This is a genomic window from Bacillus paramycoides (assembly GCF_001884235.1).
Taxonomy (GTDB): domain Bacteria; phylum Bacillota; class Bacilli; order Bacillales; family Bacillaceae_G; genus Bacillus_A; species Bacillus_A paramycoides.
In genome coordinates this window covers 1-57,671 of record NZ_MAOI01000102.1, presented here as the reverse complement: position 1 = coordinate 57,671, position 57,671 = coordinate 1, and the positions used below count along the sequence as shown (strand labels likewise).

The 57,671-nt window shown below is 34.0% G+C and carries 49 protein-coding genes and 12 pseudogenes (1 of these 61 running past the window's edge); 42 read left to right on the top strand and 19 right to left on the bottom strand.

Features of this window, described 5'->3' with window-relative positions; translation table 11 throughout:
* Nucleotides 1-573: the 5' portion of a VOC family protein gene (locus tag BAU28_RS22435; protein ID WP_071720047.1), read on the bottom strand. 387 nt of this gene lie to the left of the window's left edge; 573 of the gene's 960 nt are visible here — the first part of the coding sequence; the start codon lies at nucleotides 571-573; its stop codon lies beyond the left edge, outside the window.
* A 456-nt stretch (nucleotides 574-1,029) separates the two neighbouring features.
* Between BAU28_RS22435 and BAU28_RS22430 the strand changes: the two genes are divergently transcribed.
* Nucleotides 1,030-1,482 (top strand): SMI1/KNR4 family protein, encoded by a 453-nt coding sequence (locus tag BAU28_RS22430; RefSeq protein ID WP_048376745.1) that lies wholly within the window; start codon nucleotides 1,030-1,032, stop codon nucleotides 1,480-1,482.
* A 469-nt stretch (nucleotides 1,483-1,951) separates the two neighbouring features.
* Nucleotides 1,952-2,797, top strand: coding sequence for an oxidoreductase (locus tag BAU28_RS22425; RefSeq protein ID WP_071720046.1), 846 nt, complete (start codon nucleotides 1,952-1,954; stop codon nucleotides 2,795-2,797).
* A gap of 179 nt (nucleotides 2,798-2,976) precedes the next feature.
* On the opposite strand, the gene BAU28_RS22420 is transcribed toward BAU28_RS22425, so the two are convergent.
* Nucleotides 2,977-4,335 (bottom strand): APC family permease, encoded by a 1,359-nt coding sequence (locus BAU28_RS22420; protein WP_048371961.1) that lies wholly within the window; start codon nucleotides 4,333-4,335, stop codon nucleotides 2,977-2,979.
* Between the two features lie 335 nt (nucleotides 4,336-4,670).
* Between BAU28_RS22420 and ald the strand changes: the two genes are divergently transcribed.
* Both ald and tdcB read left to right on the top strand, forming a co-directional pair.
* Complete coding sequence (gene ald / locus BAU28_RS22415) at nucleotides 4,671-5,783, top strand: alanine dehydrogenase (RefSeq protein WP_071720045.1); 1,113 nt, start codon at nucleotides 4,671-4,673, stop codon at nucleotides 5,781-5,783.
* Nucleotides 5,780-6,781, top strand: a complete 1,002-nt coding sequence (gene tdcB / locus BAU28_RS22410) for a bifunctional threonine ammonia-lyase/L-serine ammonia-lyase TdcB (RefSeq protein WP_071720044.1) — start codon at nucleotides 5,780-5,782, stop codon at nucleotides 6,779-6,781. Before ald ends, tdcB begins: the two co-directional genes overlap by 4 nt.
* A gap of 441 nt (nucleotides 6,782-7,222) precedes the next feature.
* Here the strand turns inward: tdcB and BAU28_RS22405 are convergent, their stop codons facing one another.
* Nucleotides 7,223-7,891: a YczE/YyaS/YitT family protein gene (locus BAU28_RS22405; RefSeq protein WP_071720043.1), complete on the bottom strand. Its 669-nt coding sequence runs from the start codon at nucleotides 7,889-7,891 to the stop codon at nucleotides 7,223-7,225.
* Nucleotides 7,892-8,006: 115 nt separating this feature from the next.
* Here BAU28_RS22405 and BAU28_RS22400 point away from each other — a divergent pair, with 115 nt between their 5' ends.
* The 4 genes and pseudogenes from BAU28_RS22400 to BAU28_RS22385 all read left to right on the top strand — a co-directional run.
* Complete coding sequence (locus tag BAU28_RS22400; protein ID WP_071720042.1) at nucleotides 8,007-8,882, top strand: LysR family transcriptional regulator; 876 nt, start codon at nucleotides 8,007-8,009, stop codon at nucleotides 8,880-8,882.
* 462 nt (nucleotides 8,883-9,344) lie between these two features.
* Nucleotides 9,345-9,506 (top strand): aspartyl-phosphate phosphatase Spo0E family protein, encoded by a 162-nt coding sequence (locus BAU28_RS22395; RefSeq protein ID WP_071720041.1) that lies wholly within the window; start codon nucleotides 9,345-9,347, stop codon nucleotides 9,504-9,506.
* A 97-nt stretch (nucleotides 9,507-9,603) separates the two neighbouring features.
* Nucleotides 9,604-9,801: a helix-turn-helix transcriptional regulator gene (locus BAU28_RS22390; protein ID WP_071720040.1), complete on the top strand. Its 198-nt coding sequence runs from the start codon at nucleotides 9,604-9,606 to the stop codon at nucleotides 9,799-9,801.
* Nucleotide 9,802: 1 nt separating this feature from the next.
* Nucleotides 9,803-10,074, top strand: a pseudogene (locus BAU28_RS22385) (hypothetical protein); the annotation flags it as partial.
* Between the two features lie 195 nt (nucleotides 10,075-10,269).
* Here the strand turns inward: BAU28_RS22385 and BAU28_RS22380 are convergent.
* Nucleotides 10,270-10,371 (bottom strand): YjcZ family sporulation protein, encoded by a 102-nt coding sequence (locus tag BAU28_RS22380; protein WP_071720039.1) that lies wholly within the window; start codon nucleotides 10,369-10,371, stop codon nucleotides 10,270-10,272.
* Between the two features lie 647 nt (nucleotides 10,372-11,018).
* On the opposite strand from BAU28_RS22380, the gene BAU28_RS22375 reads away from it, so the two are divergent.
* The 3 genes and pseudogenes from BAU28_RS22375 to BAU28_RS31115 form a co-directional block, all read left to right on the top strand.
* Nucleotides 11,019-12,002 (top strand): DUF4003 domain-containing protein, encoded by a 984-nt coding sequence (locus BAU28_RS22375; protein WP_071720038.1) that lies wholly within the window; start codon nucleotides 11,019-11,021, stop codon nucleotides 12,000-12,002.
* A gap of 87 nt (nucleotides 12,003-12,089) precedes the next feature.
* Nucleotides 12,090-12,746: pseudogene (locus tag BAU28_RS22370) on the top strand (IS6 family transposase); the annotation flags it as partial.
* A 319-nt stretch (nucleotides 12,747-13,065) separates the two neighbouring features.
* Nucleotides 13,066-13,350, top strand: a pseudogene (locus BAU28_RS31115) (hypothetical protein); the annotation flags it as partial.
* 132 nt (nucleotides 13,351-13,482) lie between these two features.
* Here the strand turns inward: BAU28_RS31115 and BAU28_RS22365 are convergent.
* A complete protein-coding gene (locus BAU28_RS22365) occupies nucleotides 13,483-14,484 on the bottom strand; it encodes a helix-turn-helix domain-containing protein (RefSeq protein WP_071720037.1) in 1,002 nt (333 codons plus the stop codon).
* Nucleotides 14,485-14,885: 401 nt separating this feature from the next.
* On the opposite strand from BAU28_RS22365, the gene BAU28_RS22360 reads away from it, so the two are divergent.
* The 3 genes from BAU28_RS22360 to pagR all read left to right on the top strand — a co-directional run bounded on the left by BAU28_RS22360 (nucleotide 14,886) and on the right by pagR (nucleotide 18,612).
* Complete coding sequence (locus BAU28_RS22360; RefSeq protein WP_071720036.1) at nucleotides 14,886-16,058, top strand: tyrosine-type recombinase/integrase; 1,173 nt, start codon at nucleotides 14,886-14,888, stop codon at nucleotides 16,056-16,058.
* Between the two features lie 442 nt (nucleotides 16,059-16,500).
* Nucleotides 16,501-18,048: an alpha-amylase gene (gene amyS, locus BAU28_RS22355; protein ID WP_083594879.1), complete on the top strand. Its 1,548-nt coding sequence runs from the start codon at nucleotides 16,501-16,503 to the stop codon at nucleotides 18,046-18,048.
* Between the two features lie 264 nt (nucleotides 18,049-18,312).
* Nucleotides 18,313-18,612, top strand: coding sequence for a transcriptional repressor PagR (gene pagR / locus BAU28_RS22350; protein ID WP_071720034.1), 300 nt, complete (start codon nucleotides 18,313-18,315; stop codon nucleotides 18,610-18,612).
* 285 nt (nucleotides 18,613-18,897) lie between these two features.
* On the opposite strand, the pseudogene BAU28_RS22345 reads toward pagR, so the two are convergent.
* Nucleotides 18,898-19,529: pseudogene (locus BAU28_RS22345) on the bottom strand (IS6 family transposase).
* A 177-nt stretch (nucleotides 19,530-19,706) separates the two neighbouring features.
* On the opposite strand from BAU28_RS22345, the gene desA reads away from it, so the two are divergent.
* Nucleotides 19,707-20,738, top strand: a complete 1,032-nt coding sequence (gene desA, locus BAU28_RS22340; RefSeq protein ID WP_071720033.1) for a Delta(5) desaturase DesA — start codon at nucleotides 19,707-19,709, stop codon at nucleotides 20,736-20,738.
* 982 nt (nucleotides 20,739-21,720) lie between these two features.
* Here the strand turns inward: desA and BAU28_RS22330 are convergent.
* Complete coding sequence (locus BAU28_RS22330; protein ID WP_071720031.1) at nucleotides 21,721-22,209, bottom strand: hypothetical protein; 489 nt, start codon at nucleotides 22,207-22,209, stop codon at nucleotides 21,721-21,723.
* Between the two features lie 53 nt (nucleotides 22,210-22,262).
* Nucleotides 22,263-22,637 carry a transporter gene (locus BAU28_RS22325; RefSeq protein WP_071720030.1) on the bottom strand — a complete coding sequence of 125 codons (375 nt, stop codon included), beginning with the start codon at nucleotides 22,635-22,637 and terminating at the stop codon, nucleotides 22,263-22,265.
* A gap of 1,273 nt (nucleotides 22,638-23,910) precedes the next feature.
* On the opposite strand from BAU28_RS22325, the gene hblC reads away from it, so the two are divergent.
* The 8 genes and pseudogenes from hblC (at nucleotide 23,911) to BAU28_RS29420 (ending at nucleotide 32,149) form a co-directional block, all read left to right on the top strand.
* Nucleotides 23,911-25,230 carry a hemolysin BL lytic component L2 gene (hblC, locus tag BAU28_RS22315; protein WP_071720028.1) on the top strand — a complete coding sequence of 440 codons (1,320 nt, stop codon included), beginning with the start codon at nucleotides 23,911-23,913 and terminating at the stop codon, nucleotides 25,228-25,230.
* 66 nt (nucleotides 25,231-25,296) lie between these two features.
* Nucleotides 25,297-26,517 carry a hemolysin BL lytic component L1 gene (gene hblD / locus BAU28_RS22310; protein ID WP_071720027.1) on the top strand — a complete coding sequence of 407 codons (1,221 nt, stop codon included), beginning with the start codon at nucleotides 25,297-25,299 and terminating at the stop codon, nucleotides 26,515-26,517.
* A 37-nt stretch (nucleotides 26,518-26,554) separates the two neighbouring features.
* Nucleotides 26,555-27,682: a hemolysin BL binding component B gene (gene hblA, locus BAU28_RS22305; RefSeq protein ID WP_071720026.1), complete on the top strand. Its 1,128-nt coding sequence runs from the start codon at nucleotides 26,555-26,557 to the stop codon at nucleotides 27,680-27,682.
* 412 nt (nucleotides 27,683-28,094) lie between these two features.
* A complete protein-coding gene (gene hblB, locus BAU28_RS22300) occupies nucleotides 28,095-29,495 on the top strand; it encodes a hemolysin BL regulatory component HblB (protein ID WP_071720025.1) in 1,401 nt (466 codons plus the stop codon).
* A gap of 260 nt (nucleotides 29,496-29,755) precedes the next feature.
* Nucleotides 29,756-30,052, top strand: coding sequence for a gamma-type small acid-soluble spore protein (locus BAU28_RS22295; RefSeq protein WP_071720052.1), 297 nt, complete (start codon nucleotides 29,756-29,758; stop codon nucleotides 30,050-30,052).
* A 98-nt stretch (nucleotides 30,053-30,150) separates the two neighbouring features.
* Nucleotides 30,151-30,892: pseudogene (locus BAU28_RS22290) on the top strand (cation diffusion facilitator family transporter).
* A 142-nt stretch (nucleotides 30,893-31,034) separates the two neighbouring features.
* Nucleotides 31,035-31,373 carry a YmaF family protein gene (locus tag BAU28_RS22285; protein WP_002175234.1) on the top strand — a complete coding sequence of 113 codons (339 nt, stop codon included), beginning with the start codon at nucleotides 31,035-31,037 and terminating at the stop codon, nucleotides 31,371-31,373.
* A gap of 151 nt (nucleotides 31,374-31,524) precedes the next feature.
* Nucleotides 31,525-32,149 (top strand): annotated as a pseudogene (locus BAU28_RS29420) (IS6 family transposase).
* Here the strand turns inward: BAU28_RS29420 and BAU28_RS31110 are convergent.
* Nucleotides 32,115-32,288 (bottom strand): efflux RND transporter permease subunit, encoded by a 174-nt coding sequence (locus BAU28_RS31110; protein WP_244158175.1) that lies wholly within the window; start codon nucleotides 32,286-32,288, stop codon nucleotides 32,115-32,117. The pseudogene BAU28_RS29420 and the gene BAU28_RS31110 overlap by 35 nt on opposite strands.
* 180 nt (nucleotides 32,289-32,468) lie before the next feature.
* A complete protein-coding gene (locus BAU28_RS22265) occupies nucleotides 32,469-32,573 on the bottom strand; it encodes a YjcZ family sporulation protein (protein ID WP_000505684.1) in 105 nt (34 codons plus the stop codon).
* Between the two features lie 576 nt (nucleotides 32,574-33,149).
* On the opposite strand from BAU28_RS22265, the gene BAU28_RS22255 reads away from it, so the two are divergent.
* Nucleotides 33,150-34,688 (top strand): thiol-activated cytolysin family protein, encoded by a 1,539-nt coding sequence (locus tag BAU28_RS22255; protein ID WP_071720022.1) that lies wholly within the window; start codon nucleotides 33,150-33,152, stop codon nucleotides 34,686-34,688.
* Nucleotides 34,689-34,875: 187 nt separating this feature from the next.
* Here the strand turns inward: BAU28_RS22255 and BAU28_RS22250 are convergent, their stop codons facing one another.
* The 4 genes from BAU28_RS22250 to BAU28_RS22235 form a co-directional block, all read right to left on the bottom strand.
* The gene (locus tag BAU28_RS22250; protein ID WP_071720021.1) at nucleotides 34,876-35,985 is read right to left on the bottom strand and encodes a Ger(x)C family spore germination protein; all 1,110 of its coding nucleotides are present in this window, start codon (nucleotides 35,983-35,985) and stop codon (nucleotides 34,876-34,878) included.
* The gene (locus tag BAU28_RS22245) at nucleotides 35,982-37,082 is read right to left on the bottom strand and encodes a GerAB/ArcD/ProY family transporter (protein WP_071720020.1); all 1,101 of its coding nucleotides are present in this window, start codon (nucleotides 37,080-37,082) and stop codon (nucleotides 35,982-35,984) included. Before BAU28_RS22245 ends, BAU28_RS22250 begins: the two co-directional genes overlap by 4 nt.
* 4 nt (nucleotides 37,083-37,086) lie before the next feature.
* Nucleotides 37,087-38,622 (bottom strand): spore germination protein, encoded by a 1,536-nt coding sequence (locus BAU28_RS22240; protein WP_083594876.1) that lies wholly within the window; start codon nucleotides 38,620-38,622, stop codon nucleotides 37,087-37,089.
* Nucleotides 38,623-38,875: 253 nt separating this feature from the next.
* Nucleotides 38,876-40,069, bottom strand: coding sequence for a NupC/NupG family nucleoside CNT transporter (locus BAU28_RS22235; protein WP_071720019.1), 1,194 nt, complete (start codon nucleotides 40,067-40,069; stop codon nucleotides 38,876-38,878).
* Nucleotides 40,070-40,221: 152 nt separating this feature from the next.
* On the opposite strand from BAU28_RS22235, the pseudogene BAU28_RS31105 reads away from it, so the two are divergent.
* Nucleotides 40,222-40,362 (top strand): annotated as a pseudogene (locus tag BAU28_RS31105) (site-specific integrase); the annotation flags it as partial.
* A 92-nt stretch (nucleotides 40,363-40,454) separates the two neighbouring features.
* A pseudogene (locus BAU28_RS22230) lies at nucleotides 40,455-40,677 on the top strand (histidine kinase dimerization/phospho-acceptor domain-containing protein); the annotation flags it as partial.
* On the opposite strand, the gene BAU28_RS30545 reads toward BAU28_RS22230, so the two are convergent.
* Nucleotides 40,616-40,816 carry a hypothetical protein gene (locus BAU28_RS30545; RefSeq protein ID WP_165615187.1) on the bottom strand — a complete coding sequence of 67 codons (201 nt, stop codon included), beginning with the start codon at nucleotides 40,814-40,816 and terminating at the stop codon, nucleotides 40,616-40,618. The pseudogene BAU28_RS22230 and the gene BAU28_RS30545 overlap by 62 nt on opposite strands.
* Before the next feature lie 166 nt (nucleotides 40,817-40,982).
* Between BAU28_RS30545 and BAU28_RS22225 the strand changes: the two genes are divergently transcribed.
* A complete protein-coding gene (locus BAU28_RS22225) occupies nucleotides 40,983-42,428 on the top strand; it encodes a L,D-transpeptidase family protein (protein WP_071720018.1) in 1,446 nt (481 codons plus the stop codon).
* A gap of 386 nt (nucleotides 42,429-42,814) precedes the next feature.
* Here BAU28_RS22225 and BAU28_RS22220 read toward each other — a convergent pair whose 3' ends face one another.
* Entirely contained in the window at nucleotides 42,815-43,108 is a 294-nt protein-coding gene (locus tag BAU28_RS22220; protein WP_083594881.1) for a hypothetical protein, read from the bottom strand.
* A 286-nt stretch (nucleotides 43,109-43,394) separates the two neighbouring features.
* Here BAU28_RS22220 and BAU28_RS22215 point away from each other — a divergent pair, with 286 nt between their 5' ends.
* On the top strand, nucleotides 43,395-44,030 hold the full coding sequence (locus BAU28_RS22215; protein ID WP_071720016.1) for a CPBP family intramembrane glutamic endopeptidase: 636 nt from the start codon (nucleotides 43,395-43,397) through the stop codon (nucleotides 44,028-44,030).
* 419 nt (nucleotides 44,031-44,449) lie between these two features.
* Here the strand turns inward: BAU28_RS22215 and BAU28_RS30050 are convergent.
* A pseudogene (locus BAU28_RS30050) lies at nucleotides 44,450-44,782 on the bottom strand (TetR-like C-terminal domain-containing protein); the annotation flags it as partial.
* On the opposite strand from BAU28_RS30050, the pseudogene BAU28_RS31470 reads away from it, so the two are divergent.
* From BAU28_RS31470 to BAU28_RS22190, 4 genes and pseudogenes are all read left to right on the top strand, one after another.
* Nucleotides 44,712-44,933 (top strand): annotated as a pseudogene (locus BAU28_RS31470) (WXG100 family type VII secretion target); the annotation flags it as partial. The pseudogenes BAU28_RS30050 and BAU28_RS31470 sit on opposite strands and share 71 nt — an antisense overlap.
* A gap of 14 nt (nucleotides 44,934-44,947) precedes the next feature.
* Nucleotides 44,948-45,175: a hypothetical protein gene (locus tag BAU28_RS22200; RefSeq protein ID WP_071720015.1), complete on the top strand. Its 228-nt coding sequence runs from the start codon at nucleotides 44,948-44,950 to the stop codon at nucleotides 45,173-45,175.
* Nucleotides 45,160-45,444, top strand: a complete 285-nt coding sequence (locus BAU28_RS22195; RefSeq protein WP_071720014.1) for a DUF4176 domain-containing protein — start codon at nucleotides 45,160-45,162, stop codon at nucleotides 45,442-45,444. The genes BAU28_RS22200 and BAU28_RS22195 overlap by 16 nt, the downstream gene beginning before the upstream one ends.
* 82 nt (nucleotides 45,445-45,526) lie before the next feature.
* Entirely contained in the window at nucleotides 45,527-45,907 is a 381-nt protein-coding gene (locus tag BAU28_RS22190) for a BA_1872 family lipoprotein (protein WP_071720013.1), read from the top strand.
* 339 nt (nucleotides 45,908-46,246) lie between these two features.
* Here BAU28_RS22190 and BAU28_RS22185 read toward each other — a convergent pair.
* Nucleotides 46,247-46,807, bottom strand: a pseudogene (locus BAU28_RS22185) (tyrosine-type recombinase/integrase).
* Nucleotides 46,808-47,067: 260 nt separating this feature from the next.
* Here BAU28_RS22185 and BAU28_RS22180 point away from each other — a divergent pair.
* From BAU28_RS22180 to BAU28_RS22165, 5 genes are all read left to right on the top strand, one after another.
* On the top strand, nucleotides 47,068-47,538 hold the full coding sequence (locus BAU28_RS22180) for a hypothetical protein (protein WP_071720012.1): 471 nt from the start codon (nucleotides 47,068-47,070) through the stop codon (nucleotides 47,536-47,538).
* A 495-nt stretch (nucleotides 47,539-48,033) separates the two neighbouring features.
* Nucleotides 48,034-48,435 (top strand): hypothetical protein, encoded by a 402-nt coding sequence (locus tag BAU28_RS31100; RefSeq protein WP_244158174.1) that lies wholly within the window; start codon nucleotides 48,034-48,036, stop codon nucleotides 48,433-48,435.
* Entirely contained in the window at nucleotides 48,392-48,622 is a 231-nt protein-coding gene (locus BAU28_RS31095; protein ID WP_244158172.1) for a hypothetical protein, read from the top strand. Before BAU28_RS31100 ends, BAU28_RS31095 begins: the two co-directional genes overlap by 44 nt.
* Nucleotides 48,623-48,637: 15 nt before the next feature.
* On the top strand, nucleotides 48,638-49,039 hold the full coding sequence (locus BAU28_RS22170) for a (deoxy)nucleoside triphosphate pyrophosphohydrolase (RefSeq protein ID WP_071720011.1): 402 nt from the start codon (nucleotides 48,638-48,640) through the stop codon (nucleotides 49,037-49,039).
* A 285-nt stretch (nucleotides 49,040-49,324) separates the two neighbouring features.
* Entirely contained in the window at nucleotides 49,325-51,373 is a 2,049-nt protein-coding gene (locus BAU28_RS22165; protein WP_071720010.1) for a class I SAM-dependent methyltransferase, read from the top strand.
* Nucleotides 51,374-51,518: 145 nt separating this feature from the next.
* On the opposite strand, the gene BAU28_RS30235 is transcribed toward BAU28_RS22165, so the two are convergent.
* Nucleotides 51,519-51,782, bottom strand: a complete 264-nt coding sequence (locus tag BAU28_RS30235; RefSeq protein ID WP_131801216.1) for a hypothetical protein — start codon at nucleotides 51,780-51,782, stop codon at nucleotides 51,519-51,521.
* 370 nt (nucleotides 51,783-52,152) lie between these two features.
* On the opposite strand from BAU28_RS30235, the gene gntR reads away from it, so the two are divergent.
* From gntR to gndA, 5 genes and pseudogenes are all read left to right on the top strand, one after another.
* Nucleotides 52,153-52,884: a gluconate operon transcriptional repressor GntR gene (gene gntR / locus BAU28_RS22160; RefSeq protein ID WP_002175221.1), complete on the top strand. Its 732-nt coding sequence runs from the start codon at nucleotides 52,153-52,155 to the stop codon at nucleotides 52,882-52,884.
* A complete protein-coding gene (gntK, locus tag BAU28_RS22155; RefSeq protein WP_071720009.1) occupies nucleotides 52,877-54,412 on the top strand; it encodes a gluconokinase in 1,536 nt (511 codons plus the stop codon). Before gntR ends, gntK begins: the two co-directional genes overlap by 8 nt.
* Nucleotides 54,413-54,529: 117 nt before the next feature.
* Nucleotides 54,530-55,876, top strand: a complete 1,347-nt coding sequence (gntP, locus tag BAU28_RS22150; RefSeq protein ID WP_071720008.1) for a gluconate permease GntP — start codon at nucleotides 54,530-54,532, stop codon at nucleotides 55,874-55,876.
* A 289-nt stretch (nucleotides 55,877-56,165) separates the two neighbouring features.
* Nucleotides 56,166-56,517 (top strand): annotated as a pseudogene (locus tag BAU28_RS22145) (PDZ domain-containing protein); the annotation flags it as partial.
* A gap of 133 nt (nucleotides 56,518-56,650) precedes the next feature.
* Nucleotides 56,651-57,671, top strand: a 1,021-nt coding sequence (gene gndA, locus BAU28_RS22140) for an NADP-dependent phosphogluconate dehydrogenase (protein WP_071720007.1), incomplete at its 3' end; no start/stop codon positions are given.

The following is a 57,671-nucleotide window of genomic DNA, read 5'->3' as shown; positions in this document are numbered from 1 at the left end:
AGATTGTGCCTTCAAAACCTCCAACGGCGGATTTTCAGCGATGGCTAGTCGACCTTCCGGCACATCTTCTCCATCAATTTCTATATAGTTAAAAGAGACCACTTGCATTCCAGTTACGGTCTCTATAGGACGTTGAACGCTATTAACACCGCTATGAACACTATCCTGATCGAATTGAGCTGCATATGCCTTTGCATCAGGTGTACAAAAGCATAAGATATGTGTTCCTTCGAAACGTGATAGAGACCTAGAAATGGTAGCAACAGTGCGTTTGATATTTTCAAGAATTCGAGGAAGTAAAGTCGGGGGAGCCTGAATGGGCACAAGGATGGCATCGTGAGGAATTCGTTCTTCGTCTTCCACTACAGTAACGATTTCGATAAAATTATGGAGAAATGTGGCATGTGTATTTGCTGCACCAAATGGCTTAGGTACCTCGCCTTCTTTTTCGGCCATCATCGGATAGGCTGGAGGAGGACATACGAAGCCTATCTTTCGGTATAGCTTTAGTGCAATCTCTATATTTGTTACGACATGGCCTACATGATGAATATGCTTAATCTTATCGTTCACAGTACTCACTCCTTATTCTTACGTTTAGAATTTATTTTTTCGTTGATATTCACAGAAGATTAAAAGCGCTAGTTCTTGCAAATTAAGGTTCTTGGAGAGTGTACGATCCAAGAACTCATCAATACCAGCACGTGTCGTACTTATTGTTCGATTCGATTGCGATTTAATGTACGGTTTGGTTTAATACTATGTTTCATGTCTTCTAAAAGATTTGGCAGTTATAAATACTACAGCCTATTTAAGATAATAAGATACGATGCATTGTTTTTTAGAGTATTATCGTTGCTATTTTAAATCACAGAAATACTCTTTATAATCTTTTGTAGTAATAAAGCTCATTTTTATCGATTTGGGGACAACCCGTTTTGTTGGTTCTATCTCTATAAAAAAGATAATGTTATTGGTTATAAAAAGGGGAGACTAAAAGCTATGTTTGGTTGGAAGGAAGATAAAAAAATGAATGAAAAGATTATTTCAATCATTACCACATATCAAAAACTTGGCGACTTTATGGGTAGTGCAAATGAAGATACGATTCAACAAGCAGCACAGATTCTAAATATTTCATTCCCAAGTAGTTATCATTGGTTTTTAAAACAGTATGGAAGTGGCGGTCTTGACGGGATCGAGATACACGGATGTGAAAGTACGGCAGTAGATTCATCCGTAGTCTATCATACAAAATTGTACAGAGAAACGTATGACTTACCATTACATTATATTGTTTTAAATGATATTGATGGCACCGTAACATGCCTAGATATAAGTCAAATGAAGAATGGTGAGTGCCCTGTTATTTTTTGGAGCCGTTTTTCAAAGGAACTGTATGCAGTTACTTACGGTAATTTCAGAGATTATCTTTTAGATTCTTTGCAAGAAACTGTAGATAATCTCTATAATGAGGATTAATTGTTATAGCATACTGTTCCATTAAAAAAATGTATTAGACTGAACTTTATTGATACCATCATATTCTTTTTCCTTTCTTCATCTTAACTCATAAAAGAAAGATTTAGATTCACCCTTATATGTCATGAATGGTGATGAGCTGCATTAAAATATTGCATTAGACAAAATAGAGGATATATGATTTTTATACAGAAAATATAGACAATCCAGAGAAATCATTCTTAATAAAAAAGGCATGTATACATTTTTGTATAAAGCTTTCAAAAGAGAAAAGGCTTAATCCATGTAAAAAATGGTGATAGCCCCTTTGTTTACTACGTATAATAGAACGTTATGCTAACTTGAAATGAATATGATATACAAAAAGAAAACTCATCATTACTCTTATCTTCATAACGCTATAATTATCCAAAAATAGTTTTTTGTTGGTAAAAATATAGGTTTGACAAGAAAGGAATGAATATTCGCTATGAGTAAAAATAGAGTATGGTTTGTAACTGGAGCCTCAAAAGGTTTGGGACTTGAATTAGTAAAACAATTATTAAAGAATGGCAACCAGGTTGCTGCAACTTCAAGAACATTAAATGATTTAATAAAGGTAGTTAATGATGATACAAAACGATTTCTACCATTGTCGGTTGACCTGACTAATGAGGCCAGCGTACAACAAGCAATTGAGAAAACCATTGAAACTTTTGGTAAGATTGATGTCGTTGTAAATAATGCTGGTTACGGTTTAGGTGGGAGTCTCGAGGAACTAACAGACGAAGAAATCCGTCAAAACTTTGATGTGAATGTATTTGGTACATTGAATGTAATTAGGAAAACAATGCCTTATTTAAGGAAACAAAAATCAGGGCATATTTTTAATATAGCTTCACTTGCAGGATACGTGGGCAGTATGGGTTTTGGTAGCTACAGTGCTACAAAGTTTGCAGTGGTTGGTTTATCTGAGTCTCTGGCAGAGGAAGCAAAGCTATTTGGCATTAAAGTTACAATGGTAGCACCTGGCTATTTTAGAACCAATTTCTTAAGTAGTGGTTCCGTTATGTATAGTAAAGAACAAATTGAGGATTATAAAGCAGTCCATGAGATAAAGGATTTTCTTGATAATGTTATGGATGGGAAACAAGAAGGTAATCCCGAAAAAGCTGCTTTAGCTATGATACGCACAGCGGCAGAAACAGATCCTCCCGTTCATTTATTGCTAGGTTCGGATGCTTATCATGTGGCTTCGGAAAAAGTAGTTACCTTACAAAAAGAGTTTGATAAATGGAAGGACATAACCTGTTCAACAGACTTTGATAAATCATGATAAAAATATTATTAAACTAATAAAAATCGTATGTTCAGTAAACATTTCTGTTTATTTACTTGATATAGGTACATTAAAGTAAAAGAACCTATTTTGTTGGTTAAAATAGGCTCTTTCCTTTTAAATTTTTATTAAGGCTACTTATATGACATTGGTAAAATTTAAATCTTTTTATAGGATTACTTTTTACTGTTATTATCTATGATTAAAGGTCCCTTCTTCCGCATTGTAAAATAAATAGGGAGACCAATTAAGGTTAAACCTATTCCTGACAGTGCTAGAAGTGTTTGAGTAAATAATGTATTAATAACGATGAATAGCCCACCGATAATGGCGATTATTGGTATTATCGGATATAGTGGAACTTTATAAGGTCGTACAAGTTCTGGCTCTCTTTTTCGTAAAATAAAGACAGCAAGGAATGTCATTGTGTAGAATATCCATATTACAAAGACTAGCATATCTGTTAAAGTATTAAATCCACCAATGACCATCATGATAATAGATACAAATAACATAAATAAACCGGAGTTATAAGGGACTTTGCTATGTTTAGTTAATGTAGCAAACCATTTGCTAAATGGTAATTTATTTTCAACTGCCATAGCGTATGGAATTCTCATTCCAGTCATAATGTAACCATTGATTGTTCCAAATACGGAAATTAAAATACCGATTGTAACTAATTTACCACCCATTGCGCCAAAAATAATTGTTGCTACCTCAGAAGCAGGAGTATCAGTCGCTGCAAGTGATGTTGCGGACATGACCATAAGAAACGCAATGTTTATAAGTAAGTATATAACCATAACAGCTGATAACCCTAATACAATTGCTTTTGGTAAGTCCGTTTTAGGGTTTTTCATTTCTCCAGCGATATTTCCTACATGAATCCAGCCATCATATGCAAACATTGTTGCAAGTAAACCAGATCCAAGTGCAGATATAAACGATTTGTCTGGTCCAGCTTCAATTGGTAAGAGTTGAAAAGTAACATCGCCTTTGTGTAGTAATCCAAAAATGATAATAAGGGCTAGTGGAAGTAACTTACATATAGTAGATGCCATTTGGATTCCACCGGCGGCTTTTGCTCCTAAGAAATTCATAAGAGTTACAAATGTTGCAGTCGCTACAGAAATTCCGATAATCAACATTTTGTGTTCACTAATGTCTAAACCAAATAAACTAACTGTTTGTGTTCCGAAGATGATCGCAAGTGCTGCGATATTAGCAGGAAAGTAGATTACAGTTTGTGCCCATCCAAGTAGGAAAGCTGTTAAGTTTCCATAAGTGCGCTTTAAATATGCCATCATTCCACCTGTTTCAGGGATGGCTGCAGATAGTTCGGCAGCGGTCAGACCCGCACATACTGTTAATACCCCACCAATGATCCAGGCAAGTAAGCCTAAACTGGCTGTACCAGTTACCCCATAAAGTGCTGTAGGTTTAAAAAATACCCCGGCTCCAATAACAGTACCAATAACAGTGGTTAATGCTGCAAAGAAACCAATATCCTTTTTTAATTGTTGCTGTGACATTATAATCACTCCTAGTTGAAAGAATGCATACTTATTTACAAATTTAACATTGTGGTATGTGAAATGTTTCACAAATGAAGAGTATCATAAGGGGACCCTAGATTCAATTTTATTTGTTAGATAAAAATAGAATTTTGAATAAAAAAGTCTACTTTGTGAACTTTTTCACAAATTGATTGACTCATAATTTTGAGTGGTGTTATCTTGTAGGTGCAACAGCAAGACGCAAAATGAATTATATTGCCATAACATTTTTATTGGTTTTTGCTACTTTAATGTTTATCAAATCATAGACAATATAATTTATATCTGAATCTAATAAAGGATGTGTTGTTATGAAAATTGGTGTAGTGAAAGAGATAAAAAAAGGAGAAGCTCGTGTAGGGATGACTCCAGAAAATGTTCAAAGATTAGTTGCAGATGGAAATGAAGTTTTAGTACAAAAAGATGCCGGATCAGGATCTGGTTATACAAATGATGAATATAAAAACGCTGGTGCAAGTATCGTGACGCAAGGAGAAGCATGGGATGTTGATATGGTAGTCAAGGTGAAAGAACCACTACCTGCAGAATATCATTACTTTAAAAAGGATCTTATTGTATGGGGATTCTTACATCTGGCCGCTTCTAAAGAGTGTGTAGAGGCAATGAGAAATGCTGGCACAACTGCAATTGCAGGGGAGACGATTAGTGAAAATGGAAATCTAGCATTATTAAAACCTATGAGCGCAATTGCTGGTAGACGAGCAGTATTTATGGGTGCTTATTACTTAGAAAAGCAACATCAAGGAGAAGGCATTTTATTATCTGGAATTGAGGGAATCCCTGCCGGAAATGTTGTGATTCTGGGTGGAGGAAATGCTGCAATTAACGCTTGTGATATGGCAATTGGAATTGGTTGTAAAGTTACAATATTAGAAATAAATCAAGAAAGAATTTCTCATTTAAGAGAGAAATATGCGAAAGAAAATGTTGAAATCATTGAATCAAACACTGAAAACTTGGAGCGAATGATTCAGGAAGCCGATTTATTTATTTCAACAATTTTAATTCCAGGGTCTAGACCTCCAAAAATCGTAAAAGAGTACATGGTTCAATCTATGAAACCTGGAAGTGTTATTGTAGATATCGCAATAGATCAAGGTGGAACAGTTGAAACAATTGATAAGTATACAACACATGATGATCCGGTATTCATTAAACATGACGTAATACACTATGCAGTGCCAAATATGCCTGGTGCCACCCCACGTACCGCTACAATCGCGTTAGCGAATGGAAATATTGAATATTTACTAGCAATTGCTAAAGAAGGATTAGAATCCGCTATGCAGCATAAAGTATCATTAGCATCCGGGGTAAATATCTATAAAGGGGTCATTACTTACGCAAATTTAGGAATGACGCTAGGGTTAGATTATAAACAATTGAAAGAAGTGTTAGTATGATAACCAAAAAAATGCCATTAGATATTGTTGACATCAAAAAAGCCCAAAAGGTTCTTGATAAAAATGCTAGAAAAACACCATTAGTTAAATCTTTCTATTTGACTAGTAAAACAGGTGGAGAAATTTATTTGAAATTAGAAAATATGCAATTAACGGGTTCTTTTAAATTCCGTGGTGCCTTTAATAAAATGTCACATTTGACAGAACAAGAAAAAGAACGAGGTGTTATTGCTTGTTCGGCAGGAAACCATGCACAAGGTGTTGCTTTATCCGCTCATTTACTTGGAATTAAGAGTAAAATTGTTATGCCAGTTTCTGCACCTCAAGCGAAAGTAGAGGCAACTAGAGGGTATGGATCAGAAGTTATTTTATATGGTGAAACTTTTGATGACGCCAAAGCGAAGTGTGAGGAAATTATACAAGAAACAGGAGAGACATACTTACATCCATATGATGATGTAGAAGTAATGGCTGGACAAGGAACAATTGGTTTAGATATTCTTGATGATTTGTGGGATGTTGATACTATAATTGTACCTATTGGTGGAGGAGGAATTATTTCTGGAATTGCTGTTGCATTAAAATCTTTTAATCCATCAATTAATGTGATAGGTGTTCAAGCGGATAATGTTCATGGAATGAAAGCATCTTATGATAATGGAGGAATCGTGGAGCATTATCATGCACCGACTATAGCGGATGGTTGTGCAGTTAAAATACCAGGCAGCTTAACTTTCGAAGTTGTAAAGGAACTAGTAGATGATATTGTAACAGTATCGGAAGAAGAGCTAGAAGTGGCGATGAAAGATTTATTACAACGTGGGAAAGCTGTTGTAGAAGGGGCTGGAGCATTAGCTACCGCTGCGCTTCTTTCAGGAAAAGTTGATAAATATACAAAAGGAAAAAAAGTAGTTGCAGTTATATCCGGTGGAAATGTGGACTTGCAACGTATATCAAATGTATGTGAACACTTTTTTGTGGCTAATGAAGTGAAATAATGATTGAAGAATTATAAAAATAAATCGATTTTACCAAGAAGGAGCTAAGAGCAAACATCTTAGCTCTTTTTTGGTAAAGGGGGATGGAATCTATGGGCAATCTGTTAAACAGGAATTGGTAACGCGGTTATTAAGAGAAAGTGAAGAGAGAAATTAGTATTAAAGAATTTAACCGCACTTCCCGAAAGAATTCTCCTTCTTCATACGAAATTGTATCTATAAAACGAAAAAACGTTATTCTTTTTGTAGAAATATACAGGAAGAATAGCGTTTTTTCGTTTTTGGGGTGACTTGTTTTCTTAAGTTGATGGCAATGTGTGGTAGCACCCCATACCCAAAATCGTTTCCGTACCCCATATAGGATGTTGAACACAATGGGCTAATTCATTAAGATGAGCGAATTTCTTGTTCCTGACATTCACTAGTTTCTTATACGCTTTTTCAGGCAGCGCGTTCAGTTTTAGATGTCCATTGTAGAAGAGGTTGTTGGTAATGTGATAGCAGCCAGCCTAAAATTTTTCCGACGAAATAGGCAGCGGCTAGTGTACCAATTCCGATTGAGCCTAATGATTGAATGAAAATTATACATATTCCGCCGGCAATACAAACATTAATTACATCACTTGATATTTTCGCTTTACTAAATTTTAAATTGAATTTTTCATGAATTGCATACGTTAATGCATCGTATGGCATTAATGGAAGTTTCGCTGTGAAATACCCCATTAAACCAGCAGATATAACGAAAAAACTAACAATTAAAAATATAGTTCGAGAAAAAATTGTTTCAGGAGTAGGAAACATTTGAACTATGAAAAGCGTTATATTCATGAAGCCCCCGAATAAAAACGAAATAGTTAATTGAACTACAAATTCATTTAACTCAATTCGTTTATTTAATATTACTTGGATAACAATAAATAACAGATTGGCAAGCACTGTTGTGAAACCAAGTGATAAGCTAGTCGTTAGCTTCATTGCGTATGCTAGTGATGACACAGGCGATACACCAAATCCTGCTCGAATCGAGAGACTAACGCCAAACGACAAAAGAAATAAGCCAAGCACGTATAAGATGATTCGCCTCATTGTTTTACTCATATGATTCATAATATCCTTCGCTTTCTATAAATAGTATACGAGTAAGTATAGCAGTGAATTTAAGATATTAATAATATATATATGATAAACTAATCATATCAAAAAACATATAATGGGGTGCGAAATGGATATTCGACAATTACATTACTTCAGAGAAATTGTAAGACAGGGAAGTATTTCTAAAGCAGCAGAAGTTCTCCATATAGCGCAGCCGCCGCTTAGCCAAATGTTAATAAAGCTTGAAAATGATCTTGGTACAACTTTGATTCATCGATACCGAAAAAAATGGGAACTAACGGAAACTGGTGAACTATTGTATCAATATGCAGAGAAAATGTTGATACAAATGCAAGAGGTAAAACAGCGAATTCAAGAGATTGAACAAGGGATAGCAGGAATAATAAGCATTGGTGTATCATCTGCATGTTCGAATATACTCCTTGACTATGTCAGTATGTTTAGAACACAATATCCCAAAATTAAAATCAATATAATAACAGGAAACTCAGAAGTACTATTAAAAAAACTGGAACGAAGAGAACTTGATATTGCATTACTCTTACGCCCGGACAATAGTGAACACTATCAAGTTAAAATATTAAATAAACAGCCATTCGTCGTAATTATTCCAACTAGATGGCTATCATTATTTTCATCACAGGATATGACGTTGGAACAAATAGCTTCATTCCCTTTTATTATGTTAGGGGCAATGGAAGGGCATTTTTTATATGAAAGTATATTGGAAACATTTAATGAACGTAATCTGAAGCCGAATATTATTATTGAGTGTAAAGATGTCACAATGGTTGTAGCACTTGTAAGCAGAGGATTAGGTATATCTATCATCCCAAGAATGGATTATACGTCGCATTTTTTGGAAAATACAACGCTTTTTGAACTTAAACAATTTGATTTTAGTGTGGAACCAGTTTTTATAAGGTTAAAAGATAAACCACTCTCAAAGGCGGTCATTCAATTTTGGGAGATTGTTGATTAGATGAAGTGAACATATTATATCAATCAGGAATTTAAAGATTTCTGGTTGTTACCATGTGGATTAGAACCTATTATTAGTGAATTTGTATATGGTGTGAATTCACTGCCAATACTCCAATTATATAGGGAGACAATGAGTCAGCCAACAAAGGAAATTCATTAAAGACCTCAATAGTCAATAAGTAACCACAGTAATCGTCTCAATATGTAAAAAAGACACTATTTAAAGTGTCTTTTTATACGATGACATAAAGAAAATGTAGTGATTAGTCATGATTAATTAGATTCTTCTTGGTTGGTATTAGTATAACATCAAAATAGATTAATTTAAATACAAATATATAAAGATTTTAATATATATTAAAATATATTTTACTTTCTATTACCAAAATTTCCAGTTTCTTTATTTTTATATCTATACTATTATATAAATGCTAAATCGTCAAAAAGGGGCCTTTTAGATATGGAGATGAGAAACTTACAAGATTTAATTGAAGAAAAGAAAGCAAAACTAATTAAACTTGTAGAAAAATATGGATTTAGACATAAGCAGGTGCTAAATTTAAGTCGAGATATAGATATATTAGTGAATAAATTTATTTATAAAAATAATAAGATGATATAAAATTAACTTTACACTTGTGAAGTGACAATAAAGTTATTTAATTTTCAAACCTCAAACATGTATAACCCCGTTCTGATTTTAGAACGAGGTGTATTTAATGTCAGTAAGCAAAATAAAAATTGCAAGAACGGAAAAGGGGTTAACTCAACACGAATTAGCTGTGCTTATAAATGTTACTCGACGAACCATTGATCTTATTGAACTTAATAAATATAATCCATCTTTAAAGCTTTGCATTGATATAGCTAAATCACTTGATAAAACTTTAGATGAATTATTTTGGGAGGGAAAATAGAATGGAAAAACTTAAAAATTGGTTTTCACTCAGTACACATTCAGATGAAAGAATTCAACAAATTGAAATGAAATTTGGGCTCAATCTGGAGTTGGGGTTTTATTGCTAGCCTTCATAGATTTAATACTAAGGGGCGTATACTTACAAAGACCGTTTCTAGAATGGGCTACTGCTCTTGGTATCATTATCTGTTATATGGTATTCTTCTTTAGATCCATTTTAGCTGGTGTTTTTGAGCCAGAAATCGATAACAAGGAAAAATTAAGACAAAAAGGCTTATCTTTTAGCACTTAATGATAAGCTTTTTTATTATTTTCTTCATCTCTTTTTCGTTTTTGGGGGTATTTTGTTTTGTTAGCTTAATAACGATGGGGTACTGACGGCAAAACTCGGATATTATATGTTAGGACATTTTTAGAAAGTATAAAGAAAAGACACCCATATAAGAGTGTCTTTTCCAATAGTTTTTTAGCAGAAGCAAGCAGCTCCAACGATGATTAATAAAATAAACAATACAACTAATAAAGCAAAGCCGCCAGCAAAACCGCCACAACTACCACCAAAGCCCATAATAGTTCCTCCTTTAATGAGAGGGGAAAACTAGGGTTCACTCATGTATTTTAACGGATTCAATTTACTTTATGTTTTTATGCATGAATTGAGCAGGTCCTTTTGAAAATAAAGAAAAGACACCCTAAGGTGCCTTCCTCCGACTTGAACCATCTTAATTTTAATAATATGTATTGGATTCCCATCCGAATATTATTTTACCATGTTAAGTAATATTAGTCATTGAGAAATATGAATCAAATCTATATTTTATTCCAAAAATAGGAGTTATTAATTGAAATATATTATTTTTATAGGGGTACCGCTACATCGCTATCAAGCTAAGATAAATTTGTATCCATATAATCAAAAAAACACCATCCTTTCTGTATATTTCTACAAAAAAAATAGCACTTTCTATGAATTATAGGTGTAAATTCATCTTAGGATGATAGTAATGGATTTGTCCCCCTTTTATTACAAAAAGAAAATATTTGAAATTTATCACCTCAAACATGGAAATGGGATTTTACTTATAGCTAATGGGGGTATTATGGAAAAAATACCAAGAGAAGTATAAGATTGAAAATTATGTATCAAAAATATTGTTCCTAAATATGGAATAATAGTATGATAGAAGAGAAGCACAAGAAAAATGGGGGGCCACTATGATTACATTGCAGCAGAAGTTGGAGCAATATACACACATATATACACAGTTGAAGGGAGAACTAAGGTGGAAAACTAGTGATTCTCGGACTGGGATGATGATTGCCGCTATGTATGCAGGCAGCGATAAGCCATTTGATCTTAGGCGGTTTTTAGAAATTAGTAATTATATTAAAGATCAGGTAGGGATGTTTTCCTATTTAAAGTCCTATCACCGCTTTGTGGTTGCAGCAACATTAGATATTCACTTTACATATTACAAAGAAGCGTTTCAACAGTTTCTAGACTTATATGAACGATTGGTCGCTGGTGGCTTTAGCCGGAGTATATTCACTTATTTGGCAGCAGCAGCGCTTTTACCAGAAGACAATGAACAGCATGATACACGTATTCAGCGGTCGCTGCAAGTATATAAACGCATGAAAGAGGATCACTTCTTTCTTACAAGTACAGATGATTACCCGCTCGCTGTTTTACTAGCAGGACAATCAGAGAAAGTAGAGATGCTTATGGATCGAGTGGAACGTCTCTACCAGAAGCTGGCGGCAGCTGGTATGTACAAAGGGAATAATCTTCAATTTTTAAGTCATATTCTTTCTCTAAAGAAGGATGTCAGTGAAGATATTTTAGTAGCACGATACACAAACATATGGAATCTGCTAAAGCAAGAAAAGGTAAAAGTGAAACAGATGCATTATCCGGCTATCGGACTACTAGCGTTGCTTGAGGATGGAGAGAAAGAAGTTCATTCTATTCGAGCATTCATTGAAAAATTGCAGGGGGACAAATTATTCCGCTGGCATACGGATGCAAATATTCTTATTGCTATCCAACTGTTCGTAAGTCAGAAAGGTGCGGAAAGTCACGCTGCCAGCACAGGTTTACAAGCAATGATAGAGGTTCTCATACAGGCACAGCAGGCAGCTATGCTAGCAGCAATTACCGCTTCCTCTGCAGCAACTTCTGCTAGCAGTAGTTCATAACGTGCAATGTGCTACATGAACGCTATATGTAGGATTTCTCAAAAAGGGTTACATACATCATGATTAACTGGATTATAGTCTACTCGTTTTCGTGATTTAGTCGAAATGATGGAAGAACGTGGGCTATTCCTTGCTCATACAACTATCATACGATGGGTTCATTAATATGGTCCCGAATTAGATAAGCGCGTACGATGTCATCCTAAATCAACCAATGATTCTTGGCGAGTCGATGAGATGTATTTGAAAGTCAAAGATCGATGGATGTACCTATATCGTACTATTGATTCAAAAGGAAATACAATTGATTTTCATTTAAGCAAAACAAGAGATCATAGGGCTGCAAAGCGTTTTTTCAAGAAAGCTTTGCAGTCTTTTCACGTTTCAAAGCCCCGTGTGATTACAGTAGACAAAAATCCGGCCTATCCTATAGCGATTGAAGAGTTGAAGAAAGAGAAGAGGATGCCTGTAGGCATCCAAATACGGCAGATAAAATACCTTAATAACATTGTAGAGCAAGATCATCGTTTTATTAAAAAGAGAGTTCGTTCAATGTTGGGATTGAAATCTTTTCGTACAGCTAAATCTATTGAAGCGATGCATATCATTAAAAAAGGCCAACTTATTTTACGGGACAAGTCTGTCCAAAATGAAATGAAGTTTATTCATCAACTATTCGGAATGGCTGCATATAGATGCAATCTTTGCACCAGAATCCTAAAAATAGTGCACAAGATATTTTAATGAGATTTTGAATTAATGGAAGTAAATATAAAACGATAGAAGGGTTTACTATAAAAAAATTATGGTAAACCATTTGTTTTATATAGTCTATTATAGACAGTTTAATCTTATTCACCTTTCATTTTAATATATAGTAAGAGAATGAAAGGTGTACCGTTTCAACCCAATGGATATTTTTAACTAATGGGGTGTTTTTTCATATCTATAAACAGCCTGACTAGAAAACCAACAATAAAAACTTAGCGGGAACCCAACAGACATTATATCTGGGTAATATTTCAAACAAAGATTATTTGCAGTTTGAGCTAAAGCATTCTTGTATTTAACCAAAATGTTGGAGGATATTACTATGAGCCAAAATTCTATTTTACAAAAAGCAATGGATTAGTGGAAACGGATGAGTCAAGATTTTTCTTTTCGACAAACCTATGAACTGAGAAAAAAAGCATTAATGGATGACGCAGATAGGTTTGCTCATGCTCGAAATAAAGTGGGATAACAAGGGAAGATTCAAATGATTAAAGAAATACCTATCGAAACAATTGTAAAAGCCAGTAAAATATTTTTAAATGGATTCGGACCGTCAGCTCTACCCAAACTGTAATGTTTTTAGGGTGAAGTGTTGAAAATTATTTATGTAATAATGAATTTATAAAGGAGAATCAAGACTAAATTAAGTAATTTAAAAAAGCGTAGAAAGGTTTAATTTCTACACTTTTTCTAATTGATAACATATTTATTGCTGTTCTAAATTTGTTATATAAGATTTTACAGCTTGCAACAAAAAGTCTTCCTGCCCCATACCAGCATCATTAGCCATTTTAACTACTTTTTGTTTAAATTCATGATCTGCATGAAAAGTTAATGGCTCTACATTACTTTTAAAGTAAATCCCTTCTACATGTGGAAGTATCGAACCGGATTTCATATGAGAATGTAAGTATTTAATCTCTTCTTGAAATTGCAACGGATCCACCTGTAAAACGAATGGTTTAATTTCTAGTTTGATGGTATCAGGCATAGTAGTTAATCGCATATTTGTAACACCGAGTTCTTTATAAAATAAGTTTATTAAATTGTAAGAGATGGAATGAAATAATTGAGGCTTTTTAAATGTAAAAGATAAATAACCTCGTTTCGTTATGACTGCTTGCTTTTTAAAAGGTTTAAATGAATAGCCAAGTTCTTTATATTTTGATAAAGGAAAGATTTCTTCATCCTCTGTAATAATCTTTCCATCAGTACCATTTATCTCTATTATACGAGCTGATTTTTCAGTGTGTTGGTGTGTTATTAATTGATATAGATAAATATTGGTGTCATGAATCTTCGTAATAAACATCTTTCGTTCTTTTGTTGTTGTTTTTTTATAATTAAGCTGAAAAATTTCTAGCTCTTCTTCATTAATGACATATACTTGTTTACCACGCTTTTCTACCATTGTGGCTGGTAACTTTCCAGACTTAATGTATGTAAAGATAGTGGAAGGTGCTACGTTTAGAATTTCTGCTGCTTCTTTTGTACTTAATCCTTTTACTTCCTCTTTATTCATTAACCGTTCAATATCTTCTAAATAGAATATTTTGCTCCCGAATTGCTTCCAATTATCTTTATATACACATTCTATTAATCCTTCTTTTTCTTTCTTTAAAATGGTTTGAACGGTAACTCCCATTAAATCCGCTGCTTCTTTTGTTGTTACTGTAGGTTTTGTAATAAACAGTAAATCTTGTGTCATGAAAGTATACCTCCTTATTTATTTTCCGTAATTTATAAACTATGTATATATCATATCAGATTCCTAATTATATATAAAATAAGATTTCTATTTTTAAAAATAGAAAATTATTATTGTATATTAAAGTCATTCTATAAGTTATTTATATGTGAAACAAATTTTATCTTTGTTTAATACTTAAATGTTTTATAATATTTAATGAAAATATAATATGTGTACATCTATTTTATAAAAAATTATTAAAAATTATAAGTATAAATAAATAGAGAAGAATGGTACCTTATTACAGAAAGAATATGATTTTTAATTTGTATAATTGATGTAAGTGCTATGTAAATCATAGTATACTTAATAAATATATTAAGATTAAAAATCTATACAAGAAGAGGTGTAGTAGAAGTATGGATGATAAAAATCAAAAAGAATTATTACCTATTACAAACAATCAACAGGAATTTATAGATGTGTATTTAGAAGATATAAGAGGTATAGGTTCATTTCTGCATAATAATCGTTATATGAATGATGTGGAACAAAAGATGGAGGCAGCAGAAAAAGAAGGTAAGGGGAAATATGATTTTTTAAACGATCTTGAAGTGATCTATCATTTTGTGCATTTGCAAAAAGATATGGATGAGAAAAAAAATAGAAAGGAGGATACAAAAAAGGGTTATGTGTCTGAAATCTTATCATTTTGCCAATGTATGGTGCAGCATGCAGAAGAGTTTGAAGTGAATGTGGAAGAGGTACAGCAAAATGCTTCCTTATTAAAAACATTGCGGCCTTGGCACATTCGTAAATTTAATTTCTGGTTGAAAAATGTACAAAATGGTCGGAATGGTAATACCTATGCAGTCGCAACACTCGCGAAGAAAACAGTATTAATTCGTTCTTTTTTTAAACACCTTCATGCATTTGGCTATATCGAAAAGCCGCTTTATAAAGAACTGCAGCGAGCAAATGTAAATGACCAAGATTGGCCAAATCGTGATTTATCCTATGAGGAAGTCATGAAAATATTAGGTTTTTATAAAGAGAGAGGACATTTAGTAAACTATACAATAATACTTGCATTGGCTAGTACTGGTGCACGTATTCAGGAGTTGTGTACTGCAAGCGTAAAAGATTTACACTATGACGGGAAGTATTGGTTAAAAGTTAGAGGAAAAGGGGACAAGGTACGTGAACTTTTCGTTTCAGAACATTTATATCAATGTATTTGTGAAATGAGGAGAAGAAGAGGTTTCCAAACGGTATTGGAAAAAGGGGATGAGAGTCCGTTATTTATAAATCAAAGAGGAAATGCTTATAACTCTAAAACACTATCTAATCAGGTAACGGATATGATAAAAAAGACAAACTTAGAGTTCTTACAATACCGTGAAAATCCAGTAACCGCACATACATTTCGACATGCTTTTGCAATTATGGCAGTAGAGAAAGGAAATGCAGATTTATATCATTTAATGCAAACACTTGGCCATGAAAATATTCAAACAACAAAGATCTATTTAGAGAAGCATATGAAACGTAAAAATAACGTAGGATCCACTTTCGCTGATATGTTGATATAGAATTCATGGCGTTAATACCAACAAATAATTATGTATTTTTTACATAATTATTTGTTGGTATTTTTGTTGTATCATACGTGTATCCTCAGGATGATGTGAAAGTTGTGTGAGCAGAAACTGAGTGGAAAAATTTACAAAGACAATGGGGAGTCAAGTAGACGTGTTAGATCTGATCTCTATTAATTAAAAATAATGAAGACATGTTTAACAAAGAAAAATCAATATGATTTTAGGAAGTTATCTTGGTTTTTTATTTTAGGTATTAATTTTCGAAAATATTTTTAGGTAATTTAGATAAATATAATTTCTTTAAGGAAAGTGGACTGAATCAATTCAAAAAGCATAGTGCAAAAAATTAAAAGTATGCTAGATTACTAAAATTAGAACGGGTATAATAATTTTAAAGAGTGATGAAAGCGTTTGCGTAAATTTATTGAAGGGTGTGAACTTATTGAAAAGAGTAATAGCAGTATGTTTGTTATTTACTTTATTTTCCCCTAATATATATGGAGAAAATAAAGTAAATGCAGCTACAGTGAACAATGGAACTTTAATGCAGTATTTCGAGTGGTACGTGCCAAATGATGGGGAACATTGGAATCGTTTGCGTACTGATGCTGAAAATTTAGCTCATAAAGGAATTACATCTGTATGGATGCCACCTGCATATAAAGGAACTTCACAAAATGATGTAGGGTATGGAGTGTATGATGTATATGATTTGGGAGAATTCAATCAAAAAGGAACGATACGGACAAAATATGGGACAAAAGTACAATTAAAATCTGCAATTGAGGCTTTACATAATCAAAATATCGATGTATACGGTGATGTTGTTATGAACCATAAAGGTGGGGCAGACTATACTGAGATTGTAACAGCTGTTGAGGTAGACCGTAATAATCGAAATATTGAAACATCGAGTGATTATCAAATAAATGCGTGGACGGGATTTGATTTTCCAGGACGCGGGGATTTCTATTCTAATTTTAAATGGAGATGGTATCATTTTGATGGAACAGATTGGGATGAGGGAAGGAAATTAAATAGAATTTATAAATTTAGAGGCGTAGGTAAAGCTTGGGACTGGGAAGTGTCTAGTGAGAATGGTAACTATGATTATTTAATGTATGCAGATCTTGATTTCGATCATCCTGATGTTGCAAATGAAATGAAAAATTGGGGAACCTGGTATGCGAACGAATTAAATTTAGATGGCTTTCGGTTAGACGCAGTTAAACATATTGATCATGAATATCTCCGCGATTGGGTAAATCATGTTAGAAAGCAAACGGGGAAAGAAATGTTTACAGTGGCTGAATATTGGCAAAATGATATTCGTGCTTTAAATAATTATTTAGGGAAAGTAAATTATAATCAATCTGTGTTCGATGCGCCCCTTCATTATAATTTTCATTATGCTTCAACAGGAAATGGAAATTATGATATGAGGAATATTTTAAAGGGTACGGTAGTAGAAAGTCATCCTACACTAGCTGTTACTCTCGTTGAGAATCATGATTCTCAGCCTGGCCAGTCATTGGAATCTGTTGTGAGTCCTTGGTTTAAGCCGTTGGCCTATGCATTTATTTTAACACGTGCAGAGGGATATCCTTCTGTTTTTTATGGAGATTACTATGGCACAAATGGAAATAGTAGTTATGAAATTCCAACGTTAAAGGATAAAATTGATCCAATTCTGATGGCACGAAAAAACTTTGCATATGGTACGCAACATGATTATTTAGACCATCCAGATGTGATTGGCTGGACAAGAGAAGGGGATAGTATACATGCTAATTCTGGTTTAGCAACATTAATCTCTGATGGACCAGGAGGATCAAAATGGATGAATGTTGGAAAGAACAATGCAGAGGAAATATGGTATGATATTATGGGCAATCAAACAAATACTGTAACGATTAATAAAGATGGATGGGGGCAGTTCCATGTAAATGGAGGCTCTGTTTCAATATATGTTCAGAAGTAAATTAGATATGGAGACGAAGAAGCAAACTTGAAAATAAGTCAGCTTCTTTGTTTTATTCTGTTCATTTAGAGGTGTATTTTATCATATATAGTTCAAAAATATATTACACTCAGGTAAGCGCTTCTGAAAACTTCATGTTAAACACATATCAATTCCATAAATAGTACATATTCAAATTATATAATTAATATCTAAACATAAGAATATTATGTAATTTAAAGATTGAACTATATTAAAACAAATAGTAAAAGGAGAGGAATTACTATGACGATATTTGTAGATCATGAAATTGAGTACATGAATTTAGAAGAAGATGCTGAACTTTTAAAATTAATGGCACATCCTATGCGTTTAAAACTAATTAGTGAACTTTATAAACATAAAACATTAAATGTAACACAAATAACCCAAATCTTAAAACTCCCACAATCAACTGTATCCCAGCACTTATCTAAAATGAGAGGGAAAGTTTTAAAAGGAGATCGACAAGGTCTAGAAATTTACTACAGCATTAAAAATCCAAAAGCTGAAGAAATTATTGAGTTATTAGGCCCTTTCCAATAGACTCTATATAACTGCATCCTATTTTCTAAAGTAAAATAAAAATTATATATTCAATACGATACAAGGACTTATGTTTTCATTTAATGTACGGAAGTGAAAAATTAGTAAAAGTCCTTATAAAAAAGACGCTTTTTTAGCGTCTTTTTTATCTTTTAAGATACTTTACTTGAGTTCATTAGGTAGTTAGAGATTGAAAATCTGACTTTAAAGAAAAATGTTGAGCAGTTCTCTATTATTATACATAAATATTAAAGTAATAATTATGTAATTTTGCATAGGTATATCTTAATCCTCTAATGAAATTTTGGGTTCTGTTGCAAAGTTTCTCAAGAGATAAACAGAGGCATGAACGGTTTCGATTCCTGAAGCATAACGAATACTTTGAAATCCTGCGGATTTGGTAAAACAACGCTTCACCTGTCGATGATCTTGTTCTATAAGATTGTTCAGGTATTTAATTGTACAATGAGTAGTGTGATTACAGAAGCCTTTTTCCCGTAATTTCTTAAACGTACAAAGTAATGCGGGCGCCTTATCTGTAGTGAGAACCGTTGGTTCTCCAAACATTTTTACTAGTCTTTTCATAAAAGCATAAGCGGCCTGATGATCGCGCTTTTTACGAAGTTGAATATCGAATGCGTGCCCTTCTATATCAATCGCACGATATAAATAACACCATTTCCCTTTGACTTTTATATAGGTTTCATCTAGTCTCCAAGACAAGTGGGTGTTTTTCGTTTTCTTCTTCCAAATTTGATAAATCAAGCTCCTATATTCATGAACCCAACACATAATGGTTGTGGGATGAACCAAAACACCACGTTCTTTCAGAATTTCAGAGACATCACGATAGCTTAAAGCAAAATGGCTACCAAAATAATATCTCGTTTGAACTGTTTCCCTTTAAAATATCGTATTTGTGTTTCTCCTTACTCTTTTTTCTAGAGTGTAGTCTCATTTAGAAAACTTTGCAACATAACCTTTTGATTGTATATGACATTTTTATATCCTACGCATAATACCTACTACTAACAATATCGATTCTATTCTGTTATAATATGAATTAGCAACATAAAGGAAAGGAATTAGAAAAAATGACCTTACAAAATACTAAAAACCTGAAAAAACAAGTTGCTCCTTTTGAAAAATCAACGACGAAAAAAAGTATTTGGCAAATCATCAACACAATAGTGCCATTTATTATATTATGGTACCTTGCTTATAAAAGCCTGTCCGTTTCTTATTGGTTAACATTAGTTCCATCTGTGATAGCCGCTGGGTTTTTGACACGGATTTTCATTATTTTTCATGATTGTACCCATCATTCTTTTTTTAAAAGTCGCCGTGCAAATAGAATAGTTGGGACATTTATGGGTGTTTTAACTTTATTCCCGTTTGATCAATGGGGGCATGAGCATTCCATTCATCACGCTACAAGTGGTAATTTGGATAAGCGAGGTACAGGAGATATTTGGACCCTTACAGTGAATGAATATTTGGCAGCGCCACTTAGACACCGTTTAGCATATCGTTTTTATCGTAACCCATTGGTTATGTTTGGATTAGGTCCGATTTATGTTTTCCTGCTTAAAAATAGATTTAACCGAAAAGGTGCCAGAAAGAAGGAACGCATGAACACCTATTTGACGAATGTTTTAATCGTTGCTTTAGTAGGGTTACTCTGCTGGGCACTCGGATGGCAATCGTTTCTTTTAGTGCAAGGTTCTATATTCTTAATATCAGGTTCAGTAGGTATTTGGCTGTTTTACGTACAGCACACATTTGAGGATTCTTATTTTGAAGAAGATAAAGAGTGGGAATATGTGAAAGCAGCAGTGGAAGGAAGTTCTTTTTATAAACTTCCAAAACTCCTGCAATTTCTTACTGGCAATATTGGATTTCATCATGTTCACCATTTAAGTCCAAGAGTACCTAACTATAAACTAGAAGAGGCACACAATAATACGCTTCCTTTAAAAAATGTACCAACGATTACTCTTGCTACAAGCCTGCGGTCAATCCGTTTCCGTCTATGGGATGAGCAAAACAACAATTTTGTTAGCTTTAAAGACGTCAAATATTTAGCGAAAAACAATGTTTCTATTCAAGTGAAATCCGAACTATAATTTCATCATTTATGGCTGACTCCCCTTAATAATCCTTGATTTAAGGGGAGTCTTTGTTTAAGTAGTAGATGCTCGATAAGGAGAAAACTTAAATGATTCAAATTGTAATTGCGGAGGATTAGGAAATGCTGTTAGGGATAATTGGTTCCCTACTGAATTCAAATGAAAATGATGAAGAAAAAATAATAGAATCTGCTGTCAATGTACTGTCTAAATGTTTATCTCTTGAGAAACTTCGCAACAAAAACCTTTTTTATTTATCACCTTTTTGCACCAGAACCGTATACATCGGAACACCTTATGAATTATATTGAACCGAAGGGGCTTACGTTGATAATCGACTTTTTAATAGATAAAAGCATGTTTATACGCTTGAGTCTGAAGAAGAAACCAAACTTTCGTTGAATACATGTAAACAATGTGAGAACCATTGATAATCCAATAGTTCTCACATTGAGATTAAGATAAGTCCGAATTTTATACGCTAAGACAATTTCTAAAGTGAAATCTCATCTTTACAGAATTTACGATGCACGAAAGCCCACGCAGGACTTTAGTCCGTCTTTAGACGTGGGATGAAAGCAGCGTTTTTGCATAGCAAAACATGGTATACTTTATTTATAGTCATGCAAAAGACTCTAAAACGACTGTTCTCTGAAAACAGAATACATATGAGGTTGGGGTAGCAAATTCTTCTACTCCGTAAAATGTATTAAGTCGTCATGCAAAAGACGTAAAAACATTTGAGAACCAACAATCTGTACGGTATGGTCACAGTACCGTAGCCCACGAACCTATATGGTCTGTTGTGGGAGTGGTGATGGCACACCGCAATCTTGCACGTCAGCGATACCAGAAATGGACTTCGCCTTTGGTAGCAAGAATCCCACTGGCGTTAGTCAGCTGGCCCCTTTAGGGGTGGGAGTGTCAATACTGGGGTGTTTCTTTTGGTTAGCTTGATGTGCATCGGTCTGTATCCCTTTTAACACAAAACAATGATTTTATATGGTGTAGTTTGAGCTGGTATACTCATTGTTGTAAGACCGTAAATAGCTATTAAATTTCGATTCACAAGATTCCCTGTAAAAAATTGACCGTTTGTTAATAAAATTTGAGTAGAAGGAGAAATATTTAATTTTAATTTTCCATCACCACTCTCCAACTGTTCATTAAAATAGTCTACTTTTACATTTTGATGCGGTGTATACTTAGCCATAACAATTGCTTGAAATTGTGGTGGGAAAATGAGAGGAACAGGAGCGTTAGCATCGTAAAATCCACTTATTTTATCTCCTATTACTACTGTTGCGTAGTCAATAAAATAAGTATTTGGTTTCACTACAAAATTTATTAGAGTTCCATAACCATTATTTACGGATATTAACTTATTACATCCTATTTCTTCATTTGATCCTGTTACAAAATCGTTAATCATAGTTATTGTACCCTCAAATGATTGAAAGTTTGTCATTCAAATACCTCTTTTGTTTATATAATTAAACCTTTATGGCTACTCTATAATTTTTAAAAACATGTAAATGAACTAATCCTTCTTGTATCAATTCCAAAAATCATCCAAAACCTACCGTTCCATCTAAAACCAGTAACAGATCTTGGTCCTACAAAAATCGGATAATACCAAAACTGTTCACCATTTGTAAGCCATATATAGGTGTTTCGAAATAAACAGAATGAAATTGCTCCTGGATCAACAGCAAATGGTGAAGCTGTTGATTGTTGAGGAATAAATGATGGGGGAGGAGATGTTGGGGCTTGTGAACTTTGTTCTCCTGGAAACCCTGATGTTCCTGGTAAACCAGGAATTTGAAGACCAGGGAATTGACGATCGAAGTATTGATCATAATTTATATAAGGATAATATATTGACTCATGATACATTTAAAAGTCACCTCTTTATTTTATAATTTCCTAAAGTATTAATATGTAATATTGCCTATACATGAAGCTTATCCGCTTTGTATAGGCAATATTTTTATAAGGCAGATATGTTTGTTTTTGGATGTGAGCGTAGTGGCTGGGGTGAAGCGAAGCTAGGGGTAAGAGGAAGGAGAATTCTTTCGGATAATTCATTTCTCCATATTACGTTATACATCTTATAACGAAAAATAACAAATAACGACATGTTTTTTAGGAATATTGTTATTTATTGCTTATTTGTCTTTTATTTGTTGTTTATTTATCTTTAGTTTGTTGTTTATTTGTTGTTTATTTGTTGTTTTTTGTTATGGAGAAGTATGTAATTATGCATATCTAAATAAAGGAGATCGATATGCAGAGTGTGATTAAATTATATTAAACAAAACTCAAATTATATTAGCTATTTTATATATATTTAAAATAACCGCTTTTTAACTAAGTATATCAAGTTGTAACTGCTATAATTACTTGAATTATATTAAAAAATCATTTTACAAATATAACATTATCGGTCGTATTAATACTTAATAGTTAAATTATTGAATATAATCGACAAAATTCTACTATTTACGTATTAAAAATTTAATGTTTTAATAAAGGTGCAATTGGTATGACCACTCAAGGGGGGAGAAGATTGCACTAATAAATGTGCAAAGTTGCAAGTAACATTATGTCGGAGTTATTTATCTTAATATTCAGTTATTTTTAAATGGGTCTAAAATCTCAAAAGTATCACATTTGTAAAAAAAGTGTTTTAAGTTACTACATAGCAAAAGTGATTTTATTCCGCAATAAAAGTATAAGCAATGTACAGTATAATTTCATCTTTTGTAATCTTGTAGGACCTTGTCGACAAAACTAGGCGAGATATTATGAAATTATTATATTATTAAAAAACTCATGACAGGGATAGCTGTAGGAGCAATGGGTTTATCTATCTGGGCTCTTGTAAGTCAAACAGCAACTCAAGAGAAAAATAAATATTATACTATTCATTGGGCAGTTAATTCAAATATAGGTGATGAAATTCTATTGTTTACTTTTATAAAACCTGATATTCAAATTAATAGTAAACAATATCCTTACATTCTATGAGAAGTAAATAATAACGAGGTTTAACACTCTATCTGAAAGATTTCTCCTTCCTCGAGCATGTGAAAAAAGAGCCTAGCGTTAGGTCGTTCAAGATGTATGTATAAGATTGTAAATAGACAATAGTAAAGGGGTGTACGGAATGAAAAATAAAATAATAACAGGACTTTTTATAACATCAATTGTAACTGGGGCGACTATTCCTATCAATACTCTTGCAACACCAATCGTTCATGCAGAAACTCAACAGGAAAGCATGGATATATCCTCATCATTACGAAAATTAGGTGCACAATCTAAATTAATCCAAACATATATTGATCAAGGTTTAATGAGCCCTAATGTACAGCTAGCAGAAGTCCCAGCTTTAAATACAAATCAATCCCTAATCAAGCAAGATATGAAGGAATGGTCATCAGAACTTTATCCAAATTTAATTCTAGTAAATTCAAAAAGTAAAGGGTTTGTAACTAAATTTAATAGCTATTATCCAACATTAAAAGCGTTTGTAGACAATAAAGAAGATAAAGAAGGCTTTGTGGATAGACTTGAAGTTCTTCAAGATATGACTATGACGAACCAAGAAAACGTACAAAGACAGATTAATGAATTAACAGATCTTAAATTACAGCTGGATAAAAAACTTCAAGATCTCGATATGGATGTAACAAAAGCACAGGGTGTACTAAGTTCAGATGGAACAGGGAAAATAGATCAGCTAAAAAATGAATTACAAAATACCCAAAAATCAATTCAAAATGATTTACAACAAATAGCATTATTACCAGGAGCTTTAAATGAACAAGGGTTTGTTATTTTCAAAGAAGTCTATAACCTTTCAAAAGATATCATTGAACCTGCTGCTCAAACAGCGGTAGCAGCGTATAACAAAGGAAAAGAAATTAACAACTCTATTTTAGAAGCAGAGAAAAAAGCAGAGCAAGAAGCGAAAGAAAAGGGTAAATCTGCTCTAGAGATTGAAGCGGCCAAAAAAGAAGCCCGTGAAGCAATTGAGAAAAGCAAACAAGCTGAAATAGCTGCAGCTGCAGTTGCAAAAACAAAAGAGTATGACCTTACGAAAGTAATTGATCCTGAAAAAATTAAAAAAACATATAGTGCTTTCGCTGAAGTAAATAAACTAACAGCAGAACAGCGAACACATTTAGCAGATTTAGAGACACAAAACCAAAAATTTTATGATTTAACTAAGAACCTAAAAATAGCAGATTTACAAAAATCAATGCTTCTTATTATGCAAAATGATTTACATACATTTGCAAATCAAGTAGATGTAGAACTTGACCTACTAAAGCACTATAAGGAAGATTTGGGTGTAATAAAAAATAGCCTTACAAAATTATCTACTAATGTTGATACAACTAACCAACAGTCTCAAAAAGATACATTAAGACAATTAAAAAATGTAATAAGTTACCTTGAAGAACAGGTCTATAAATTTTAATATTATGTTTTTGAAAATCTAAAAAGATTATAAGAATCTAGCGAAAGAATGAGAAGGAGAATAGTTATGAAAAAATTTCCATTTAAAGTGTTGACTTTAGCTACTCTGGCAACGGTTATAACTGCTACTACCGGTAACACTATTCATGCATTTGCACAAGAAACGACTGGTCAAGAACAAAAAGTAGGGAATTATGCATTAGGGCCTGAAGGACTGAAGAAAGCATTGGCTGAAACAGGGTCTCATATTCTTGTAATGGATTTATACGCAAAAACAATGATTAAACAACCAAATGTAAATCTGTCCAATATTGATTTAGGTTCAGAAGGAGGAGAATTAATCAAAAACATTCACCTTAATCAGGAACTGTCGCGAATCAATGCGAATTATTGGCTAGATACAGCGAAACCAAAGATTCAAAAAACAGCACGTAATATTGTAAATTACGATGAACAATTTCAAAATTATTACGACACATTAGTAGATACTGCACAAAAGAAAGATAAGGCAGGCTTAAAAGAGGGTATAAATGATTTAATCACTACAATTAATACAAATTCAAAAGAGGTTACAGAAGTAATTAAGATGTTACAGGACTTCAAAACAAAACTATATACAAATTCTACAGATTTTAAAAATAATGTAGGCGGCCCAGATGGAAAAGGTGGATTAACGGCACTATTAGCGGGGCAACAAGCGCTAATTCCGCAACTTCAAGCTGAAATTGAGAAGCTGCATTCTACTCAGAAAGAACATTTTGACAATGTATTAGCATGGTCAATTGGCGGTGGATTAGGAGCAGCCATTTTAGTTATTGGAGCTATTGCAGGAGCTGTAGTAATTGTTGTGACTGGCGGTACAGCAACACCTGCTGTTGTTGGTGGCCTTACAGCTCTTGGTGCAGCTGGAATTGGTTTAGGAACAGCAGCTGGTGTCACGGCATCTAAGCATATGGACTCCTATAACGAAATTTCTAACAAAATTGGACAATTAAGTACAAAAGCTGATCTTGCTAGCCAAGCTGTTATTTCGCTTACTAACGCGAAAGACACTTTAGCATATCTGTATCAGACAGTGGATCAAGCGATACTATCTCTAACGAATATTCAACAACAATGGAATAAAATGGGGGGTAATTATACAGATTTGTATGATAATATCGACCAAATGCAAGAGCATAAACTCTCGTTGATACCTGATGATTTAAAGGCTGCTAAACAAAGTTGGAATGATATTCATAAAGATGCAGAATTCATTTCGAAAGATATTGCTTTTAAACAAGAATAGAAATTAAAAATCATAACCTATATTGGAGGAATATAAAATGATAAAAACAATCCCGTACAAACTAATCGTTGCATCGGCTCTTTTAACTATGACAACAACTTCTGTAGTCTCACCAGTAGCAGTTTTTGCAAGTGAAATGGAACAAACTAACAATGAAGATATGTCTTTTTCAGCAAATGAAGCGAAGATGAAAGAAGCCTTGCAAAAGGCTGGATTATTTGCAAAATCTATGAATGAATATTCTTATTTACTAATTAATAATCCGGATGTGAATTTTGAAGGAATTACTATTAATGGGTACGAAGATTTACCTGGTAAAATTGTACAAGATCAAAGAAATGCAAGAGCACATGCAGTTACATGGGATACGCAAGTAAAAAGACAACTTTTAGATACATTGACGGGTATTATTGAATACGATACAACATTTGACAATTATTATGACACATTAGTACAGGCTATGAATGATGGGGATGGAGACACTTTAAAAGAAGGGATTACAGATTTCCGAGCTGAAATTCAACAAAACCAAGCGCATACACAAAAATTAATACAAGAATTAACTAAGTTAAGAGACAATATTGGACAAGATGTTAGAGCGTTTGGAAGCAATAAAGATCAATTGTATTCAATTTTAAAAAATCAAACAGCTGGACTGGAAGATGATCAAAAGCGTCTAGATGACCTTTTAGGGCAAGTAAACTATTATAAAAAATTAGAATCTGATGGATTTACAACAATGAAGGTTGGTATTTTTGGCCTATGGTGGATTGGCGGTATAATAGTAGGTACAGCGAGAGATAATTTAGGAAAGATAGAGCCTTATTTAGCAGAAGTACGTAAGACTGTAGATTCTAAAACAACTTTAAATCGTGTAGTTAGAGTTGCGTATAATAATATCGATCAGATGCATAAGGCGATTGATAATGCTATTAACGCCCTTACTTATATGTCCACACAATGGCATGATTTAGATTCTCAATATTCAGGAGTACTGGGACATATTGAGACTGCATCACAAAAAGCAGATCAAAATAAATATAAATTCTTAAAACCTAACTTGAATGCAGCTAAAGACAGTTGGAAAACATTACGAACAGATGCGGTCACATTAAAAGAAGGGATAAAAGAATTAAAAGTGGAACCTGTTGCGCCACAAAAATAGGGAAATATTAATTCTGTTGCATAGTGGCCCAAAACATAGAGAGTCTATGATTACACTATTAAACAGTAAGGCGACAATTAATAAATCCTTATATACCAGAAAGGCGGAGTCTCATTAAAGACTTCGCCTTTCACTTATATAATTTTCATTCAAATAAAAAGATAACCGTGCAGTTTTAATTGTTTTTTAAAACTTTGCAACAGAACCGATTAATATGGGACAGATTATAAAGAGTTGCTTGATAATATCGAATCTATGCAACAACATAGCTTCCCTTTAATACTTGATGATTTAAAGGCTGCTAAAGAAAGTAAGGATGATACTTATAAAAGATGTATAACCCATTTAGAAAGACATCGTTTTTAAAGAAGAATAGAACTTGAAATCAAATTCTATATTGGAGGAATATGAAATGATGAAAAAAATTCCGTATAAAATACTCGCTGTATCAGCGTTTTTAACTATGACAACTACTTATGCAGTCACACCAGTAGCAGCCTTTGCAAGTGAAATTGAACAAACTAACAATGGAGATATGTCTCTTTCAGCAAATGAAGAACAGATGAAAAAAACTGTGCAAGATGCTGGATTATTTGTAAAATCTATGAATGAATATTCTTATTTGCTAATTAATAATCCAGATGTGAGTTTTGAAGGAATTACTATTAATGGGTATGCAGATTTACCTAGTAAAATTGTACAAGATCAAAAGAATGCAAGAGAACATGCAGTTTCATGGAATACGAAAGTAAAAAAACAGCTTTTAGATACATTGACAGGTATTATTGAATACGATACAAAATTTGAAAATCATTATGAAACATTAGTAGAGGCAATCAATACTGGGAATGGAGATACTTTAAAAAAAGGGATTACAGATTTACGGGGGGAAATTCAACAAAATCAAAATTCTGCAAAAGTATTAATAGAAGAATTAACTAAATTTAAAAATGATATTGGAGAAGATGTTAGAGTATTTGGAAGCCATAAAGAGACCTTGCAGTCTATTTTAAAAAGCCAAGGGGCTGCGGTTGAGGATGATCAAAAGCGTCTAGAGGACCTTTTAGGGCAAGTAAACTATCAGAAAGATATAGAATCTAAGGGATTGGACATGGTGAAAATCCCCTTTATTCCCACATTGATTGCTGGTGGGATAATGATAGGTGATGCAAGAGGTAAGTTAGGCTGGTTAGAGCCGGAATTAGCAAAATTACGTCAGAATGTAGATTATAAAATAACATTAAATCGTGTAGTAGGAGTTGCGTTTCATAATATTAGTGATATGCATAGTGCGATTGATAATGCTATTACTGCTCTTACTTATATGTCCACGCAATGGGATGATTTAGACTCTCGATATGCGGGCGTACTGGGACATGTTGATAAAGCGGATCAAAAAGTTGATCAAAATAGATATAAATTCTTAATCCCTAACTTGAATGCAGCGAAAGACAGTTGGAAAACATTACGAACAGATGTTGTCACATTACAAGAAGGGATAAAAATTGCAGAGAAAAAAGAACAGGATTTTATGAATCAGCTTCGTCCATCAAGCGTTTTCTACTTTTATAAAAAAATTCATAACGCATATACATTTGAAATAAAGACTGGATCAAATGCACCAAATGCGTCTTATAAAGTTATGAATTTAACTAAAAACACTGTTCATAATATGTGGGGCGGAGGACCAAATACAAACATGTGGGCTGACTGGCTTTCATTCAATCCAAAAGATGAATTTGCGGTGGTAGCAGTAGTGGATGGGAAAGAATATGTTGTATATAAAGACAAAGTAGAAAATATAATGAACTGAACCCGAAAAGTTAGACAGAAAAATTACGCAGCAATTGGAGATGGTACGCTAAACTGGGCACTAAGTTAAGTGAAAAAGATGATTCAGAGAGTTCTCTTTCCATTCACTTCTTAAAAGCATGGTTAGTTCAGTCATATCTCGTCCTATGTACATACTTTCATCTCCATAATATGTAGTTTGAATGAATGTTGAAATAATATGCGGAAGTTTAAAAATAAAATTAAGGATAGCTTTTAAATGGATTGGTTACATTATTGATTGTGGAGGTGAGAAAGATGAACAAAAAACAACAAGGTTACAATAAGGCCACTTCTGGCGCTAACATCCAAAGTACAAATGCTAGCTATGGTACAGAATTCGCAACTGAAACAAATGTACAAGCAGTAAAACAAGCAAATGCACAAGCAGAGGCAAAGAAAGCACAAGCTTCAAGTGCACAAAGTGCAAATGCTAGTTATGGTACAGAATTTGCAACTGAAACAAATGTACAAGCAGTAAAACAAGCGAATGCACAATCAGCTGCAAAAAAATCACAATCTTCTAGCTCTAATCAATAATGAAGGAAAAACACTTCTCTATCTTAAGAGAAGTGTTTTCTCAGGCTGTGGAGAAAGTCTTCTCCGCAGCCTATTTTTGTGTTTGGACCTCTTTTTATGTGTCAATCCAAATAAAAAAGAGGAAAAGGAAAGATTTTTTATTTGGGTATGATGAGGACCATCCGTATGGTCACGAAAAGGCCGAAGTCATTTCTTCAGGAATTGTAGCTATTATTTTAATTCTAGCATCTTTATTTATTGCTTATGAATCAATAAAAGCATTATTTCCCCCAGTGACTGAGCCTCATATGATTGCTTTTATAGCGGCTGTTGTTTCTTTAGTTTGGAAACAAATCTTATATGTATATACAATACGGATTGGCCGAAAAGCAAATAGTAAAAGGTCTTATCGCAACTGCTTATGACCATCTTGCTGACGTTTATGCTTCTATTGCCGCTGGAATTGGAATTGCTTTGCTAAACGATAGATATCCATTTCCATATGCAGCTTATGAAGATCCATTAGCCGGAATCTTTGTTTCCTTCTTTGTTTTAAAACTTGCAATTAGTATGGGGAAAGAAGCTGTATATATATTAATGGAAGGTGGTCTACCTACTGAAAAATGTAGTGAATATAAGAAGATAATTCAGGCACATCCATTGGTGAAAAGGATTGATATAATGTGTGCTCGTGAACATAGCCGCTATATTTTGATTGATGTTAGGGTTAGTGTCCTAGCTTATTGAAGTATCCAACAAGGACATGATATTTGTAGAGAGATAAAAACGACGATTATGGAGCATGATCCAGATGTAGATGAAGTGCTCATTCACTTAAATCCGTGGTATCAAGAAAAATAAGCATGTTAAAGTTTAGAGTTATAAAAGTAGGTAATTAGAAATTACTTTTGTTAGTTTAGATAAATATATAGTAGTAATTATTTTGAAATTGAAAACATATTAGTTATAGAACTTATTTTTGTGTATAAGGAGCATGAGTAGAATGAACAGAGTAGGAAAAGATGATTTTGTTTCTGGATTTGTACCGAAGCATAACCATGGATCAGTGGATTATACATCTGTTGTAGGTGGGCATGTGCATCAATGTTTAGACGTTACATCTCCACCAATACAAGCACCAAATGGGGAACATATACATTATACAGAAGGGTATGTTCTTTTTGAGGATGGGCATACGCACCATTACAAGGCATATTCTGGACCAGCAATTCCAGTTGGAAATGGGATGCATGTTCATTATTATGATTTTTATACGACAGAAGATAATGGACATAAACATCGCGTTAAGGGAGTAGATCAACCTGCACCAGGTGACAAATAAGGCTGATAAAAAAATCCTCTGTTGAAAACAGAGAGCTTTTGTTTCAATTCATTTAAAAACCTTGAATAAAAGAATATAAGGTTCTGATGCAAAAAATCTCTTAAACCTGGACATACTGATAGTACTACTCTAGAAAAGATGCGTCACCAGTATGGAAAGGGAGCATTTGTTCAAATGGGAGCATTATCAGCATGAACTCATTTTATTAACAGTAAGGTGGTACCTACGGTACAATTTGAGCTTCCGTAACCTGGTGGAAATGATGGAGGAAAGAGTATTATCAATGGCTCACACAACCATTATGCGCTGGGTTCATCAATATGGTCCTCAATTAGCAGAGAAAGTACGACATCATCTTAAATTAACAAATGATTCGTGGAGAGTCGATGAAACCTATATATTAAAGTAAAAGGTCAATGAAAGTACGTATTTCGTGCAGTTGATTCAGAGAGTAATATAATTGATTTTTATCTAAGTAAATCAAGAGATAAATAAAAGCCAAGCGCTTTTTCAAGAAGGCCTTGGCTTTTTCGTATGTTTCTAAACCTCGTGTGATAACAGTAGATAAGAACTCTGCCTATCCTGTAGCGATTCAAGAATTGAAAGAAGAGAAACATATGCCTGAAGGCATACAACTAAGGCAAGTTAAATATCTCAATAATATAGTGGAACAAGATCACCGGTTTATTAAAAGACGAGTTTGTTATATGTTAAGATTAAAGTCATATAAAACAGCAATCTCTATATTGAGTGGTGTTGAAGCCACTCATAAATAATTGGAATGATAATAAAACTGTTAATTGTTGATGTAACCATTCCTCCTATAACCACGATACCTAATGTTTGAGAAATAACCGTATCTGTACTATGAGAAAATGCAAGTGGTAATAAAGTAAGGATTGTTGCTGCTGTCATAAAGATTGGTCTAATCCTTTAAAGACTACCCTTCAATACAGCCTCTTTAATAGGCATTCCTTCTTTTCAATTTCGTTCGATTTTGTCGATTAATACAATTCCGTTCGTTACTCTCTTCCAAACTTATAATTTTCATAAAGAAAAGACACTCATATATGAGTGTCTTTTCCGATAGTTTTTTTAGCAGAAGCAAGCAGCTCCAACGATGATTAATAAAATAAACAATACAACTAATAAAGCAAATCCACCAGCAAAGCCGCCGCCACAACTACCACCAAAGCCCATAATAGTTCCTCCTTTAGATAAGAGGACAAAACACATGGTCACTCTTGTATTTTAACGGATTCAATTTACTTTATGTTTTTACGCATGAATTGAGCAGGTCCTTTTGAAAATAAAGAAAAGACACTCTCCTTTGAGTGTCTTCTCTCCATTTGAACCATCTTGCTTTTGGTCGCGTCCATATATCTTTTTACTTGCAATTATCTTGAAGTTTTCGCACTAGAACCCAAAATACTTACTTATGTTTTCCTGGAAGACCAATATCGGCGAATGAAAAATATGCTTAATGCTACTCTTATTAACAAAGCAAAGGGAACTTGTTACATTCTTATATGTAATATTGCATATAAAAATGTGTTGATAATAATGTAAGCGCTTACTATAATGAAGGCATAAAGATAAATCATATCTTAACAGCAACAAAAAGGAGGAAATAATATGGAAATCGCAATGGCAGTTTTGAAATTTTTAGGTGGGGTAATTCCATTAGTTCAAGAACTTTTAAAAGCATTTATGTAAGTTTATTATTTAGCAATCATTTATAAATCATTATCATATCTTAAGATAAAAAAGAACGGGGTGTTTTTTCTGAAAATTAAGAAAAATAACAAAAGAATAAAATTCCTAGCATGTTTATTAGTTAGTTTATGCACTATTAATTATTCATCTATTTCTTTCGCGGAAACACAAACAGGTAATTCAGCTGATGCAACAAAAAATGCTAGTGGCATTAATACTGGTATAGCAAATTTAAAGTATGATAGTAGAGATATTTTAGCAGTAAATGGTGATAAAGTAGAGAGTTTTGTTCCGAAAGAAAGTATCAATTCAAATGGTAAATTTGTAGTAGTTGAGCGTGAGAAAAAATCACTGACAACGTCACCAGTCGATATTTCGATTATTGATTCTGTGGCTAATCGTACTTATCCAGGAGCAGTACAACTTGCAAATAAAGCTTTTGCAGATAATCAACCTAGTTTATTAGTGGCTAAGAGAAATCCTTTGAATATTAGTATAGACTTACCTGGCATGAGAAAAGAAAATACAATAACTGTCCAAAATCCGACATATGGTAATGTGTCTGGAGCAGTAGATGATTTAGTATCTACTTGGAATGAAAAGTATTCAAAAACACATACGCTGCCTGCAAGAATGCAGTATACAGAATCTATGGTTTATAGTAAATCTCAAATAGCAAGTGCTCTTAATGTTAACGCTAAATATCTTGACAATTCACTGAACATTGATTTTAATGCGATTGCAAATGGAGAGAAAAAAGTGATGGTTGCGGCATATAAGCAAATATTTTATACCGTAAGTGCTGAACTACCTAACAATCCATCCGATCTTTTTGATAATAGTGTTACTTTTGGTGAGTTAACTCGTAAAGGGGTAAGTAATGTGGCTCCGCCTGTTATGGTGTCAAATGTAGCTTATGGCAGAACAATTTATGTAAAATTAGAAACAACATCTAAGAGCAAAGATGTACAAGCTGCCTTTAAAGCCTTACTTAAGAATAACAGCGTCGAAACGAGTGGACAGTACAAAGATATTTTTGAAGACAGTACTTTTACCGCTGTAGTATTAGGCGGAGATGCGAAAGAGCATAACAAGGTTGTTACAAAAGATTTTAATGAAATACGAAATATCATTAAAGATAATGCAGAATTAAGTCCTAAAAATCCAGCATACCCAATTTCATATACAAGCACTTTCTTAAAAGATAACTCAACTGCTGCTGTTCATAACAATACAGATTATATTGAGACTACAACTACAGAATATTCAAGTGCTAAAATGACGCTTGATCATTACGGTGCATATGTTGCTCAATTTGATGTATCTTGGGATGAATTCTCATATGATCAAAATGGAAAAGAGGTACTAACGCATAAAACTTGGGAAGAAAGCGGCAGAGACAAAACTGCTCATTTCTCTACAGTCATACCACTTCCACCGAATTCAAAAAATGTAAAAGTCGTAGCGAGAGAATGTACAGGTCTTGCATGGGAATGGTGGAGAACCATTATTAATGAACAAAATGTTCCACTAACAAATGAAATAAAGGTTTCAATTGGAGGAACAACATTATACCCAACTGCTAATATTAGTCATTAGGTAGAAGTGAAGCGCCCTGTAAACAGGGCGCTTTTCAAATATATCATACGCATCTAATTAGGGATTCAATATACTATTTTAACAAAAAAGCTTATTTTTTCGTTTAGGGGCTACTATATAAACTTAGCTTGACAGCGATGTGGTGCTACCCAAGAAGTGCCTAAAAAATTATTATTTTGAGTTCTTGTTACTTGATTGTGCCCATTCCGCCAATTTTAACATGTACATTAACTTTAACATCAGCCTTCGATAATGCTTTTCCCCATTGCTTTTGGACTTTTTTCCAATCCTTATATTTATATGCTCGTGCATACACCCCAAATCCTATAGGGTCAATTTCTGCTTTTTGTATTTTCTTTATGAAACGTTCTAACTCACTTTTTAACTGCTTTTCAATGCTTTTTTCTAATCTCTCCCCATTATTCCTAACATTAAAAGGAAACAGTCGTTCTGAAATTACAATTCTCATATGTATATTCATATTAAACAAAAAATGATTTTTATATTGTACACTTGTTTTTACTTTGGTACCTTGAGCACTAAAACTTAACCAATGTTTTTCTTTGCTTTCAGATTGTAGCGGTACGGCAATAGTAAATGGAAATTCTCCCTTTATGTTATTTTGTAAAGTGCTTAATAATAAATTTTCTTTTGGTGTAATAGTTAGCTTATATCTATTCTGTTCATCAAGTAATGCTGTACCTGTCAACTTTATATTGTTATTCTTTTTAAGTGCACTTATACTCGCTGTCATTCCTTTTTCTCTTGTTTGGTTATGAAAATCTTGAAGAGTCGTTCGTACAGTAATATTTCTTCTATGTCCAGTATCAATTAATTTTGTCAAATATATAGGAAGACGAGGTTTATTTTTGGGAGCAGAATAAATTATGTCTGAAACAGGTCCATCCACAGCAACAATTCTTGTAGTAACCGTGTTTTTGGGATCTCGATAAAAAGGATCTAAATAATCCACCCATTTCTTATGTTTTAAAAGTCGCTTACCAATCAAAATAAGTTGTGTCTTGCTTCCTGATGTCAAAGCCATAACCAGGGTATCAAATTTTTCGCGAGAGTTTCGCACTGTAACAGATTTCACACCATATTGTTCTTCTTTAATCTTAGCTTCTTTATTGAAAACAGGACTGGATAAGTATACTTTCAAGTTATCATTTTCGTCCAAATCTAAACCCAGTATAAGAGTGAGTGTAACATCTTCTACATTCATTTGGTCTAAGTTTAAACACCCTGTGAGCAATAGTAGCGGAATTAAAACACTACATAATATTTTTTGCTTCAATGTGCTTCCCTCCGAAAGAATTTTTTGTGGATTAAGTTATATATCCATAAAAATACAGGGAATAAGAAAGCTAATACAAGTCCAGCTTTCGATGTGAGATTTTGAAATAGTTCAGATTCATTCCATGAGGGATGGATCCAAAACGTTACTATAATTACTGCCAATAATAAAATAGCTACATGAGAAGTATGATCTTGTTTTCCAATTAGTTGACTAGAACAAAATGTAGCACAGTATACACAAGGAATCCATGCAGTAGAGACGACAATTAAGTAAATAGCTAATAAAATCATATCAAACCGTTCTAAAAAACGAAATTCAATAACTTTAAGCAAGTTTAGTACGGGTTGATTAAACTCTAAAATTGCATCTGGACTGAAGTATAAAAAGCAAATAACTATAGTAAATAGATAAAATCCAAATGTTATGGTATTTGCTATAAGAATGCCTTGCGTTGCATATTGCTTTTTTTGCAAAAAAGGATAAAGAAAAAATGCGATTTCAAATCCTATAAAGGAAAAGATAGTAGAAGGAACAGCCGAAAAGATAGGTTTCCAACCCTCCTTTAATAATGGAAGAAAGTGTAACCAATTGCCATCTTCTAATGGTATGAAGAAAAAAAATGGAATCCACATTGTCATATAAAAGCATAATTCACAGTATCGACCTAATATCCGAACACCATTGCGTGCAACCAGAAAGGTTGGAATAGAGAACAAAAACAAAATAATATAGTCAGCTGTTTTTGGAAGAAGCCAGCCCTTAATATAAAGCATGCCATTAATTAGAACTGTCCATGCGTAAAAAGCAAAATATATCATATAAAGAATAATTACCATGGTAGCAATGATTTTTCCAAAAAATCGAATAAGAATTTCATATAAGGTATCATTTGGATAGTGTTTGGCTGTTTGAATTAGCAAAATGCTGGCGGTCATAGCGCAAAACCAGCCAATAAATAGTGCTATCCAGCTATCTGTGCCAGCTTTTTCTGCAAGTACCCTTGGAAGGGATAGGATTCCAGTTCCTACTTGTGAGGCATTAATAATAAAGATATATTGCATGACAGTGATGTCATTATATGCATATTTTTTCATATTTTCACCTTTTATCAGGATTAGTTTCTTTGTGATTCTTTGTAATATTTTTAGATTTTCTCTTCATTGACCACAAAGGAAAGCGAACAAAGGTGTCCTTCATACCTGAAATACGAAAAGGTGACAAAGGACTACCATAAGGAGTACCTAAGGACTCTAAACTTATAAGATGTGCAATTATAGTCATCCAGCCGATAATAATTCCTACAATTCCAAATAAAGCAGCTAATAACATCATAGGAAAACGCAATAATCTTATTGCCAAACCCATTTCATAATTAGGAACAATAGAAGAAGCTATAGTTGTAACAGCAACAATAATAATCATGATATTACTCACAATCCCTGCTTGAACAGCAGCTTGTCCAATCACAATACCTCCAACAATCCCTACGGTCTGGCTAATGGGAGTGGGTAAACGAAGGGCAGCCTCTCTCATCATTTCTAAGGTAATCTCCATAAGTAAAGCTTCCATCACCGGAAGAAACGGAACGCGTTCTCTTGATTCTGCAATTGATAAATAGAGCTGTACAGGAATAACTTCATAATTAAATGAAATAAACGCTACATATGTTGCAGGTAATAATAAGGCTATAAAAAAGCCTATAAAGCGTAGTAATCGAACAGCGGAAGATACTAACCAACGTGTGTCGTAGTCATCTACCCATTGAAAGAAAGAAATGAAATTTACGGGGGCAATCAAAACATTTGGACTTCGATCCACAACAATGCCGAATCTCCCCTGAAGGATGTGAGAAACAGTTGAATCTGGCCTTTCGGTCAAGATGAACTGTGGAAATGGTGAATAAGGATTATCCTCAATAAATTCAATTATTTCACCAGTATTTATAACCGTGTCCACCTCAATATTTTGAATTCTAGTTTCCAATTCCTTAAGTACATCTTTAGAAGCTATATCTCTTAAATATAAAATAGATACTTTGGTCTTTCCTCTACTACCAATTAAAACCTCTTTTAATACTAATTCTCTATTAGGAATATACCTTCGTATTAAAGCTATATTTTGACTAGATGTTTCTACAAATCCTTGATGAGTCCCTTTTAGCGAGATTTCATTTCTAGGTTCTGTTATATCTCTTTGTGGCCACCCTTTTGTATTTAGTTGATATCCTGCGTCTAGACCGTGAACTAATAAAATGCAATCCCCTTGAAAAATAGCATTTTCGACTTGATTCCAAGTATTAATTGTTTGAACTTCTCCTATTGTGACAGGGAGACCATTACTAATATCAAACGGTTTATGCATCAAAGGGGATAGTATATTATTATGAATAGATTGTGTATCTGTTAATCCGGATAAATATATTAGAGCAGCTTCTGATTTATTTACTAGTTGAAATTGACGAATTACCAGATCAGGAGCTTGTTGAAAAAGTATTTGAAGATTATTTATGTTTTGGAATAAGTCACAGTTGATGTTATGATTTTCTACATTTTCTTTCTGTATATTTGAATTTCTATTGCCTTGATCATTTATAGAATAACGTCCTTGTTTTAAAAATTTAAAAATAGGAAACACAACATAGACTCCCCTCGAAAAGACTTTTCAATATGTTTATTGTGTATATTTTATAGGGATTTATTCCACTATTTACTGCAGTAGCAATTTTTGCTACGCAGAAAGCCAAGTCTAATCACGACTACTCATTGGGATATACTCTTCACTTAGGGAGTCTTCTTGGCTAGAATGATAAAGGGGACATATTTCCTTATGCCTTGCACTGTTTACACAAATTTTATCTGTAAGGGTGTCAAGTATCTTCGATATTCATTTACCATACAAAAAGCCCCACAAGCATAGCACTTAATAAAGAAACAGCTATTCCACTAACAAGGAGCTTCCAAACATTCTTACCGATAATTGATGATTTTTCTTCGCCAAATAATGAATTATAAGTTCCATAAATCATACCCACTGTACTAAAGTTAGCAAAAGAGGCTAGAAATGTTGTTGCAACTGCAATAGTATGCGGATGTAAAGTGTTTAGGTGTGATTTTAAATCCATCATTGCTACAAATTCATTAGTTGTTATTTTGATTCCCATTAATTCAGCTACATACATAGCATCAGTTCCTGATAAACCGAGTAAAAAAGCAAAGGGACTAAAGATAATAGAGAAGATTTTTTGAATTGTTAAACCAGCTACAAAAAAACTTAAAATACCATTTAAACATGCTGTTAATGCTACATATCCAATTACCATTGCTAAAATAACAATAACCATATTCATCCCAACTAACATACTGTTTGAAATGGTAGAAAAAAAATCTTTCTTTTCTTTTTTTGAAGGTGAATAAACAATATCTTCTTCTTTAGTGATTTCTATAGGATTTAAAACATTGGCTAAAATTAATGCGTTTATACAGTTTAAAGGAATCGCGCTGAAAATATATGTTGCTGGAACCATTGATAGATAAGCACCAAGAATGGAACCGCTGACGCTACTCATACTCATAATTCCAAAGGTTAATAAACGATTTTCTTTTAAAACAGATAATTGATCACGAACAACAGCAAGTGCTTCTGTGTTTCCTAAAAACATCATTTGAATGGAAAAGAAACTTTCTAATTTTGGTAAACGAGAAATTTTTGAAATGATTGCACCTACTTTATCAATAATCCAAGTTAAGATTCCAAAATAAGAAAGAATATCAAAAAAAGTGATAACAAAAATGATAGGAAGTAATGCGCTAAAGAAGAAGTCAATTGTTTGATTTTCCATAGCTGAAGGAAATGCAAATCGAATACCTTCATTCGCACATGATATTAGCCAAGAGAAAAAAGATGCAATTTTATTAATTATGATACTTCCCAATTTAGTGCCTAACATAAACCATGTAATAAGAAGTTCAAATATTATCAGAACAATGATTGGTTTCCATTTTATTTTTCTTCTATTAGGCGAACATAAGAAAACTAATAATAATACAATGAAAATCCCTATAATATTAAATATCAAATTCATGTCAACAACTCCTTTAGGTCTATTATTTGTATATAAAAAAGCTCTTATTCTTCACACTGTGGCTAATAACCAGAAAGTATGAAAAATAGGCGAGGATTATTTTTCGGGGTATTGTTAATTTACAAAAAAATTATTAAAAATGAGAGAAAAGAAGGCAGAAACGTATTCAATTGACTTCAGCATTAAAAAGAGAACTACGTCGGTAAATTGAAGAAAGAGATGAAAATGAATATTTAATTAAAAGTCGTGAAGAAAAGGATAAGCCGAATGGACGCAGCATGGCATATAAGATGGATTTTGAGAGTTTTATGATCAAAACTTTGAAAAACGATCAGATATAGAAACAAAAGCTATTGTGAAATGGTTTGCTGTGTGTTGGAATCCAGCAGGCGTTTCACATGAATTGAAAACACTACTGAGTGTAATACAAATATCAGCTTCTATTCTGCAAGATGGTATTACGCCTGAAATGAATCAATTTTATTGGGAAACATTAGAGAGAAATAGAGAAAAAGAATGTGCTGATAGATGAAAAGCTCAATATGGCTAAGTATCAATCGGGTACGTATCAAATACAAATGGAACAAGTAAATATAGGTGATTTGATTTAATGTGATTATTTTGTAGTATTTTTTTCGTTTTTAAATCATGAATCAATTTTTCTAAATCATTACTCCATACTTTTTTTGAACCAGAACCATAAAATTGAATATAAACGTTAGTAAGCCTGTGTATGTTTCTTTGCATTTGCCTGCACTTTGGTATTGCAAAAAAAAAGATCGACTCAACTCTGTAAAATCTGGTAAAAAAATAATGAAAATTTAAGAATAATAGGGTAAACTAATCAATGGATTAGTATATAAACACACTAGTATACAGTCGATTGACGTTGATGTATTTGGAGGAATAGTTTATGAACAACAACACAATAAATGAATCAGTTGAAGAAATTGATAAAAAACGGGTGAGATCAAGCAAACGTTTTACAAATTGGAAGCTTATCGCAGCGGGTGGCGGTATAATTGCACTTCTCATTGGGGGAATGAGTTATTATCAGGCAACCCACTTCAATTCAAATGTTACGATTAATGACACAAAAGTCGATGGTCTGACCGCTGATCAGGCAATACAGAAATTAAACACATCTGGACTAGAAAACAAAGTCTATGTCGGTCAACAACAAATTTTAGATGAAAAAGATACGCAAATGGAACTTACGGAAAAAGAGCTGTCTCAAGTTAAGAAACTATTAAAAAGCCAGTGGACATTTTTCCCTTCCTCAAAGGAAACAAATTATTCACTGCTACCGGAAAAGGCGGATCAATATCGTAGCGAAACGATGAAAAAACTTGTAGAAGAAACGCTCGTCTCGATGAATAAAAAATTAAAAGCGCCTCAAGATGCTATGGCGAAGCTCGAACAAGGAAAAATTGTTATCTCGAAAAGCGTTGACGGAAAACAGTATGACGTTACTAGCCTATTGAAAGATTACGACAAGCAGAAGTATAAAAGCGAAATTCATCTGAAGTCTGCATACATACAGCCTATTAAAGAAGACAATCCGATTGTCAAAAAAGAGGAGCAAGCATTACAGGAACTTCTTCAACAGTCCGTTGATTATAAGGTACAGAATGAAGTTTATCCTTTAAAAGCGAAAGATTTAATTCAAAATGCCTCTATATCAAAGGATATGAAAGTTACAATCGATGCGAGGGACATTAAGAATAAGATTGCTGAAATTAATAATGCTAAATCAACATTAAATAAAGACTTCGCATTTAAAACCCATTCTGGTTCGGTCATATCAGTAAAAGGACAAGGCTATGGCTGGGCACTAGATGTTGAAAAAGAAACAAAGCAAGTTCAACAAGCCTTTGAAAAAGGTGAAAAATCGCTTTCTGCTTCTAATATTCATGGAAATGGCTGGGATAAAGAAGGCATCGGTTATGAAACAACATCGAATAATGGCATCGGAGACACGTATGCGGAAGTTTCAATTGCAGAGCAACAAATTTGGATTTACAAAGATGGAAATTTAGCAGTCACAACAAATGTAGTAACTGGTAAACATAGCACGGGTGAAGATACATCACCAGGTGTGTGGTACGTCCTTTATAAACGATCACCGTACACACTCAAAGGCAGTGCAGTAGGTAAACCTGATTATTCCGTTAAAGTAGATTACTGGGCTCCGTTCACAAATAGCGGCCAAGGGTTCCACGATGCCGGCTGGCGAACAAACTGGGCAAATAATGCCTATTTAACGGGGGGATCGGGCGGATGTGTTAACCTTTCTCCTAGTATTGCAAAAACTGTGTATGATAATTTAAGCACTAATGAACCGGTTATCGTGTACTAGTAAATAGCAACCTCGCGTGAAGCGATGTATATATCAAGAACTTAAATTTATAAAAAAAGCAGGAAATCGCGAGTGATTTTCTGCTTTTTTTATTATTTATACTATGCACTTCTCGTGTGCGGGGTGGAAAAACAGTTATATACGTTAACGTAAATACATAAAGGCATATAATCATAATTTCATGACTTGTAAAAAAAGAGCATTACGTGGTGAGTTGTTAAAAAAAAAATATCCTAATAGGGGGACCACCACATCACCATCAAGCTAAGATTTTTAATTACCCCCAGAATGAAAATTTTATGCATCGTTGACTACTGATAATGAGACGTTATGTTAACTTCTATGAATATTTATTCATAGAAGTTTTTTTATAAATTCAATATAGGTTAGCAAACAAGCATACTTCCTATTAAAACATAGAATAATATAACTCTTGTTTGAGAGGAGGTATAAAAATGGGTTTGAATAATAATTGTTGTAAGCATAAACACCATAACAATTGTTGTGAACACAAACATCATAATCGTTGTTGTGAACACAAACATCATAATCGTTGTTGTGAACATAAACATCATAACCGTTGTTGTGAACACAAACATCATAACCGTTGTTGTGAACATAAACACCATAACAATTGTTGTGAACATAAACATCATAACCGTTGTTGTGAACACAAACATCATAACCATTGGTAAAAAAGTTCATAATTTTTAGTTTTTAATAAGGGATTTTATAAAAAACTCATTTTTGTGAAAAAGAATGAGTTTTTTGTTTGTTACCAATAATGTTACGTTATGTTAACCTCACATGAATAGGATATACAACTAATCTTTCTCACTTCAAATTATCATTATATGGTAAAATTTTAAAATAGAGGGAAAATATTTAAAAATCAAGTAGTGCTGGATGTCAATTAAATGCATGAATTGCAAAGGAATTCCTTGTGAGATGGGGTGATAAATCGATATGAGCTACTTTATTGCTTTGGTACTTGCTGTTTTATTAGCTTTTTCATATAAAATTGTTGATATTACAGTTGGCATTATTATTGGAAGAACGTTGTACCGAAAGATAGAAAATGAAATTATTTATACATGGGGAACACTGCTGACAGTAATTGGTTATTTTTATGAAGATAATTATGTATTCCATTTACCAATTCACTACGAACCAATTGTTCTATTAATCTTGATTGCCGCGATAACGAATATTTTCATTTCTCGATACTCAGGATATAATCCAATCGGGAAAAAGAATATCTTAAACTTTGTAATTATGTATCCTATTTTTGAAGAAGTAATTTTCAGAGGGATGATTATACCAATACTTAACAATTCATTCCCAATATACCCTTTTTATGAAATAGCTTACATACCAATTACGGTACCGATCCTAATATCTTCCTTTCTATTCGCTGTAGCTCACTTACAATATTACAGCTTTAATCAGACTAGCATAAAATTTATGCTGTTCGCATTTTTAGGGGGAATCATATATGGTATGATTACGGATTACTCACTATCAATTATTTTTTCAATATTTTTGCATGTGGAGTTTAATTTACTTTCAGTATATTACTCAAAAAAGAGTACAGCAAATTAATAAATAAGTTATTATGCTCATAAATGGATTACTGAAATCTTATTTGAAAAAAGATAAGAATTGAGCTTTTTTTACTACCGTTAACGAATTTTACGTCAACTAGCACCTCTTTCGGGGAGATAGTTGTATTTTTACAGTAGCAAAGATGAGAGTTCACTTTTAAAAACGGTCTTAGCGTATGCTTTCGTTAAAATGTGGGCGGAACCCCATCGCTATCAAGCTAAGATTTTTAATTACCCCCAGAACGAATTTTTTTGTATGTTGATTCTTTTAGGGTAATTCTCAACTCTTAAGCTGATGTATGTGGGGGGCCGCCCCAAATACATCAGCCTAAAAAATTAAATATCTTATTTATTAAGTTAAGAGAAATTCTATCCGTATAGGAGGAGGGAGTATTTAAGTCTTTTTTCGAATGTTATTCATGTTAATCGTATTCCCTCGAATGCGCTTGTTACTAAGTGATGTACATAATAGGAATCATTCAACTTTTCACCGGTTACTAGCAACCGATAGAAAATTGGTCCGTAAATGACATCAATGCTTAATTCAACATCGAGGTTTTCTCTCAATTCTCCTCTTTGGATTTCCTTCTCCAGAAGTTGCTTTGCTTGCAGTCGACGGGGCTAGAAATATCGAGTACGATATTCCTCTGCCAATTTTGAATCAAATTGTCCTTCGCCTACTTTACATATAGGAGCTGAAGCTACTCTAGTAAAATGTGAGAGTGCTATAAAAATTCCTCTTCCATTTTCTGATAAAAAATTACAAATTGGAGGATCGGCGTCACTTGGGACAGTCGGAGGATCTTTAGAAGTTGGAAAAATCGGAATAAAATTCCATGCACCATTTGGTCCTGGTGTAGGTTTATGGGGATTTGGTGGAGAATTTGCTATTAAAGAATAAAGGAGAAAATTAGTATGACTAAGAAAGTGAAAATTTTAAAATATTTTATGGTTATATTAGCTTGCATTGCAATTTTCGGTACAGTTTTACCTAATGCATTAGATCCAAATGAATCATTAGCAGGGAAAATTTCAGTTGCAACCTTCGGTACAATTGGAGCTTGTTTACTATTCTCTATTATTTATTTTATTGTAAAAAAAGCTATTTTAAGAAGGGGGGAAATAAGATGGGACAAAATTTAGAGTTAGAATTACCTCCAATAGGTTCTGTTGTAATGTTTAAAGATTGGGAACATCCATTAATGGTTTATGGAAGAAGACAGATGGATTCTAAAACAAAGAAAACATGGGATTATGTATGTTGTTATTTTCCTCATGGTAATATTTCTTCGGAGTACAATTTCTTTTTGAATCATGAAGATATCTCTAGTGTTTTACATCTTGGTTTTATTAATGAAACAGAATTAGAGTTTCAAAAATTATTTAAAAAAGAAATTGAAGAAAAGCAGTGATTCTTTTAAGTTGTTGGTGTTTTTGAAATAGTTAAATAATGAATTTTAATACATATATATATTTAAAGAAAGGGGAATCTTTATGAAATTACTACGTTTATTTCTGATTCTCACTCTTGTTGTATTGTTAAGCGCATGCAATACAGCAACAAAAGTCACAAAGGTTCAAAAAAATGGCGAAACGACTTTAAAAATTGGTTCCCTGCAAGGGTATTACGATGTGCAAACGCTTAAAGCTGAAAAAGGAAATGTGGAAATCCCTTATGAAGCAGCGGTTGAAGAAGGTACGATTTTATTGCAAGTTACAAAAGATGATAAGGTTATTTATGAAGAAGCAGTCACTTCTCAAAAAGAAGGTTTGCTTTCTTTTGAAGCGCCAAAATCCGGATCATATGATTTAATTGTACGTGTGAAGGGTGAAGAAGAGAAAGCAAAAGAAATTCAAATACATACTAAGCTATGAAAAAACGGCAAGTGGAGTGCACCCGCTTGCCGTTTCCATTTTCAGTTGGTTCTGTCACAACATATGCTCATCAATTTAAGAAGTGATTCGCTGAGTCCTGGCGTTTATTCCGCGAAAGTTCCTTGACGATGAGGGTTCGGAGGCTCGTGGAATAAAAAGCGAGGACGGATTCCCGGACAGGACAAAAACTAATGTCTTCGCCAAGATTCGTGGTTCTACTGTTAGGAAAAGGCGAATAAGAGTGTAGCATACATAGAATAAGGGAATGCAGTATAGATCAGTTTACAAGCATTCCCTAACTATAATTATGTTATTTTTCTTTATACTGATTATATGTGATTAAATATAGAAATTATCTAGTATATTATCTTTTTCTTCTTTATTGATTCCAATATATTTAAGAGTAATTTGTGGAGTGCTATGATTTAGTATTTCTTGTAACATATCAACATCTTTTGTTTGTTTATAGAACCAATATCCGAAGGTTTTGCGCATGATGTGGGTACCAATGGACTCTATGTCGGCAAAATCTGCAGCTTTTTACAATTGTCGATATGCTTGAACCTTACTAATGGATTTGTCTCCTTTTCGAGAAGGGAATAACCAGGTACTTTCTAATGTTTGGGCATACAAAAAAACTTCATCAAAAATAGAAGTTAAGTTAATCATTCGTTCTTTCTTCGTTTTTCCTTCTTTTATTTTGAATTCTTTTCTCTTTTTTTGTTTTAGTTTTACTATGGTTTGTGTCTCTAGTTGGAGTAGATCACTTACACGCAATCCTGTATGAATACCAATCAGAAAGAGGATATAGTCTCGTTCGGAACAATGACGTTTAAGGGCCCATTTCATATCTTTGATACGGATAGGTTGGACATCAATGAGATGTGATTTTTTGTTCATGGATTTCACAACTCTTTATTTACAGTGTTTTGAATGCATACTTTTATTTTGTATTTTGAGGATATCAGGGTAATTGGGATGAAGTCAGTATTTAGTAGGAGATGAATGTAAACTAATTATTAAAAGTTTACTTTCGGATGTTTTTTGATAAATATGGATTTGAAGGTGTTGCATAAGAATTACCTGACCCTATTAGGCGGTGGTTGGTAGAATATGGCCAAAATGCTAAACTTATTAAGTAAGAGAGGAGAACTCATAAAATGATTAAGCCTTTATATGTAGAAAATATTATAGTAGGTGTAAAATATAAAAATAAGTTCAATTGGTATATAACTGAACCGGATTTATGGTATTTAGATTATAATCAAGCTGGGTACTCTCCTAGTGAATATCCAGAAGAAAGAAAAGGCATTAGTATTTTAAATGAGACTACAATAGCTAACTTTTTAGATAGAATAGAAAAATATGAAGTATTTACAGAAGATATTAGGTTAGAATTTTTAAGGGAACTAAGAACTAATAGAGAAGAAGCCTATTATGATTATAATCCATGTTTCTTGATAGATTTTGAACGTTTAATTTTTTATTCTAATTATCCGGAATCAATATCTTTTGAAGAATATATTCCGAATAACTGGAGAGGTTATTTACAGCGATTTGATGAACAAGTACTCTATGAGTATAGATACTGGGAAGATAAGAATAATGGCTATTTAGTTAGAGAGGATTAAGTTATACAAGAAAATAAATTAACTAGGATAAAAGAAACATTTAAAAATGAAGAAACTGATGAACTAACGCCAGGAGTCACTATAATACTTGATGGAAATGTAAGAAAAGTATTGGAAATAATTATGGGAAAACAAGGTTATTCGTATTAATTTGATTAGATTTTATTTGAAAGAAAAAATATGTTTTCGTGATAAAAGGAGTGGGTTGCCCACTCCTTTTTACATTTTTATATTGGTTAAATAACATGTAGACGTTTAAAAAGTTATTTGTTAATCTCTTCCCATATATCCTTTTTTAAATATATCATTATCATACCGCTTAATATTGTTTGTATTGGAATAATCGAATGTATTTTATTGTGTTGGTCATTATAGTTTTTAGGTGGTTATAAGAATATAAAAAATCTTATTTTTTTTCATGATAGGAATTACTTGAAAACGGTTTATATTTAAGATAGGTTAATTATTAATAAATGAAAAAAATGGTAAAGTAGGTTGAGAGTAATTAGAACAGAAAAAATAGTAAACCAAATAGAGTTAATGGACTACTTTAATATAGCAAAAGATTCATTACTTGCTATGGAAAAAGAGGGACTTCCATTTAAGGGAATTGTAAATCTTGAAAAAGAGTATGATATAGAGCGAGTAAAAGAATGGTATCAAAGAATGAGAGAAGAAATTCATTCAATGGTCATTGATAAAGAATATGATAATAAAGAAATCTCTAGAATATTTAAATGTGGGAATATGGGAGGAATGAGACAATCGAAAAAAACAAACACTTTAGTTTTATTCTCTGATCATACAAAAGGTATTTACGATGATCGCTGGGATGAGGATATATTACACAGGGATGGGCCAAGAAGAAGATCAAGTCTTAGAAGGGAATCAAAATAAGACTCTATATGAATCTAGAGGAAATGGAGTAGATGTTTATTTATTTGAAGCATTTGAAACGGGAAAGCACATCTTTATGTGGAGAGTAGGGCTTGTAAAGCAGCCTTTTCAAGAGATCCAAGAGGATACACAAGGAATAGATAGAAATATATGGATTTTTCCAATCCGTTTATTAAATAAGATGTGAAAGAAGTGACGATTCATGAAGAAAAAAGTATCGGTTGTTGGAGCGGTCATTTTTAATGAGAAGAATGAAATACTATGTGCATTACGTTCTCCTGCAATGTCCTTACCGAACTATTGGGAATTTCCAGGTGGAAAAATTAATGAAGGGGAAATGCCGCAAGATGCACTGATACGTGAGATCAAAGAAGAACTAGGATGTTTAATTACTGTTGGAGAAAAAATAGAAGAAGTGGATCATGAGTATGAGAATATTATAGTTCATCTTGTTACTTATAAGGCATACATAGAGTCCGGTATACCTAAAGCGCTTGAGCATGCCGGGTTGATATGGGTTCATGTTAATAATTTATTGGAGTTAAAGTGGGCCCCGGCGGATCTTCCAACCGTAGGAGCTTTATGTTTGAAGTTTAAAAATTAAGGTCTGAAATAAGAAATAATGAGACAGATTTTTATAAGTTATAAACTGTTTTGAAAGTAATTGTATGACTCCGGTGGCTCTGGCTAATGATCTCTACCCTGTTAAGGTGGCGCTCCCCCTGCTGAGCTATGGGGTCCCAACAAACGGACGGTACAATCGCTGCTTAATAAACAGTTAATTGTAGAGTACAGGTTGTGAGGGTTGTCCAAACGGTGCGGTAAAGCTAACAGAGAATGGACTTAATGTGTTACGGGCGTTAGGGTAATGCGAGGATATTGATTATATATGGGGGTAAATAAGTTGAAAAACATTGAAGTTCTAAATAAATACATTGAAGGGTTTTCTGATGCTCTCCCTACGTGGTTAAAGCATCTAATCGAGGCAGAGGAGATACATCAAAACTATGAGAATGTACAGGTACTTGGTGCATTAAAAACGGATGCGGTGTTGTACTATGTACACCGTACGCTGCAAGTGTTAGATGGGTTGTCTTTAGATGAAGAAGCGTATCGCATTATTGAAAAGGTACTAACGTATAGTGAGCTTGCAAAGGTAGGCTCTTTAAAACAGCGGGAGCAATGGAAGAAAAATGGGATAAACCTATTGGTACATAACGAGGGTTCTGCTGATATCTTTAGTGATATTCAGTTTATCGAACGTATAGAGACAAACTTAAATTCTACTGAGTATTTGTTTGTTCGAGATTTAATTAGAACACATGGATTAATCGGGCAGTATATCCGCGGGGAGGCTCGTTTGGACTCACATTTTGATTTGATCAACACGTATAAAGAAGAGTACGGAGACGGTAGGTTAAAGAAGATTCTATACTATCTTAACCAATGTATTATTGAGGGTGTATCAAAATCCTTGTGGAGTGAAGTAAAGGACGATGTGAAGATTACAATTGATGGTCTGTTTGATGGCTATGTGGAGCTATTTACTTCTCGCATACATAGACTCACGCCAAAACATAAGGAGTCAGCATTTGAAAAAGATATAATTATGGGGAGCGAGAAGAATGGCGTTCAAACCTTCTTATCTGATAAGGATTTGTGGTATGTAGAACCGTCTATGCATGCTCTTAGCTTCGAGGATATCTGGACAGTTTTTGTTATGTTAAAGAACGAGATAGGCACTGGAAAGGTTCAGCATATCCATTTCGAGAAATTGATGCAGCAGTTGCACTATGATTTCAAAGGCGAGAAGAAGGACAACGTATATCGTAAGCGGGTTATTGAGAAGTATCTACGGGAGTACCGTGAGAACGAGAAGCTGGATACAACGCATGTTTCCTTTGAGGTTAAAGTCGATGAAGATATGAAGACTGCGTATGTGTCGTTTCAGTTTTCTGCTGTAGGTGAGGCGTTAATTACCTTCTGTGTAGAGGCAGAAAAGGTAGATATGATGCATGCCCGGGCAAACGTGCTGCTATTTGATTTCTTCGGGTTACGTAAGGATGCGTATGATAGATTCCATAACGAAGAAGTGTATCTGGAGCATATGAATAGTTCGGCTGATGATAAACGAATTATTCTTGATTATATAAAGGGAAATACGGTTGTAGATGTCGGAGCCGGTGGTGGTGTCATGCTAGACATGATTGAAGAAGAGACCGAGGATAAACGAATCTATGGTATCGATATTTCCGAAAACGTGATTGATACGTTGAAAAAGAAGAAGCAGAACGAGGGTCGTTCTTGGGACGTCATTAAAGGGGATGCAATCAACTTAAGCAGCTCGTTTGATAAAGAATCGGTTGATACGATTGTATATTCTTCTATCCTTCATGAGCTGTTCTCTTATATTGAGTATGAAGGTAAGAAATTCAATCATGAAGTAATTAAAAGGGGTCTGCAGAGTGCCTACGAGGTGTTAAAGCCGGGAGGTCGTATTATCATTCGTGATGGCATCATGACCGAAGATAAAAGGTTAATGCGTGTGATTCGTTTTAAAGATGCGGGCGGAATGAAGTTCTTAGAGCAGTATGTCCATGAATTTAAGGGTCGTATAATCCAGTATGAGGTACTTGCAGACAATACAGTCAAAATGCCTGTTAACGATGCGATGGAGTTCTTATATACGTATACCTGGGGCGAGGATTCCTTCGCTCATGAGGTGCAGGAGCAGTTTGGAATCTTTACGCCAAACGACTATAAGGATTTCGTAAAGGGTATCTTTGGAGATAAAGTAAACATTGTTCAAGCTATAAACTATTTGCAGGATGGATATACAACCCATCTTAGCGAGAAAATTGAGTTTAAAGATGAGTCTGGGAATGCGGTTGCGCTACCGGATAGTACGTTCTTTATGGTTTTAGAAAAGGTGAAGTAATGGGTTATTGGTACAAATAAAGTATAAAGGGGTAAAGGGCAATGGAAATCTTAGAAATGCAATACACAAAGGAGGATAAAACATCTTTACAATCTAGGGTTGTCGAGTGCTGATGATACGTTTTGTTTATTCATTTTAAAAAGCCCTAATATTTGTTAATTCGATTATATAAGACAGAAAAATCGCTGGGAAGCGGTAAATAAGGATGAATTGTATATTGATAAATCAACAACGAACCCCAAAGGGGAAGCAATACACGAACAAGCGAAGCGCAGTGAAGTGGACGATACAGCTTGTCTGTATCGTCTGGTTTTTCGTAGCAAATGTAACTTATATATTGGTTACTATCATTACTTAAAACCTTGGACGGAACAGGCAAGCTGTTCCGTCGCCTTTCGTACTCAGGCACCGCTGTTCCCCCTTGTGGGGGATTTTTTGGTTTTTCTACATTTTTATATATTTTATTTAAAGCAAATGTGCTTAAACGTTGGTGCTTCAAAGCTTCTTCATTAGTTCTTCTACATCTTTGTGGTACCGCAACATGCCCATCAAGCTAAGATTTTGAAATATCCCCAAAACGAAAATTTCATCTTTTCATAGTTGTCCGTAGGAATTTAGTTCATTTTTTTGTTTTGGATATTTGCTTTTCTTAGCTTGATGGTGATGGGGCTGTCCCCCCCCTAAAAGAATCGAAACAAAAAGTAAAAGCGCTTGCATAATTAAAAATCTGAGTTATAATACTTGTATACAAGTATACTTGATTAACATGAGGTGAAGTTATGACGGAATCAATTGGATTTCTTTATCCTGAAAAATGGCTTTCAAAAGCTTCTGCAGGTGATCGTGTTGCGAGCGAACTGAGAATGCGTATTATTGTAGGTGGAATTGAAAGCGGTACCATCCTATCGGAAAATAAATTAGCTGCCGATTTTTCTGTAAGTCGGTCACCCGTTCGTGAAGCATTAAAAGTACTAGCTTCTGAAAATATTATTCGCTTAGAAAGAATGGGCGCAGTTGTCATTGGTTTAACCGAAAAAGAAATCGAAGAAATATATGATGTTCGTTTACTTATAGAAACGTTTATCTTTGAGCGACTTGTAAAGATGGACACAAATGATTTAGTAAGAGAACTAAATAAAATAATGGAAATGATGAAAATCGCCATTAAATATCATGATGCTGATGAGTTTTCTTATCAAGATCTCTTATTCCATGAAACGATTATTCGCACCATTGAGCATTCCTACATCCTGATGATTTGGAATAATTTAAAGCCTGTTATGGAAAGCTTAATCCTTTTATCAATGCGTACCCGTTTCAAGGAAAAGTACGAAGACTTTGAACGGGTTATTAAAAATCATGAGCTTTATATAAAAGCAATCGAATCAAAAGATCGAGCCCTCATGATCGAGGCCTTACATCAAAACTTTGATGATGTTCAAGGGAAAGTTGAAGACCTCTGGATGTCACAACAAATGTTATCTAAAGGAGTAGAGCAAGGACATGAGTAGCTATATGTTAGGTATAGATATCGGTACAACAAGTACGAAAGCAGTTTTATTCACTGAAAAAGGCGAAGTCATCCAAACCGAGAATATTGGTTACCCACTTCGCACACCGGATATATCCACAGCGGAACAAGATCCAGAAGAGATTTTCCAAGCTGTTTTGCAAGCGATATCAAATATAACGAAACATCATTCAGATAAAAAACCATCGTTTATTTCATTTAGCAGTGCTATGCATAGTGTCATTGCCATGGATGAAAATGATCAGCCGCTGACATCTTGTATCACTTGGGCAGATAATCGCAGTGAGGCATGGGCACATAAAATCAAAGATGAACTGAATGGCCATGAAGTTTATAGACGAACAGGAACGCCTATTCACCCGATGTCGCCATTAAGTAAAATTACATGGATTGTGAATGACCATCCTGAAATCGCTGTTAGAACGAAAAAATATATCGGAATCAAAGAATATATCTTTAAACAATTCTTTGATCAATATGTTGTCGATCATTCCATCGCTTCATGCATGGGTATGATGAATTTAAAAACACTAGATTGGGATGAGGAAGCTTTAAAAATTGCTGGTGTAACACCTGATCAATTATCTGAACTCGTACCAACTACCAAAATATTTAGCAACTGCAATCCAGATTTAGCCCAAAAGATTGGTATCGATCCACAAACACCGTTTGTCATTGGTGCCAGTGATGGAGTGCTTTCTAATCTAGGTGTGAATGCAATTCGAAAAGGCGAGATTGCGGTCACAATTGGGACAAGTGGTGCTATTCGAACCATCATTGACAAGCCGCAAACAGATAAAAAAGGAAGAATATTCTGTTATGCCTTAACGGAAAAGCATTGGGTAATTGGTGGACCGGTAAACAATGGCGGAATGGTCCTTCGCTGGATTCGTGATGAACTTGCTTCATCAGAAGTAGAAACTGCGAAAAGACTAGGAATTGATCCATACGATGTATTAACTAAAATTGCTGAACGCGTGAGACCTGGTGCAGACGGATTATTATTCCATCCATACCTCGCAGGTGAACGTGCACCATTATGGAATCCAGATGTACGTGGCTCCTTCTTCGGTTTAACGATGTCACATAAGAAGGAACATATGATTCGTGCAGCTTTAGAAGGCGTTATATATAATTTATACACTGTATTTTTAGCATTAATCGAATGCATGGATGGTCCTGTAACCCGTATTCAAGCAACAGGCGGATTCGCAAGGTCTGACGTTTGGCGACAAATGATGTCCGATATTTTCGCATCTGAAGTCGTTGTTCCAAAGAGCTACGAAAGCTCCTGTCTAGGTGCATGTATATTAGGTCTCTATGCCACAGGAAAAATTGATTCTTTTGAAATCGTTTCCGAAATGGTTGGCAGCACCTACAAACATACACCGAAAGAAGAAGCAACAAAAGAATACAGACAATTACTGCCGATATTTATTAACCTATCAAGGGCGCTAGAAGCCGATTATACACGAATTGCGAATTATCAAAGAAATTTAATAAAGTAATACGTTCATCAGTAATCCCCCAATCCTCGCTTCTCTCTAAATCTTGAGGTGGAGGGGCTTACTGCCAACGAATAGTGGGATAAACACAAATACAGCTAATATTAGGGGGGAACTACGATGCCATTAGTCATTGTAGCAATTGGGATTTTAGCATTACTTTTACTGATAATGCGCTTTAAATTAAATACTTTTATTTCATTAATCATTGTATCGGTCGGCGTTGCTTTAGCACTTGGAATGCCGCCAGAAAAAATTTTTAAAACCATTGAAGCGGGATTAGGCGGAACACTTGGTCATTTAGCACTCGTTTTTGGACTTGGTGCGATGTTAGGTAAGTTGCTTTCAGATTCTGGGGGCGCACAACGCATTGCCATGACCCTTGTGAAAAAATTCGGTGAAAAGAACATTCAATGGGCTGTTGTGACTGCCTCATTTATTATCGGTATTGCATTATTTTTTGAAGTAGGATTAGTATTATTAATTCCGATTGTATTTGCTATTTCAAGAGAATTAAAAGTTTCTATCTTATATCTCGGTATTCCGATGGCAGCAGCTTTATCTGTAACACACGGATTCTTACCGCCACACCCAGGACCAACCGCTATCGCTGGTGAATTGCATGCAAACATCGGTGAAGTATTACTTTACGGTTTTATGATAGCGGTTCCAACAGTTATTTTAGCTGGACCTGTATTTACTAAAATTGCAAAAAAACTAGTACCTGAAGCATTCACAAAAACTGGTAATATCAAATCTTTAGGCGAGCAGAAAGTATTTAAACTTGAAGAAACTCCTGGCTTTGGAATCAGTGTTTTTACCGCTTTACTGCCTGTTATTTTAATGGCAATCGCTACAATTCTTACTTTGCTGCAAAAAACAATGGGATTTAAAGATAATAGTTTACTAGCAGCGATCCAGTTTATTGGGAATGCGGATACTGCCATGTTGATATCCTTATTAGTTGCGATCTATACAATGGGATTGGCAAGAAATATTCCAATCAAAAACGTGATGGAATCTTGTACAACAGCGATCTCAAATATTGGGATGATGCTCTTAATTATTGGCGGAGGCGGAGCCTTCAAACAAGTATTAATTGATGGCGGCGTTGGTAACTATGTAGCCGAATTATTCAAAGGAACTTCATTATCACCGATCTTGCTCGCATGGATTATCGCTGCCATCTTACGTATTTCATTAGGGTCTGCTACGGTTGCTTCATTAACAACTGTCGGTTTAGTGATCCCGATGTTAGGGCACTCTGATGTTAACCTTGCTTTAGTTGTCCTTGCAACAGGAGCTGGTAGTTTAATTGCTTCACACGTGAACGATGCTGGTTTCTGGATGTTCAAAGAGTACTTTGGTTTAAGCATGAAAGAAACATTTGCAACATGGACCTTACTTGAGACTATCATTTCCGTAGCCGGATTAGGATTTACTTTATTACTAAGCTTATTTGTATAGATCTTTCTAGACAGTAAAAGGGGTACGGAAACGATTCAAAGAATAACCCGCCACATCTGAAATTTTTTCCAATTAAACTTTTGGGATAAGTCATATGGGATACTCTTTCCTTAGGAAAATTGGCAAATAGTCTACCGTCCCAATTAAGTACACTTTACTGGGATGAACTTAAAATGTATATCGTTAAAAAACAATTTAAATTGAGTATTTCTGGTTTGGAAAAGTAAAAAAAGATACAAAAATTCTATTTTTTACAGATGCGGCGGGTCAATGTCCGTACCGTATGCCAATGAGAGAACGAATTGCTGATGAAACGCGTCCAGCGTATTTTGCAGCGCGCGATGATGGATTAGTAGTTAGGCACGATCCCGAATACAGTTGGTGCAGAATTGAATCTGAAGCCCGGAGGGGTTATTACGAAAATAAACGGCGTGATTCCTAAAAGTACAGAGGAGTTTTATGGCGCGCTGCAGTCCAAGATGACAGGGGCATTTTGTAAGTTAGAAGCACTTGATACAAAAGGTGAGCTTCGCCTTGCTCAAACAGCGCTATATGCAGGTGGACATAATGAATTAGGTATTGTGTTTGTAGAGCAAGATCATAAGTGGGATACGGAAGCTTCTCTTTATTTTTTAACTTGATGGTGATGTGCCGTGTCCCTATGACCTTTTGCACGCATCTTGAAATGAATAAGATGGATTATTTGATTAAAGTGTTACTTTAGGTATATATACTATAATATAGAGTAACATGCATAGAAAGGAACGATGAAATATGGCAAAGTTACAAATTGGAGTTGTTGGTGTGGGCGTTATGGGAAAAAGCCTCGCACTTAACTTTGAGAGCAAAGGGTATTCTGTTGCCCTATATGATATTTCAAAGGAAAAAGTAAATGAAATCATTGAGGAGAACCGTGGTAAAAACTTAGTTGGTACTCATATGGTTGAAGAGTTTGTTAACTCACTTGAATCACCTAGAAAGATTTTATTAATGGTTAATGCAGGGGGAATTACAGATAAGGCGATTGATTCTCTGCTTCCTCACCTCGATAAAGGTGATATTTTAATTGACGGCGGTAATACATACTTTGTCGATACAATGCGCCGAAACAAGCGTCTTGCTGAAGAAGGAATCGATTTCATCGGTGCAGGTGTGTCAGGCGGAGAAGAGGGTGCATTGAAGGGACCGTCTATTATGCCGGGCGGACAGAAAGATGCATATGAAAAAGTGAAGGATATGCTTGAAAATATCTCTGCAAAAGTGAATGAAGAGCCTTGCTGTTCTTATATCGGACCTAATGGGGCAGGCCACTATGTAAAGATGGTTCACAACGGTATTGAATATGGAGATATGCAATTAATTTGTGAAGCATATTTCTTCTTGAAACAAACACTTGATTTGACTGCAGAAGAGTTTCATGAAATATTTGCTGAATGGAATAAGGGAGAACTGAACAGCTATCTAATCGAAATTACAGCAGACATCTTCACGAAGAAAGATGAAGAAACTGGTAAGCCATTAGTGGATGTTATTCTTGATACTGCGGGACAAAAGGGTACAGGGAAATGGACAAGCCAAAGCGCACTTGATTTAGGTATATCTCTCCCTATTATCACGGAATCTGTATTTGCGCGTTGTATTTCTGCTTTAAAAGAAGAGCGTGTGAACGCAAGCAAAGTTTTATCTGGACCTAAAGATAAAGCAGCACTTGGAATTGACAAAGCCGAATTAATTGAAGCAGTGCGCCAAGCTTTATATATGAGTAAAATTTGTTCTTATGCACAAGGATTCACGC

Excerpts from the sequence above, each read along its gene's own strand:
- BAU28_RS22285 (WP_002175234.1), top strand. The coding sequence starts at position 31,035 with ATGAACAGAGTAGGAAAAGATGATTTTGTTTCTGGATTTGTACCGAAG.
- BAU28_RS22245 (WP_071720020.1), bottom strand. The coding sequence starts at position 37,082 with ATGAAAAAATATGCATATAATGACATCACTGTCATGCAATATATCTTT.
- hblB (WP_071720025.1), top strand. The coding sequence starts at position 28,095 with ATGATGAAAAAAATTCCGTATAAAATACTCGCTGTATCAGCGTTTTTA.
- BAU28_RS22180 (WP_071720012.1), top strand. The coding sequence starts at position 47,068 with ATGATTAAGCCTTTATATGTAGAAAATATTATAGTAGGTGTAAAATAT.
- BAU28_RS22380 (WP_071720039.1), bottom strand. The coding sequence starts at position 10,371 with ATGGGCTTTGGTGGTAGTTGTGGCGGTTTTGCTGGCGGCTTTGCTTTA.
- BAU28_RS22225 (WP_071720018.1), top strand. The coding sequence starts at position 40,983 with ATGAACAACAACACAATAAATGAATCAGTTGAAGAAATTGATAAAAAA.
- BAU28_RS22425 (WP_071720046.1), top strand. The coding sequence starts at position 1,952 with ATGAGTAAAAATAGAGTATGGTTTGTAACTGGAGCCTCAAAAGGTTTG.
- BAU28_RS22195 (WP_071720014.1), top strand. The coding sequence starts at position 45,160 with ATGGGACAAAATTTAGAGTTAGAATTACCTCCAATAGGTTCTGTTGTA.
- BAU28_RS30545 (WP_165615187.1), bottom strand. The coding sequence starts at position 40,816 with ATGCAAAGAAACATACACAGGCTTACTAACGTTTATATTCAATTTTAT.
- BAU28_RS31110 (WP_244158175.1), bottom strand. The coding sequence starts at position 32,288 with ATGACAGCAGCAACAATCCTTACTTTATTACCACTTGCATTTTCTCAT.
- ald (WP_071720045.1), top strand. The coding sequence starts at position 4,671 with ATGAAAATTGGTGTAGTGAAAGAGATAAAAAAAGGAGAAGCTCGTGTA.
- BAU28_RS22375 (WP_071720038.1), top strand. The coding sequence starts at position 11,019 with ATGATTACATTGCAGCAGAAGTTGGAGCAATATACACACATATATACA.
- BAU28_RS22265 (WP_000505684.1), bottom strand. The coding sequence starts at position 32,573 with ATGGGCTTTGGTGGTAGTTGTGGCGGCGGCTTTGCTGGTGGATTTGCT.
- BAU28_RS22390 (WP_071720040.1), top strand. The coding sequence starts at position 9,604 with ATGTCAGTAAGCAAAATAAAAATTGCAAGAACGGAAAAGGGGTTAACT.
- BAU28_RS22330 (WP_071720031.1), bottom strand. The coding sequence starts at position 22,209 with ATGACAAACTTTCAATCATTTGAGGGTACAATAACTATGATTAACGAT.
- hblC (WP_071720028.1), top strand. The coding sequence starts at position 23,911 with ATGAAAAATAAAATAATAACAGGACTTTTTATAACATCAATTGTAACT.
- BAU28_RS31095 (WP_244158172.1), top strand. The coding sequence starts at position 48,392 with ATGGGCCAAGAAGAAGATCAAGTCTTAGAAGGGAATCAAAATAAGACT.
- BAU28_RS22365 (WP_071720037.1), bottom strand. The coding sequence starts at position 14,484 with ATGACACAAGATTTACTGTTTATTACAAAACCTACAGTAACAACAAAA.
- desA (WP_071720033.1), top strand. The coding sequence starts at position 19,707 with ATGACCTTACAAAATACTAAAAACCTGAAAAAACAAGTTGCTCCTTTT.
- BAU28_RS22220 (WP_083594881.1), bottom strand. The coding sequence starts at position 43,108 with ATGTTTGTGTTCACAACAACGGTTATGATGTTTATGTTCACAACAATT.
- gntR (WP_002175221.1), top strand. The coding sequence starts at position 52,153 with ATGACGGAATCAATTGGATTTCTTTATCCTGAAAAATGGCTTTCAAAA.
- hblA (WP_071720026.1), top strand. The coding sequence starts at position 26,555 with ATGATAAAAACAATCCCGTACAAACTAATCGTTGCATCGGCTCTTTTA.
- BAU28_RS22420 (WP_048371961.1), bottom strand. The coding sequence starts at position 4,335 with ATGTCACAGCAACAATTAAAAAAGGATATTGGTTTCTTTGCAGCATTA.
- BAU28_RS22200 (WP_071720015.1), top strand. The coding sequence starts at position 44,948 with ATGACTAAGAAAGTGAAAATTTTAAAATATTTTATGGTTATATTAGCT.
- BAU28_RS22235 (WP_071720019.1), bottom strand. The coding sequence starts at position 40,069 with ATGAATTTGATATTTAATATTATAGGGATTTTCATTGTATTATTATTA.
- pagR (WP_071720034.1), top strand. The coding sequence starts at position 18,313 with ATGACGATATTTGTAGATCATGAAATTGAGTACATGAATTTAGAAGAA.
- BAU28_RS22360 (WP_071720036.1), top strand. The coding sequence starts at position 14,886 with ATGGATGATAAAAATCAAAAAGAATTATTACCTATTACAAACAATCAA.
- gntP (WP_071720008.1), top strand. The coding sequence starts at position 54,530 with ATGCCATTAGTCATTGTAGCAATTGGGATTTTAGCATTACTTTTACTG.
- BAU28_RS22395 (WP_071720041.1), top strand. The coding sequence starts at position 9,345 with ATGGAGATGAGAAACTTACAAGATTTAATTGAAGAAAAGAAAGCAAAA.
- BAU28_RS22215 (WP_071720016.1), top strand. The coding sequence starts at position 43,395 with ATGAGCTACTTTATTGCTTTGGTACTTGCTGTTTTATTAGCTTTTTCA.
- tdcB (WP_071720044.1), top strand. The coding sequence starts at position 5,780 with ATGATAACCAAAAAAATGCCATTAGATATTGTTGACATCAAAAAAGCC.
- BAU28_RS22430 (WP_048376745.1), top strand. The coding sequence starts at position 1,030 with ATGAATGAAAAGATTATTTCAATCATTACCACATATCAAAAACTTGGC.
- hblD (WP_071720027.1), top strand. The coding sequence starts at position 25,297 with ATGAAAAAATTTCCATTTAAAGTGTTGACTTTAGCTACTCTGGCAACG.
- BAU28_RS22170 (WP_071720011.1), top strand. The coding sequence starts at position 48,638 with ATGAAGAAAAAAGTATCGGTTGTTGGAGCGGTCATTTTTAATGAGAAG.
- BAU28_RS22400 (WP_071720042.1), top strand. The coding sequence starts at position 8,007 with ATGGATATTCGACAATTACATTACTTCAGAGAAATTGTAAGACAGGGA.
- BAU28_RS22405 (WP_071720043.1), bottom strand. The coding sequence starts at position 7,891 with ATGAATCATATGAGTAAAACAATGAGGCGAATCATCTTATACGTGCTT.
- gntK (WP_071720009.1), top strand. The coding sequence starts at position 52,877 with ATGAGTAGCTATATGTTAGGTATAGATATCGGTACAACAAGTACGAAA.
- BAU28_RS22190 (WP_071720013.1), top strand. The coding sequence starts at position 45,527 with ATGAAATTACTACGTTTATTTCTGATTCTCACTCTTGTTGTATTGTTA.
- BAU28_RS22165 (WP_071720010.1), top strand. The coding sequence starts at position 49,325 with ATGGGGGTAAATAAGTTGAAAAACATTGAAGTTCTAAATAAATACATT.
- BAU28_RS22325 (WP_071720030.1), bottom strand. The coding sequence starts at position 22,637 with ATGTATCATGAGTCAATATATTATCCTTATATAAATTATGATCAATAC.